Origin of the sequence: Roseburia porci (genome assembly GCF_009695765.1) — a bacterium.
Classification (GTDB): Bacteria; Bacillota; Clostridia; order Lachnospirales; family Lachnospiraceae; genus Roseburia; species Roseburia porci.
Genome location: NZ_VUNI01000023.1, coordinates 1 through 46,183, shown reverse-complemented (window position 1 = coordinate 46,183; position 46,183 = coordinate 1). Strand labels below are relative to the sequence as shown.

The 46,183-nt window shown below is 39.7% G+C and carries 41 protein-coding genes; 6 read left to right on the top strand and 35 right to left on the bottom strand.

Translation table 11 applies throughout. From position 1 onward, the window contains the following. Nucleotides 1-228: 228 nt before the first annotated feature. The 8 genes from FYJ75_RS11870 to FYJ75_RS11835 all read right to left on the bottom strand — a co-directional run bounded on the left by FYJ75_RS11870 (nucleotide 229) and on the right by FYJ75_RS11835 (nucleotide 10,800). Entirely contained in the window at nucleotides 229-1,077 is an 849-nt protein-coding gene (locus FYJ75_RS11870; protein ID WP_154430656.1) for a formate/nitrite transporter family protein, read from the bottom strand. A 127-nt stretch (nucleotides 1,078-1,204) separates the two neighbouring features. Beyond that, the gene (locus FYJ75_RS11865) at nucleotides 1,205-2,917 is read right to left on the bottom strand and encodes a methyl-accepting chemotaxis protein (RefSeq protein WP_154430655.1); all 1,713 of its coding nucleotides are present in this window, start codon (nucleotides 2,915-2,917) and stop codon (nucleotides 1,205-1,207) included. A gap of 12 nt (nucleotides 2,918-2,929) precedes the next feature. After that, on the bottom strand, nucleotides 2,930-3,964 hold the full coding sequence (locus FYJ75_RS11860) for a substrate-binding domain-containing protein (protein WP_154430654.1): 1,035 nt from the start codon (nucleotides 3,962-3,964) through the stop codon (nucleotides 2,930-2,932). 126 nt (nucleotides 3,965-4,090) lie between these two features. After that, nucleotides 4,091-5,824, bottom strand: a complete 1,734-nt coding sequence (locus FYJ75_RS11855) for a methyl-accepting chemotaxis protein (protein ID WP_154430653.1) — start codon at nucleotides 5,822-5,824, stop codon at nucleotides 4,091-4,093. 18 nt (nucleotides 5,825-5,842) lie between these two features. Beyond that, nucleotides 5,843-7,132 (bottom strand): extracellular solute-binding protein, encoded by a 1,290-nt coding sequence (locus FYJ75_RS11850; RefSeq protein WP_154430652.1) that lies wholly within the window; start codon nucleotides 7,130-7,132, stop codon nucleotides 5,843-5,845. A gap of 100 nt (nucleotides 7,133-7,232) precedes the next feature. Continuing rightward, on the bottom strand, nucleotides 7,233-8,450 hold the full coding sequence (locus FYJ75_RS11845) for an iron-containing alcohol dehydrogenase (protein WP_154430651.1): 1,218 nt from the start codon (nucleotides 8,448-8,450) through the stop codon (nucleotides 7,233-7,235). 124 nt (nucleotides 8,451-8,574) lie between these two features. After that, on the bottom strand, nucleotides 8,575-9,783 hold the full coding sequence (locus tag FYJ75_RS11840; protein ID WP_195839007.1) for a MalY/PatB family protein: 1,209 nt from the start codon (nucleotides 9,781-9,783) through the stop codon (nucleotides 8,575-8,577). A gap of 27 nt (nucleotides 9,784-9,810) precedes the next feature. Further along, complete coding sequence (locus FYJ75_RS11835; protein ID WP_154430649.1) at nucleotides 9,811-10,800, bottom strand: helix-turn-helix transcriptional regulator; 990 nt, start codon at nucleotides 10,798-10,800, stop codon at nucleotides 9,811-9,813. Nucleotides 10,801-11,332: 532 nt separating this feature from the next. On the opposite strand from FYJ75_RS11835, the gene FYJ75_RS11830 reads away from it, so the two are divergent. Together FYJ75_RS11830 and FYJ75_RS11825 are read left to right on the top strand one after the other, a co-directional pair. Then, the gene (locus FYJ75_RS11830; RefSeq protein ID WP_154430648.1) at nucleotides 11,333-11,641 is read left to right on the top strand and encodes a hypothetical protein; all 309 of its coding nucleotides are present in this window, start codon (nucleotides 11,333-11,335) and stop codon (nucleotides 11,639-11,641) included. A 35-nt stretch (nucleotides 11,642-11,676) separates the two neighbouring features. Next, nucleotides 11,677-13,284, top strand: coding sequence for an IS66 family transposase (locus tag FYJ75_RS11825; protein ID WP_154430647.1), 1,608 nt, complete (start codon nucleotides 11,677-11,679; stop codon nucleotides 13,282-13,284). Between the two features lie 112 nt (nucleotides 13,285-13,396). Here FYJ75_RS11825 and FYJ75_RS11820 read toward each other — a convergent pair whose 3' ends face one another. The 3 genes from FYJ75_RS11820 to FYJ75_RS11810 all read right to left on the bottom strand — a co-directional run bounded on the left by FYJ75_RS11820 (nucleotide 13,397) and on the right by FYJ75_RS11810 (nucleotide 16,424). Beyond that, nucleotides 13,397-14,863 (bottom strand): RNA-binding domain-containing protein, encoded by a 1,467-nt coding sequence (locus tag FYJ75_RS11820; protein WP_154430646.1) that lies wholly within the window; start codon nucleotides 14,861-14,863, stop codon nucleotides 13,397-13,399. A gap of 232 nt (nucleotides 14,864-15,095) precedes the next feature. Continuing rightward, on the bottom strand, nucleotides 15,096-15,734 hold the full coding sequence (locus FYJ75_RS11815; RefSeq protein WP_235907097.1) for a DUF4230 domain-containing protein: 639 nt from the start codon (nucleotides 15,732-15,734) through the stop codon (nucleotides 15,096-15,098). Nucleotides 15,735-15,743: 9 nt separating this feature from the next. After that, nucleotides 15,744-16,424, bottom strand: a complete 681-nt coding sequence (locus tag FYJ75_RS11810; RefSeq protein ID WP_154430645.1) for a DUF4230 domain-containing protein — start codon at nucleotides 16,422-16,424, stop codon at nucleotides 15,744-15,746. 238 nt (nucleotides 16,425-16,662) lie between these two features. Between FYJ75_RS11810 and FYJ75_RS11805 the strand changes: the two genes are divergently transcribed. Then, nucleotides 16,663-18,012, top strand: a complete 1,350-nt coding sequence (locus FYJ75_RS11805; protein ID WP_154430644.1) for an MATE family efflux transporter — start codon at nucleotides 16,663-16,665, stop codon at nucleotides 18,010-18,012. A 78-nt stretch (nucleotides 18,013-18,090) separates the two neighbouring features. Then, nucleotides 18,091-18,987, top strand: a complete 897-nt coding sequence (locus tag FYJ75_RS11800; protein ID WP_154430643.1) for a DegV family protein — start codon at nucleotides 18,091-18,093, stop codon at nucleotides 18,985-18,987. 38 nt (nucleotides 18,988-19,025) lie between these two features. Here the strand turns inward: FYJ75_RS11800 and FYJ75_RS14540 are convergent, their stop codons facing one another. The 3 genes from FYJ75_RS14540 to FYJ75_RS11785 form a co-directional block, all read right to left on the bottom strand. After that, nucleotides 19,026-19,934 (bottom strand): CPBP family intramembrane glutamic endopeptidase, encoded by a 909-nt coding sequence (locus tag FYJ75_RS14540; RefSeq protein WP_235907096.1) that lies wholly within the window; start codon nucleotides 19,932-19,934, stop codon nucleotides 19,026-19,028. Between the two features lie 100 nt (nucleotides 19,935-20,034). Beyond that, entirely contained in the window at nucleotides 20,035-21,822 is a 1,788-nt protein-coding gene (locus FYJ75_RS11790; RefSeq protein ID WP_154430642.1) for a methyl-accepting chemotaxis protein, read from the bottom strand. A gap of 119 nt (nucleotides 21,823-21,941) precedes the next feature. Continuing rightward, nucleotides 21,942-22,631 carry a YczE/YyaS/YitT family protein gene (locus FYJ75_RS11785; RefSeq protein WP_154430641.1) on the bottom strand — a complete coding sequence of 230 codons (690 nt, stop codon included), beginning with the start codon at nucleotides 22,629-22,631 and terminating at the stop codon, nucleotides 21,942-21,944. 218 nt (nucleotides 22,632-22,849) lie between these two features. Here FYJ75_RS11785 and FYJ75_RS11780 point away from each other — a divergent pair, with 218 nt between their 5' ends. Next, the gene (locus FYJ75_RS11780; RefSeq protein WP_154430640.1) at nucleotides 22,850-23,281 is read left to right on the top strand and encodes a MarR family winged helix-turn-helix transcriptional regulator; all 432 of its coding nucleotides are present in this window, start codon (nucleotides 22,850-22,852) and stop codon (nucleotides 23,279-23,281) included. Then, nucleotides 23,278-24,558: a cytidylate kinase family protein gene (locus tag FYJ75_RS11775; RefSeq protein ID WP_154430639.1), complete on the top strand. Its 1,281-nt coding sequence runs from the start codon at nucleotides 23,278-23,280 to the stop codon at nucleotides 24,556-24,558. The genes FYJ75_RS11780 and FYJ75_RS11775 overlap by 4 nt, the downstream gene beginning before the upstream one ends. A gap of 443 nt (nucleotides 24,559-25,001) precedes the next feature. Here the strand turns inward: FYJ75_RS11775 and FYJ75_RS11770 are convergent, their stop codons facing one another. The 21 genes from FYJ75_RS11770 to FYJ75_RS11670 all read right to left on the bottom strand — a co-directional run bounded on the left by FYJ75_RS11770 (nucleotide 25,002) and on the right by FYJ75_RS11670 (nucleotide 46,011). After that, nucleotides 25,002-25,271, bottom strand: coding sequence for a hypothetical protein (locus tag FYJ75_RS11770; protein ID WP_195839006.1), 270 nt, complete (start codon nucleotides 25,269-25,271; stop codon nucleotides 25,002-25,004). Nucleotides 25,272-25,475: 204 nt separating this feature from the next. Next, complete coding sequence (locus tag FYJ75_RS11765; protein ID WP_154430638.1) at nucleotides 25,476-26,381, bottom strand: hypothetical protein; 906 nt, start codon at nucleotides 26,379-26,381, stop codon at nucleotides 25,476-25,478. A 249-nt stretch (nucleotides 26,382-26,630) separates the two neighbouring features. Continuing rightward, the gene (locus tag FYJ75_RS11760) at nucleotides 26,631-28,328 is read right to left on the bottom strand and encodes an ATP-binding protein (protein WP_328596936.1); all 1,698 of its coding nucleotides are present in this window, start codon (nucleotides 28,326-28,328) and stop codon (nucleotides 26,631-26,633) included. Beyond that, on the bottom strand, nucleotides 28,325-28,840 hold the full coding sequence (locus FYJ75_RS11755) for a hypothetical protein (protein ID WP_154430637.1): 516 nt from the start codon (nucleotides 28,838-28,840) through the stop codon (nucleotides 28,325-28,327). Before FYJ75_RS11755 ends, FYJ75_RS11760 begins: the two co-directional genes overlap by 4 nt. Before the next feature lie 157 nt (nucleotides 28,841-28,997). Beyond that, nucleotides 28,998-30,755: a vWA domain-containing protein gene (locus FYJ75_RS11750; RefSeq protein ID WP_154430636.1), complete on the bottom strand. Its 1,758-nt coding sequence runs from the start codon at nucleotides 30,753-30,755 to the stop codon at nucleotides 28,998-29,000. Next, nucleotides 30,755-31,675: an AAA family ATPase gene (locus FYJ75_RS11745; protein WP_154430635.1), complete on the bottom strand. Its 921-nt coding sequence runs from the start codon at nucleotides 31,673-31,675 to the stop codon at nucleotides 30,755-30,757. Before FYJ75_RS11745 ends, FYJ75_RS11750 begins: the two co-directional genes overlap by 1 nt. 24 nt (nucleotides 31,676-31,699) lie before the next feature. Then, nucleotides 31,700-32,338, bottom strand: a complete 639-nt coding sequence (locus FYJ75_RS11740) for a hypothetical protein (RefSeq protein WP_154430634.1) — start codon at nucleotides 32,336-32,338, stop codon at nucleotides 31,700-31,702. A gap of 174 nt (nucleotides 32,339-32,512) precedes the next feature. Further along, on the bottom strand, nucleotides 32,513-32,917 hold the full coding sequence (locus FYJ75_RS11735; protein WP_154430633.1) for a (deoxy)nucleoside triphosphate pyrophosphohydrolase: 405 nt from the start codon (nucleotides 32,915-32,917) through the stop codon (nucleotides 32,513-32,515). Nucleotides 32,918-32,928: 11 nt separating this feature from the next. Beyond that, complete coding sequence (locus tag FYJ75_RS11730; RefSeq protein ID WP_154430632.1) at nucleotides 32,929-35,913, bottom strand: DUF3427 domain-containing protein; 2,985 nt, start codon at nucleotides 35,911-35,913, stop codon at nucleotides 32,929-32,931. A gap of 29 nt (nucleotides 35,914-35,942) precedes the next feature. After that, nucleotides 35,943-36,251, bottom strand: coding sequence for a nucleoside triphosphate pyrophosphohydrolase (locus FYJ75_RS11725; protein WP_154430631.1), 309 nt, complete (start codon nucleotides 36,249-36,251; stop codon nucleotides 35,943-35,945). A gap of 9 nt (nucleotides 36,252-36,260) precedes the next feature. After that, nucleotides 36,261-37,445, bottom strand: a complete 1,185-nt coding sequence (locus FYJ75_RS14360) for an HNH endonuclease domain-containing protein (RefSeq protein ID WP_235907095.1) — start codon at nucleotides 37,443-37,445, stop codon at nucleotides 36,261-36,263. A 157-nt stretch (nucleotides 37,446-37,602) separates the two neighbouring features. Then, a complete protein-coding gene (locus FYJ75_RS11715) occupies nucleotides 37,603-37,962 on the bottom strand; it encodes an HIRAN domain-containing protein (protein WP_154430630.1) in 360 nt (119 codons plus the stop codon). Nucleotides 37,963-38,009: 47 nt separating this feature from the next. Then, nucleotides 38,010-38,456 carry a hypothetical protein gene (locus tag FYJ75_RS11710; RefSeq protein ID WP_154430629.1) on the bottom strand — a complete coding sequence of 149 codons (447 nt, stop codon included), beginning with the start codon at nucleotides 38,454-38,456 and terminating at the stop codon, nucleotides 38,010-38,012. Between the two features lie 167 nt (nucleotides 38,457-38,623). Further along, the gene (locus FYJ75_RS11705; RefSeq protein WP_154430628.1) at nucleotides 38,624-39,574 is read right to left on the bottom strand and encodes a hypothetical protein; all 951 of its coding nucleotides are present in this window, start codon (nucleotides 39,572-39,574) and stop codon (nucleotides 38,624-38,626) included. A gap of 140 nt (nucleotides 39,575-39,714) precedes the next feature. Continuing rightward, on the bottom strand, nucleotides 39,715-40,734 hold the full coding sequence (locus FYJ75_RS11700) for a helix-turn-helix transcriptional regulator (RefSeq protein ID WP_154430627.1): 1,020 nt from the start codon (nucleotides 40,732-40,734) through the stop codon (nucleotides 39,715-39,717). Nucleotides 40,735-40,828: 94 nt separating this feature from the next. After that, entirely contained in the window at nucleotides 40,829-41,962 is a 1,134-nt protein-coding gene (locus FYJ75_RS11695) for a Fic family protein (RefSeq protein WP_154430626.1), read from the bottom strand. A 303-nt stretch (nucleotides 41,963-42,265) separates the two neighbouring features. Next, nucleotides 42,266-43,084, bottom strand: coding sequence for a leucine-rich repeat domain-containing protein (locus tag FYJ75_RS11690; protein ID WP_195839005.1), 819 nt, complete (start codon nucleotides 43,082-43,084; stop codon nucleotides 42,266-42,268). Between the two features lie 146 nt (nucleotides 43,085-43,230). Continuing rightward, a complete protein-coding gene (locus FYJ75_RS11685; protein WP_154430624.1) occupies nucleotides 43,231-43,752 on the bottom strand; it encodes a helix-turn-helix domain-containing protein in 522 nt (173 codons plus the stop codon). Between the two features lie 30 nt (nucleotides 43,753-43,782). Beyond that, a complete protein-coding gene (locus FYJ75_RS11680; protein WP_154430623.1) occupies nucleotides 43,783-44,301 on the bottom strand; it encodes a hypothetical protein in 519 nt (172 codons plus the stop codon). A 10-nt stretch (nucleotides 44,302-44,311) separates the two neighbouring features. Beyond that, nucleotides 44,312-45,466, bottom strand: coding sequence for an AAA family ATPase (locus tag FYJ75_RS11675; protein WP_154430622.1), 1,155 nt, complete (start codon nucleotides 45,464-45,466; stop codon nucleotides 44,312-44,314). 353 nt (nucleotides 45,467-45,819) lie between these two features. Further along, complete coding sequence (locus tag FYJ75_RS11670) at nucleotides 45,820-46,011, bottom strand: hypothetical protein (protein ID WP_154430621.1); 192 nt, start codon at nucleotides 46,009-46,011, stop codon at nucleotides 45,820-45,822. Between the last annotated feature and the right edge of the window lie 172 nt (nucleotides 46,012-46,183).

Here is a 46,183-nt window from a genome sequence, read left to right as displayed (position 1 = left end):
CAGCAGTTCTTTTTCGTGCTGTCAAGGGTGGCGGACGTCTGCCACAACCTCTAATATCTACAATTTTCAAGGTTCATCTGAGCCTAATTTTTTAACTCAGTTTTTTCATATCTTATTTGACACTACCTATTACTTATTACAAAGTGCTGATGCACATGATATATAAGATACCTGCATTAGAAACAGATTTCAACTGTTTTTTATATTTTTATTTCAAAGGAAAATTCCCTATTTTTCCGATGTGATATCGTCTTTGTGAATAAGGTAAAGCGGAAGCGCCACAAAAAGCATTGCACCGACAATATTTCCAAGCGTTACCGGAATGATATTCGAAAAAAAGCCTCCGAAATTCACCTGATTCGCGATCTGCCGTGCAGACAAACCATACCATTCACTGGCTTTTGCAACGTACTCCGAATTGGCTGCCGCCATGATTCCTGCCGGGATATAAAACATATTTGCAACACAGTGTTCCCATCCACCGACCACAAAAGCCATAATCGGGAAAAAGATTGCTGCAATCTTTCCAATCACGTTTCTGGCTGCATTCGACATTAAAACTGCTGCGCAGACAAGAATGTTGCACAGGATTCCGGAGCAGAATGCGCGGATCGGTTCTATTCCGCATTTTCCGTATGCCGTTTTGATCAGGTACGCACCAAGTCCGCCATCGCTGTATGCGTAAATCCCACTGTTTGATACCAGCGCTGTCACAATAACCGCCCCCACCAGGTTACTGATCCACACAATGGCAAGCACCCGGATCATTTCTGTAACCCTGTATTTTTTATTCCATATACCGGTCACCATCAGACAATCACCGGTAAATAATTCGCCGCCGATCAGAATGATCATCATAAGTCCGACCGGGAAAATTGTTCCCGCAGTCACTCTCGCCGTTCCAACATCTGATATATGATGTGCCGCAACACTGCTCGTCGCCGCACCAAATGCAATAAACCCTCCTGCCAGCATTCCAAGCAGGACACAACGCCAAACAGGCAGGAGTACTCTTTTTTCTCCTGCCTGTATGATACGCTGCATCACCTGTGTTGGTGTATACGCTGAATTACCCATTCCCATGCCTCCGATTATGTTTGTAGTTATATTATTCTAACATATGTTAGTTATCACTACTCATCATATCATAAACATAACCATGATCGCAAGGAATACCAGATAATTCCAATATTTTATTTACTCATTAAGAAAGAAATTTCTCAAGATTATCGTTCAGCTTATTCGCCAGATCGGTAAGATCTGATGTCAGGCTTGCAAGTCCTTTCATCTCCTCAACCATCTGTTCCGTCATCTGCTCTGCATTTTCTGATGCGGAAGCACTGTCTTCTGCCGAATCTGTAAGTTCACCGATCAGTTTGGACATGCTCTCTTTTGCCTGGCTCATTTCACCGACATTTTTCTGCATGTCATTCTGTTTCTGATTTACATTGACGATGCTCTCCGTTAACTGATCAAAAATCTTCTTGGTTCTGTCAACGCTCTCTTCCTGCTCTTTTAAGGTATCACCAATGACAGCAACTGAACTTACAATTCCTTCTGTTTTATCTACAAGTTCCTGGATATTCTTTCCAATCTGTACTGCGGAATTGTTCGACTGCTCTGCCAGTTTCTGGATCTGCTGCGCAACAACTGCAAATCCTTTTCCAACCTCTCCTGCTCTTGCAGCCTCGATACTTGCGTTTAATGCAAGCAGATTGGTTTCCTCTGCAATATCGGTAATGTAATCGGTAACGCTTTGGATCTGCTGAACAGAAGCGTTTGTAACTTCAACCTGTTTGCTGATATTCTGGGCTGTTTCCTGAGAATTTCTACTGCTCTCAAGCAGTCCCTCCAGAATCACCTGGCTCTCCCTTGCAGATGCATCCATCTCATTGGACAACTGATTGATATCACCAATCTGTTCCAGCATAAGGTTGATCGCATTGTTCGTGAATTCTACATCTTCTGATGCATTCTTCGTATTATCTTTCTGAACATTAGCCGTTGTATTGATCTGTTCTACATTGGAGCTTGTTTCCTTAGCCGCAGAAATCACCTGCTCCGACGTAATATTCAGACGGTCTACTGCCTCTTTTAATTTTGCAGCGCCCTGCTGTGTCTCCGACAACAGTTCTGATATTTTTACACGAAGCTTTTCGGTTCCCTGTGCCAGTTCGCCAAATTCGTCGGTTCGCTTTGTTTCGATCAGACGGTCATCTGACATATCTCCCATGGATACTCTCAGCAATACCCTTCTTACATCATGAAGCACTTTGGTCAAAGCTCCGATGTACCAGAAAATGAAGATGATTACTACAAGCAGAATGACCAGTGAGATTATAACACTTATGAGTACGTATCGATTTACAAGTCCATTTAAATTATCAACCGACTGTGATGCCATAATTGCACCAATTACGCTGTCATCACTGGACTGTGTGATTGGAATAATATATGCATGGCACATTTTTCCATCGATCTCAATATTCTTATACCACAGCTCAGCGCCCTGTCCCAGTGTGTATTTCTGAATATTATCACCAGCCTGCATTCCAATCCATCTCTGACTGTCTTCATTCGTGATCGAAGTCATGACTGCTGTATCTTTATAGAAAAATGTAATATCCACGCCTGTTTTTTCTTTCAGTCCATCCACGATAAATGTTTCCGATGAAACATCAAAATTCATGCCTCTCCAGACATCGCCATCATCCTTTAATGCATAATCGCCATATCCCTGACTGTCATACAGATTGAGTGCAGCAATCGCACTGGAGTACAGACTGTTTTTGGTTTCTTTGTACATGCCATCCTTAAACTGTATCAATCCGACTACCAAAGAAATCACGGTAAGTAACACCAATGGTACACAGCATAAGGTCAGCATTTTTTGCTTAAATCTGAACTTTACCTTCATCCTGCTGCCTCCTTACATTGCATCCTTTGTAATAACAGTAACTCCTGTATCTGTTTTTGTGTTGGTGTCGGTATATTCACCATTTAATGCCTTAACCGCAATCTCAAGTCCATCATGTCCCATGATTTCAGGGTTCTGCTGCATGGTTGCATAAATTACACCATCGGCAACAAGCGAAAGAACTGTATCCGAGGTATCAAAACCAACTACATTGCTCTGCTGTCCAGCATCCTTCAATGCCTGTCCAATTGCAGAAGTAGTTCCTTCATTGGTTCCGAAAAATCCAATATATCCGTTGCTTAAACCATCTGAAACAGCTGATGCGGCCTTAGATGCATCATCTTCCATGTATACCGTATCCGCAAGAGTATAGTTGGTTCCCTCAAATGCCTCACGGAAACCTTTTTCTCTTGCAACACAGGAAGCGGTATCTTTTGTAACTCCCATAATACCAATCGTTCCGCTTTCAATTCCCTGATCTTTCAGATCCTGAAGCATTGTCTGTCCCGCAGTCTGTCCTGCCTTTTCATTATCTGTTGCCAGCGCAGTTACACAATCATAGCTTGCAGCACTGTCTACATATACGATCTTGCAGCCGGCCTGTTCTGCCGCCTTTAAGCTGTCATTCACACCATCTGCGCTGTTAGCTGCGATTAAAATCGCATTGGCTCCATCTGCAACTGCCTGATCCACACAGGCACTCTGAAGAGCATCATCATGTGAATCCGGTCCAATCCATTTATATGTAATATTTCCGATCTCTTTTGCTGCTTTCTGGCATCCCTTATCAATAGACTGCCAATAGCTGTCGGTCAGATCCATCGTGATCAGATATACTTTATAACTGTTTCCTGAAGTTGTGTCCTTGTCTGTCGTCTCTGTTTTATCCGCACTCTTTGTCGGTGTACTTCCTTCTGTACTGTCCTGCGTAACCGATGATGTCATTGGTTTGTCCGGCATAATGATCTCCGGAGTCGTTGTTGTTCCACATCCCATTAACATCATTCCAAGGCACATTACGCAAATCAGCGCCAATTTCTTTCTCATAATAGTTCCTCCCTTTTTTCCTATTATTATACCATCTTTTCTTTCTATTGTCTTAATTTAACAATAATCATATATTTTTAGCAAGATTGCTTGTGCATAATAAGCAAAAAGCAGGAGGTTGTGTCCTTATAGTTTTTTAAATACCTCCGTTTCTTTCTTCAGATCGGATGCAATCTGCTGATTCTCATTCATATGACCGGTTATATTTTCCATATCGCCGACAAGAATCTGTGTGCTGTCTGCAGCACTTCCAATTCCCTTAACACTTTCATTAATTGCAAAGGTTATCGTCTGAATAGAATCTGCAATCTCTGTCATACTATTCTTCAAATCATCCGTCTTCTGAGAAAATTCATCCATGCTGTTTTCAATATAAGTTGCCTTTTCTCTATACTCATTTCCTGCTGTCACAAAATTATCAAATTCTGGAAGGATTTCCTCTTTCATATATTGAATAAGATCATTTGCATGCTCTGCCAGATTTTCTACTGCCTCTGTTACAACCCGGTTAATCTGCTGAATATCATTTGCAGCTTCCTGGCTTGCAGATGCAAGCTGACTGATCTCAGTTGCTACAACTGCAAATCCTTTACCTGCTTCACCAGCTCTTGCAGCTTCAATTGATGCGTTTAAAGCCAACAGGTTTGTCTGACTCGCAATGTTGAGAATGTCATTGGATAAACTGTTAACCTGATTAACGCTCTTACTATCCTCAATTGCTTTATCCAGAATCTCAAGAATTTCATTTACTTTTGTTCCCGTAGATTCCATATTTTCTCTTGCGGATGCTTCCATGGAATCTGCATGCTCTTTCATCTCACGGCTGAATTCATTGATCTCCAGAGTTCGAGATGCAATCTGGTCGACATCTGCTTTTACAGATTCTGTACTTGTATTGATTACAGATGCATTATCCGACATCTCTTCCATAGTTGCTGAAAGTTCCTGTGTAAGTGCCGAAAGATCTGATACACTGCCATTGGATGTCTGCATACTGTCACGCACTTCTCCTACAACAGTATCCATTTTGTTTGAATTACTTATAATAATCTTGAAAATATCCTGAAGCTTATTCATAAAAATATTAATGCCGTTTCCTACAGCAGCAATCTCCTTGTTTGCTGACATGGATACCCGTTTGGTCAGATCACCCTCACGATTATCAATATTTTGAATAATATTTGTAATCTCTTTCTGTGTACGTACCAGTGGAAGAATCACAAGTCTGAATACACAGAATAATGTTACAACAAGAGCAGCTACACTGATCAGAATTGCTCCAACACTCGTTGTAAGAGAAGTCCTATATACTGTCTGCAACTGTTGTTTGGCAAGATCGGATTCCTCATTCACGTTTTCGCGGATTGCTTCAATGCTGCTCTGCATTGCAGAGGAATACTCTGTAATCTTACCATTTGCGAGTGCATATGCTTCTTCATTATCACCGTTTGCGCTGTATGCCATCAGATTGGCAAGCTCATATTTGAGTCCATCATAATTCGAAAGCAGGTTATCATAATCTGCTTTATTATCTTCATTCACATATACCTTAAACTCTGACAGATATCCGTCTAAAACATCTTCCTCACTGCGAATAGAATCTACAAGACTGATCATACCATTCAGGTCCGTAGCCACAATGTGCGACAGACCAAGTCTGTGTATATCAAGTGTCTCCTTCTGTATATCTCCTAGTTCTGAAATACACTCCATATAACCATTCGCGATTTGTGTTGCATTCTGGTTGACTCTGCGCACATTAAACACAGCTACAATATTGGATAATACCGATACAAATCCCAGAATAAAAACCGGTAGCAGTATAATAAATTTTGTACTAATTCGTCCTTGTTTTTTCATGATCTATTCCCCCTGCTCTTACTTTACGGTAGACTGTGTAATTCCGTCCACCAGTGTATCCATAACTTCCTGCGGATCTGCACCGTTTGTATTACCGGTTGCCATCTGTTCGCCAAATGCAGACATAGCATCCCAGTAACTGTTTCCTACACGCTGTAATTTACCATATTGTGCCTGATCCATTACAGCCTGTATTGCAGGTACATTCTTAACCTGATCCGAAGCTGCTGCATTAATGTTAGAAGGTCCCTGATCCCTCTCCTGCAGACGAAGCATCTGATTCTGTTCATTTGTAAACCAGTCTGCCAATTTTAATGCCCACTCCTTATGTTCCGAATAAGCATTTACACCCATCATTTTATATCCGGTAAAGGATGACATCTGCACCTGCTGTCCTGCGCAGGTATAAGTCGGAAGCTTGACCGCGCCATAATCATCCCCCCATACCTGTTTGATATCTGCAGCATTCCACACCCCGCTGACTCCTGCAGCCACAGTTCCGTTCTGCACACCTGCCACAAAATCTGTATCTACGCAGTTCAAAAATGCGGGATTAGATGCAATCGAAAGCAAAGCTGCTTCTACATCCACACCTTTTATGTTTCCATCTGTTGTATTCCAATTGCAATGATTCGTAACACCATCATCATTTACACCAAAATCCATACCTGTATTTCCGAAAAATGCATACAGATACCAGCCGGAACTCCAGTCCATCGTCACCTTTTTGCCCTGTGCCTGTGCAGCTGCAAGCAGTCCATCCATTGTCTGAACATCGGTATCGGAAAGACATCGTTTATCATAATATAAGAAATATCCATTATCTGCCGTCATTGGATATGCATATAACACATCGTTGATAGATGCCGCTGCAACGGAATCCTCTGAATTAGCCTTCTTTACTTCATCTGCATTTGGAACCGGTGCGAGTGCCCCTGCGGCAACCATACTGGATAACTGATCATCCGGAAGCGGAAATACATCTGCCCCATTATGAACATCTGCTAACAGATTATCCTTTGTATCAGCATCTGCACTTTCCACCAGCTGTATATCAAAATCTGCCTGTCCGGCATATTTCTGTTCAAAACTATCAATCATCTCCTGCAAAAGCGGAAAATTAGCCTGTTCTGCCCATACGGTCAGAGAAACCTTACCATCATCCTGCGCCGTTTCTGTCTCTGTTGCTTCATTCTCTGTGCTCAGTGTTTCTCCACCTGATGCATTCTGTGTCGTCTGACTGCAGCCAGCTAATGTTGTACATGCCAGCATTGCAGCAAGGATTCCTCCTAAGCATTTTCTTCTCATATTTATTCCTCCCAGATAAAATACGAAAGATGGACAGATTCCCGCAAGATTCTCCCCACCTTTCGCTTGTAATCATACAACGTATCTTTATAATTTGTAATTAGAAATCTACTTCCGTATCATAGTAGCAACACTTCAGTAATTTCTCCATCTCTTCCTGACTTGGCTGTCTCGGATTAGAACCAGTACATGCATCCAGAATCGCATTGGCTGCAATCTCAGGCAGCCTCTCTAAGAATACTTCCTCCGGTACAAATCCCTGTTCCGTTGGATAGCTGTCCGCTCCATAATTCTTAATGCAATGTGGAATTTTCAGCTCATCATTCATCTTACGCAGATACTCAATCAGAAGCTGAACCTTCTCGTCCAGACTGTCTCCGCCAAGTCCCATGAAGTCTGCAATTTCACCATAACGCTTCTTAGCCGTCTCATCTTTGGCGTTAAATGCAATAACTTTTGGAAGATACATCGCATTGGCTGCTCCGTGGATAATATGTGCACCATAATCTGCAAATGCAGCACCGGTCTTGTGTGCCATAGAATGTACGATTCCAAGCAGTGCATTGGAGAATGCCATACCAGCCAGACACTGTGCATTATGCATAGAATCTCTCTTTGCCATATCTCCATTATAAGAACCTACCAGGTCTCTCTGGATCATCTTAATGGCATGCAGTGCGAGTGGATCTGTAAAATCACAATTTGCGGTAGAAACATATGCCTCAATCGCATGTGTCATGGCATCCATGCCAGTGTGAGCCACTAATTTCTGTGGCATTGTCTCTGCAAGATCCGGATCAACGATCGCAACATCCGGTGTGATCTCAAAATCTGCGATCGGGTATTTGATGCCTTTCTCATAATCCGTAATGATCGAAAAAGCGGTTACTTCTGTAGCAGTTCCGGATGTGGAAGAAATCGCACAAAAATGTGCTTTCTTTCGAAGGGATGGAATGCCAAATACCTTACACATATCCTCAAATGTAATATCCGGATACTCATACTTGATCCACATTGCCTTTGCTGCGTCGATCGGAGAACCGCCGCCCATTGCAATGATCCAGTCCGGCTCAAATTCCTGCATCACTGCTGCACCTTTCATAACCGTCTCAACAGAAGGATCCGGTTCAATTCCTTCAAACAACTGAACCTCCATACCTGCTTCTTTCAGATACTGTTCTGCTTTGTCCAGGAATCCAAAGCGTTTCATAGAGCCGCCACCGACACAGATGATTGCTTTCTTTCCCTGAAATGTCTTCAGTGCCTCAAGAGCACCTTTTCCGTGATACAAATCCCTTGGTAATGTAAATCTCGCCATTGTAAAAACCCTCCTGAATATAATATGTAATTCATGTTAATTGTTATGAATTCGACCAATATATTGGTTATATTATATCATATATTCTATTTTTAATAAATATTTTTATGCAATTTATAACATTCTATATAAATACGTATTTTGTGAGGCGTTCCATCGCTTCCTCAACTAAAGAGAACGGAAGTGCCAGATTCATGCGGATTCCACATGGACTATGAAATGGCCGTCCATCCTGCCAGATCACACCAACCCGAACGCCTGCATGCTGGAGTTCCGTAATCGTTTTTCCATGTTCTTGGCACCACTCGGTACAATCCAGAAGCAGCATGTACGTTCCCTGCGGCATAGCCACCTGCACTCCATGAAAATGTGACCGGATATATTCACACGCATACTCTGCATTCTTTGTCAGAACACTGCACAATTCATCCGTCCACTCATATCCCATATCCTGATAAGCCCCGATCAGCGCATACATGGAAAGTACATTCATCTCATTGTAATGGGAAAGTGAGGATTCCTTTTCAATGCGATCACGGATCACAGGATTATATATAATATGATAACTGCCTACAAGACCTGCAAGATTAAACGTTTTTGAAGGTGCATACATCGCAGCTGTATGCATTCTCGCATATTCCGAAACACTCTGTGCCGGCACAAACTGATTGTCTCTAAGAATAATATCCGACCAGATCTCATCTGCTACAACTTCCACGTGATACTTCTCATAGATTGCCATCGCGCGCTCAATCTCTTCCCGCTCCCAGACTCTTCCGCACGGATTATGCGGAGAGCAGAAAATTGCTGCATGGATATGGTTATCCCTGATCTTTTGTTCCATATCATCGTAATCCATCCGCCAAACACCCTGCTCATCCAGTACTAACGGGCTCTGCACAATGTCGTATCCGTTATTTTTGAGGCTGAATGTAAATCCGATATACGTCGGTGCATGAACAAGCACCTTGTCACCTTTTGAACAGAATACATTCAATGCACTGAGCACACCGCCGAGAACCCCATTCTCATACCCTATGCAATCGCGATCAAGACCTGTTACGCTGTTTCTTACCGTATGCCACCGGATGATGGAATCGTAATACTCATCCCTTGGCTCAAAATAGCCAAATGCAGGATGCGAAATACGGTCCGTCATTGCCTTCTGTATGGAAGGAACCGTTGCAAAATTCATATCAGCAACCCACATTGGAATAACGGAAAATCCATCCTGCACCGTAACATTTTTATATGGAAGCCGGTCAACAGCAAGCGCATCTCTGCCTTTTCGGTCCATAATAGTTGTAAAATCAAATTTCTGATTATTTGTCATATGTATAGCCTCCATTTGCTTCAAATCTTACTGATACTGCCTCATATGCTTTTGGATTTCTTCCTTCATCGCAGATCTGACCTCTTCCGGCGAAAGGATCTCAACCTGTTCTCCAAGCGAAAATACCCAGCCCAGAAACTGTCTGCTGACGCGTACATCCACATTTACCGTAAAATGATCCTCCCCAGACGGAATCATCATGACGTCTTTGCCAAAACGGTCGATCATGACTCCTGCCAGTTCGTTATCGACCAGAAGCCTTACATTCTGTTCTTTTCCACCAAACATTCCAAAGCTTTTTCTGGTATAATCTGCCATATCGAGCCGTTGAAAGTGCTCTTTTCCCTCCCGTGCTTCCTCCATGATCCGGATATGTAACATCTTATCTACCCGGTAATGCTTAATCTTACCTGCCCCCTGGTCAAATCCAACCAGATAATAATTCTCGCCTTCCCACGAAAGTCCCCACGGACTGATGCAATACCATGCCCCGTTATGTCTCAGTTCCATCTCCTTTTGCACGTTCCACTGATAATACTGAAAACGGATCTTTTTATTCATGGATATCGCATTGTGGATTGCATCCACTGTATAATAAATGCTCTCATTCATCGTCTTGATACGCCCGGAAACATACACCTGCCTCTGCAGCTTCTGCGCATCATATCTGCTGACGAACCTCTCCAATTTACGGATCAGCGCATTGGACTTCTTCTCTGTTATAAATTTGGAAGACTGGATTGCGTCTACCAGAAGCTTCAGTTCCGGCAGTTCAAAGGGCCGGTCCACCACATGATAATGATAACGGTTCCCAACCGGCTCTCCTTCCACATTGATCCCCAATATCTCCAGATCTCTCAGATCTGCATAAATACTCTTCCGGTCCGCGGTAACTCCATATGTTCCAAGTGCATCTATGATCTCCGGCATCGTAATATAATGTTCTTCATCCGTGTTCTCCAGCATGATCTGGGCAAGACGGTATAATTTAAACTTCTGATTCGTCCCTTTTGGCATGGCAGCATCTCCTTTTACAATTGCCAAATAGACATTTGTGAAACAATTTTAAAACTTACTTCTGCATGTACTGTAAGTATATGCTTAATTTATATTTCAATTGTTTCGCAATTGTCTATGATAACCCAAGTATACCATATCTCAGATGTTCTTAAAATTATATTCTCCGCCTGTTCCTAATCATTCATATAATCATAATATTCCGATTCACTGGCAAATAAGATATATCTGCCTTCCACGAGTCCCATGTATCCATCGCCTGTATTATATCCCTTCATCATCAAATCCTCCGCTTCTTCTTTGATGATTACAGTCTATTACAGTAGGTGGGGTATAAAAATCCCACCTGTACACACTAATCCTGCCCAGTTACTGTTCAGTCCCTGGCCAGATGCCCTCTCTCGTAACCATATTTTATTTATAAAAGCATCTAAAATTCCTTGAAAAATGGCGGTTTTCTGCCATTTTTTTATTGCATTTTTGTAGAGTTATGTGTTATAATAAACTCATAACCACAGAGGAGGTATTTTTAATGGCTATCATAAAACAATTCGACAAAAGATCCGGTATTACCTATGTTTACGACTCTAAATCTTACTACGACAAAGAAAAAAAGTGTTCCAGAGCCAAAAGAACTCTTATCGGTAAAATCGACCCTGACACAGGCGAAATGATTCCCACCGACGGCAGAAACAAGGGTGCCAAATCCAAACCAGATTCTGTATCTCCTGGAATTAATAAAGATAAGCGTATTCTGGAATTAGAAGATGAAAATCGTCAGCTCAAGCTCCAGGTTTCTGCTCTCAAGAAGGAACTTGAACGTATTCAGGCTGCCAATTAATCTTACACTTTTCATATATCAAAGGAGGATCAGTGATGACTTTAAAAGAGGCTCATGAGCTACAACGCCGGGAACTTATTTCTCTTCGTGCTAAAGTAGCCCGCCTCGAAAAGCAGTCCACTGGTCTATTTCCCGTGGAGGAAAAAGAGGCTTTAGAGCGTCATATTCGTCATCTTGAGCAAGTAAACAGAACCGAAAATCGTCGTCATGAAGAAGCCAGAGCTCATTGGAAACACATGGAATCTCTTAAATTTGACCTTGAACCTGAACTTCTTGATGTAAAAGAACAACTCAAAGCCGCTCTTTCTGAAAACAAACAACTGCGTCAGCGCGCCGAAAAAGCTGAAGCTGAAGTTGCCATGCTTAATGGTACAAATGCCAAGCTGAATAAAAGGCTGAATACAAGTTTTGAGAATTCTTCTCTTCCTTCTTCTGCCCTTCCTTTCCGTAAAAAGGTGCCTAACAGCCGCAAGCCTTCCGGTAAAAAGCCAGGTGCGCAAAAAGGTCACAAAGCTCATACTGTCACCAAACTTAATGCCACAAAGGAGCCTGTAATTATTCCTGCTCCAGAGTCCTTTATCTCAAATCCAGACTTATATCCAACCGGAAAAAAGATTACCAAACAGCTCATTGATGTTTCTATTTCTGTAAATGTTACTAACTTCATTACAGATGAATATCGCAATCGTAAAACCGGTGCCAGATGTCATGCGCATTTTCCTGATGGTATCATTAATGATGTTAATTACGGTTCTTCCATTAAAGCTCTTGCTTTCCTGCTGAACAATTATTACAACGTATCCATTGCTAAAACCAAGCAATGTATTTCTGACATCACCAAAGGGATTGTTAACATTTCTACTGGCACAATTTATAATCTTTCAACTGAATTCTCGGCATCTACTGAAGCAGAAAGAGCAAAGATATTTTCTCTTCTCACACACTCAGACGTTTTATATTCTGACGCTACAGTCAGCAACATAAATGGCAAGAGAAAAGCTGTTATTGTTTGTACTGATAAAAAGCATGTTTTATATCAGCATACAGAACACAAAGGTCATGATGGTTTATCTAAAACTCCGGTTAAAAACTTTGAGGGTACAATCATTCACGACCACGATAAAACTTATTACTCCTATGGTTCTTCTCATCAGGAATGTCTTGCACATGTATTAAGATATCTTGTTGGAGCCATCGAATCCGAACCAAATCTAAAGTGGCACAAACAAATGCATGGACTTTTGCAGAAGATGATTCATACTGCAAAACATAATAAATCCGGCATTTCAAATGATAAGATTAACTCTTTAACCGATAAATATGATGCTGTCCTCGCTACCGCCTCCGAAGAATATGAGAAATATCCGCCCACCAAAGATTTTATGGATGGCTTCAACCTATACAAAAGACTACGTGATTATAAGGATGATCACCTATACTTTCTTTCTCATCCTGAAGTCGACTATACCAACAACATAAGTGAACGCCAACTACGCAAATTCAAGCGAAAACAAAAGCAAGCGGTTGTGCTTCGGAGCGATGCCGGAGGACAACATATTTGTGATGCCCTGACAATTATCGAAACTGCCAAAATGCAAAATTGCAATGTTTATGATGCTATTGAAGCTGCATTTGCAAAATAAGCAAAAGGGTACAGCAAAGTTTGTGAAATACTTACAAACTACATACTGTACCCTTTATATTTACTGGATTTGGCTAATCACTGAACAGTAACCCTGCCCATAAAGGCATAACTTATTCTATAATCTCCCAATAACCAGATTTCGGTGATCCATGACGAGCCAAAATCTCTGACGCTTTCATTTTTTTAATGTTATTTTCAACAGTTCGCCCGGACATACCTATTTTCTCTGCTATTTTCTTAGCTGAAATATATTTATCTTCTGCTATGCAATCAAGTATTTTCTGTTGGGTACCCGTCACCTTCTGTCCGTTTTTGCTGACATTGTTTTTATCTCCGAAGTTTTCTCCACCATTTACTCCGAAATTATCTCCGAAGTTTTCTCCACCATTTACTCCGAAATCACTACCATTTCCACTGTCCTGCACATTTCTAAATAAAATAACTCTAAACATATCATCAAATACTTCCACAGTCGGAACAGGAAGACTATATTCTCTGGCAGCACCTATAATTCTTCTTATACCGCTTCCCCATGCTTCCACCAATCCCATCTGACTAAAAATATTAGCAATCAACTTATTCCTGATCTTAGAATGACCACTCATTACTTCTTCATAGGTTAGCCCATTATACAAGCCCCCTGGTGAAGTCACTTCCAAACGATCATCATAAATAGCTACCTGTATACACGATTCATCTAACAGATTTCTGTGACAATGAGCATTGATTATCATTTCTCGAATTGCCTCTAGCGGAAGTTCATAGCTTTCCCGGCGCACTAAACCATCTATCGTTGCTCCAAGTCTGATATTTCTTAAAACAAAATCAACCGCACTTTCAATTTGTTTATATATCGGTCCTGTATACTCCCGTTTATCTAAAAATACTGTTCTATCCGTTCCTTTAAATACTGCACATTGCGTTTTTGAAAATGGAAAATAATCCGATGTCAATAAAACATACGCATTAGATGCAAGTACACTATCATCTTTATTTTTCAAAATTTTCCAATTAAATAGTTGTTCCTTACTAACAGTATGTTCCGAAAGACCAGCTTTTTTACGAAAATCCTCTATATCTTTGCACAAATTTTGTGTTGCTGCTTCTGTTACATCATATCCTACACAGGTTAGTTCGTCCCATGAAATACGTGCGCCTTCCATCTCCAATTCACTTATCTTTTCCGGATAAGCAAGTCTTGAAGTTCCTGCGACACGAATATAAGTTCCTTTTTCTTTGCCCTTGGACTTAATATAATATGGTCGATTTTTTCCTGCCTCTACGGTAACAACAATCACTGTCTTTTCATCAACCGTTTGTGGTTCAATATCTGGAATTATCTGTGGCTCACACGAATCAGATATAGCATTTGCCAACGAATCCATAATCGGAAAAAGACTATCCTTATCCACTCCAACTACTTGATGCGTTTTATCGTCAATGCCTATAACCAATTTTCCGCCTTGCGTATTAGCAAAAGCCACAACGGTTTTCATGTATTTTTCACTTTTATCTGGTATTGTCACCTTATATTCAATATTTTTTGATTCACCAGAAAACAGCTTGTCTTTCCCCATAACGCTACCTCCATTTTTATTATAATATGCAATAAATCTATTCTTTATATTGTAACCATAAACCGCAATTAAAAATTTATTCTACTATCTTATAATCTTTGCTATCATCTGATTCTAACATCAAACAATTCCATGTATAATTCCTGTTCCAAAATAATCTCCTGCTATTCTATCTAATTGCTCTGCAATCTGTGTAAGTTCCTGCGTCTTTGCATATAACAGCATTCCTGCATCACAAACTTTCCCATTTTACTGTGAATTCTGTTCCAGATGCTTCTCCAAGCTGATTAATGTAATTTTCAATCAGTTTTTTGGCCCGATCCTGCGCGTTAGCAAGCAGACTCGAATCATTCTGGATGCTTTCGCAGATATCATCCTGTGCAACGCTGACTGCACCGGTCACGTCGTCCGCATCGATCGGATTGCTGTTCCAGCTGTCCGTATCAACAACCGGTGTGGAAACGGATTCGGAATCCGGCTTGATACTGAGAATCTCTGCCTCCGGCATGTAGATTGTGATCTCGGTTCCGTTAATCTTCATGTCACCTTTTGACATATCGACACCGATCTTGGCAACTCCGGTGTATTCTGTCCAGAATTTCCGGTCTGATTCACCCCAGTGTGTAAGTCCGCTTCCGGCCTCTTTTTCCGACTTCGCGACATTGTGATAATAGCATTCAAGTGTTGCCAGTTTACAAATAGAGCGGATCTGGGAAATATCCGGCTCTTCATTTACCACTGCCTTTGCACTGCTCTCTGTTGCAGCTTCTGCTTCCTGTGTCGCCTGATCTGTGTCCTCTTTTTCCATAGAGCAGGCTCCCAACGATAACAACAGGATTCCCATGATAATAAGTAATACTCTCTTTTTCATAACAGCCTCCTACCTGACCTCGATCTCATATGCAGGATCTATCTGCTCAACCCATGGACTTACCAGTGCCTCGATCACCTGATCTGCATTCTCTTTCGCCATCGTAAGGAGTTTGTCCTCACTACCCGCTCTTTTGTCCAGATCCTCCTGACATTTTGCATATGCTTCCTTAAATACGTTTTCGTTGTTGTATTTATCTTTTTTGAAAATATATTCCAGTGTACCGGCATTCACCACCGCATCCTGGATCGTCACATCCGGCACTGTGATCGTGATCTTTTTCGCATCATGGTCGATATCAATGTCTATGCTGTCAAAATCGATTCCCGCTGTCACAGTTCCCTCGTATGCAACATAATATTTTACCGTTTCTCCGTCTTCATCGCAGACCGGCGTTATCGCATTGTAAATGTAATCCGCAGTCTGAAGCTCGCTGATCTCAAATACATCCTTGATCGTCGATTCCGTTATGGTATTTACTTCGCCTTCTGTTCCAATAATATTCTCATTGATACTGTCTGCTATTTTCTTTCCTGTATCTATTCCGGAAAACATTTTATATATCAGAAAAACAACAACTGCAAGTATCAGGAGCACAATCACCGGAATTGTCCATTTGGGAAATTGGTTTTTCTCTTTTACGTAATTTTCCCCATTGATACGTATGTTTTCTTCACGTTCCTCTTTCATCCACCTTTTCTCCTTCGTAACGCCGTCCGCTATCTTTACAAAAAACACAAGGAACCTGCTGCCCCTTGTGTCTTTTCTTTAACCCAAGTCTATCACATTCCGCCGCACTCTTGCAATGCCAAAACAATGGAACTATTGGATGAAACAGAATTCCTTTTTGTGTATGAAAATTCTACTGAACTCCCAAAGTCAGAAAATAATGTGCTATAATATCTGAAATACAGGGGAGCGATAAACAATGCAAAATAACACGCATCATTTATATAACAATCTGGATTTAAGGAAACTGCTGATCCCGATCATCGTGGAACAGCTGCTTTCGTCTTTAATGGGAACAGCAGACACCATGATGGTAAGCAATATCGGCTCTGCTGCCATATCTGCAGTGTCACTCGTGGATTCCATCAATATTCTTGTCATTCAGGCATTGTCAGCCCTGTCGGCTGGAGGCGCCATTTTATGTTCCCAGTATCTTGGAAGCAAAAACCAGAAAGAAGCCAATCGTTCTGCACAGCAGGTACTTTTTGTCATGGTCGTTCTTTCCGTAATGCTGTCCGCATTCTGTCTGATTTTCCGAGATCCGCTTCTTCGTCTGATCTTCGGCAAAGTAGAGCCCGATGTCATGACCAATTCACAGATCTACTTTCTGTTTACACTGCTTTCGTTTCCGTTTATCGGACTGTATGACGCCGGCGCATCCATCATGCGTTCGCAAAATAACAGCCGGAATCCTATGATCATCTCTGTGATTTCGAATTTCATGAATATCGCCGGAAATGCGGTCTTAATTTTCGGATTTCAAATGGGCGTAGAAGGTGCTGCAATCTCAACGCTTGTATCACGTATTTTCTGCGCAGTTGTTGTTATCTGGCAGCTCAGAAGCGATCACGCACCAATTTCTATCCGGAATTATTTCTCGATACGTCCTGATTTTCATCTTATTAAAAAGATACTGTTTATCGGCATTCCATCTGGAATCGAAAACAGTATGTTTCAGTTTGGAAAACTCGCGATCCAGTCCACGGTTTCTACCCTTGGAACCGTTGCCATTGCAGCACAGGCAATGACCAATATTCTGGAAAATCTAAACGGAATTGCCGCGATTGGAATCGGAATCGGCCTTATGACCGTAGTCGGCCAATGTCTCGGTGCCAACCGCCAAGATGAAGCGATCTACTATATCAAGAAGCTGTCCTGGCTTGCAGAAGCCGTCGTCATTGCAAGCTGCCTTCTTGTTTTTGCACTGACAAAACCGATTACGATCATCGCCGGAATGGAGCCTGCCAGCGCAAAACTGTGCCTGTCCATGGTCACATTCATTACCATTGTAAAACCACTCTCATGGGTTCTCGCATTTATTCCGCCATATGGAATGCGTTCCGCAGGTGATGTAAAATTCTCAATGATCACTTCCTGCTGTACGATGTGGCTTTGCCGGGTAAGCCTGTGTATTTACCTCTGCCGTGTATGGGGCTTTGGACCAATTGCCGTGTGGATCGGCATGTTCTGTGACTGGACACTTCGCGCCATCATATTCAGCATCCGTTTTCATTCGAGAAAATGGCTGAATCACCATGTGATAGACTGATCCGTCTGCCTGTATCGGCATTCGTTTTAAATCGTTAAAATTTGGAGATACTTATAAAAAAGAAAAAGGAGACTGCATATGTTTCAGATTTTTGTTGATTCTGCAGCAAATATACCTGCCACAATCGCAAAACAATATAATATTCACGTATTATCATTCGTAAATTATGTAAATGGAAAGGAGCTCGTCTGCTACACCCCGGATCTTACTCCGCAAGAAGAACGGGAAAAAGGCGCCGAATACTATAATGCCATGCGCGCCGGTTGTGAGATCAAAACCGGGCTGATCAGCACCGCCGATTTTGAAGAAGCTTTTCAGAAAACAATGGAAAATAATCAGGATGTACTGTATTTCTCGTTGAGCAAAAACATCAGCGGAAACTACAATTCTGCCCGCCTGGCTGCGGAAGATCTGATGGAACATCCGATCAACAACCGTAAAATCCGTCTGATTGACTCTTTAAATGCCTCCCTTGGTCAGGGACTTTTAGCCATTTATGCAAGTGAGTTCCGTGCAAAAGGCATGGAACTGGATGAAGTGGCTGACATTCTTGAAACCTATCCGGCCAGAATGAACGGCATTTTTACGGTTGGAGACCTGAAATATCTATCGAAAACAGGAAGACTGAAAAGCTCCGTTGCCACCATTGGCAATATGTTAAAGATCAAGCCGATCTTACAGGGCAGTCAGGATGGCTTTATCGTCTCTTACAAAAACTGCCGCGGACGCAAAGCTGCCTTAAATGAACTGGTCGAGCTCACCTGCAATAACATTGTAGATCCAGCCGGTCAGATTCTTGGCGTCGCACACGCCGATGCTTACGAGGACTCCCTCTACGTAATGAACGCAATAAAAAGCCGTATTCCAGTGCGTGGCTTCATTAACACTTCCTACGATTTTTGCACAGGAAGCCACGCCGGACCAGACACTGTGGCTGTCTTTTTCATGGGAAAAGACCGTGAATTAACAAAATAATCCCCGGCCTTCTTCTTTTCCGATTCTGTATACACAATTTATTCTGCCCAGACATTGTATGCCTGTTTGCCGTGTTTTCTGCCCCACAGATAGATGATGATGCAGGCGGCAAGCAAAACAATATCCGCAAAAATCGTTCCTTCAATTCCAAAACCAACATCATATGCAAAACTGTTTGCTGCAGTTGCAGCATCCAGCTTAAATACCGAATATGGAACCATCATACCGCTGTTTGGCAGGCCAAAGATGATATTCTGGGTAAAATTCCATGCCGTATGCAGTGCAAATGCACACCAGATGCTGTCCATATAATATACCAGCAGTGAAAACAAAATTCCCACCAGAAAAATATTAATCAGCGACAGAATTGTTACCCCATCGTTGAATAAATGCAGAAATGCAAAAAATAATGAATTGCCCACGATCGCAACTACCGGTTTCTGATAACTTCTGCGAAGCTTCTGATACAGAAAACCACGGCACAAAAGCTCCTCCGCAGAGGACTGGATAAATACAGTAACAAATATTCCAATAAACGATGCCAGATGAAAAGCATCGTATGTCAGTGCAATATCCTTATGAAGCCATGCGACCAGAATACAGCAGCCATTCATCACAAATCCCAGAACCGTTCCCAAAAGCAGATATTTCCAATTATTCCCCTGTGGCTTGGTTCCGATCGCCTGTATGATCGGACGATTCCGTTTTTTGATCAGAATCCAGAAAATCGCTACTGCCCAGATTCCAAGAAAGATCACGTACATATACGCCGTATTCAAAAATGCCGATTCCCGCATCTTTGTATTCAGCATAAACCCAAGCTGGAATGGCACTCCGATTACAAGTCCACCCAGAAACTGCCCCAGGAACATCAGAATAAACGTTTCCAGATACAACATTGGAAGTGTGTCAACAATTTTGTTTTTGATCAGTTTTTTCTTCTCCATATGCTATAAAACTCCTTTATACATTTTATAGCTTTTATTGTATATTTTCACATTTAATGTTTAATGGGGTCTGCCTTAAGATTTCCTTAAAACTGATTCTTTATACCGTAAACCGGTTCATCTTCTTTTCCAGTTCATGCGAACTTGAAGCCAGTTCTGAAATATCTCCTTCAACGGAGTTCATGAGTGATGTCAGTTCCTCTGTGGAAGCCGTTACCTGCTGACTTGCTGCTGCCGTACTTTCAGCACTTCCTTCAACCTCTTCAACCTGTGTAGAAACAGAATTGATCTCATCCATCGTATCGGAGATAACCGATGAAATCTTCTCGATCTTGTCATTGGTTTCTGAGATTCCTGCTTCAATCAGTGAGAATGCTGTGATCACTTCTTTGGTATCGTTAATATTAGTCTCATTGCTGTTTACAACCAGATCAATACACCGTGCACACTCATCAAATCCGGTTACAAGTGATGTAATGATCGTTTTGATGCGTTCAAGTTCTTTCGATGTATTCTCTGATAATCCCTTAATACTGTCTGCGACTACTGCAAAACCTTTACCAGCTTCACCGGCTCTGGCTGCCTCTATAGACGCATTCAGTGCAAGCAGATTTGTTTCTGAAGCAATCTCTTCGATGCTGGACAGAATCTCGGACATTTTCTCAATTGTCTGGTTTGTCTCTGCAATTTGTGATGCAATCGTAGAAACATTTTCTGTCATTTCTCCACTGCCCTTGGACATTGCTTCAATATGCTTTTTCATGTTGCCGGAATTCAGGCTTAATTCTTCTGTGCATTTATTGATCGTTTCGGTTGCAGAAGTGATGTCGTTTGCGCCATCCTGAATCTTCAAAACGGTTTTGTGCATATTATCAATTGCCTGAACCTGACGGGTTGCTTCCGTTGCAACACCTTCAATCGCTTTTTCGATCTGACCGGTTGCTTCAAGTGCGGTCTCTGTCATATTCTTTACATTGTCTCCGGCATCGGTTACTTTTTTCGAAATCAATACGCTGTCCTTAATGATTCCGCTGAAGTTTTCCATGGATTTATTGGCATTCTGCACCATGGAACCGAGCTCATCTGTGCGTTTTGCATATTTGCTGTCGATCGCGCCGGTAAGATCTCCGGAAGAAATACTTTCCAGTTTTCCTTTTACAACATCAAGTACTTTGATCACCCGTTTAATAATCAGGAATGTAATAACGATCATTACGATAATTAATACAACACTTTCCGCTGTCAGTTCATATATGTTTGTCCGGAATGTTTTGGAAATCTGCTTTGTATTGTCACTGGAATCAATATTGGCGTTGATATCATCTGTATAACATCCCGTTGTAAGCACCCAGTTCCACGGCTCAAATTCCTGGCTGTATGCGATCTTAGGTGCTTCTGTTTTTCCATCTGATTTGGTAAAAATGAATTCATTGAATCCGCCGCCCTGCTGTGCGACTTTCATGATCTCCTGAATGATCATGACACCGTTATTATCCTGCAGTTCACGCCGGTTCGTTCCCTCCTGCTCCGGAAGGATTGGATGCATAACAAGCGTATAATCTGTACTGTCGACCCAGATGTAGCCATCCCCTTCATCTCCATAACGGAAATTTCTCAGTGTTTCAAGAGCTTCTGTCTTCGCCGTATCTTCATCCATCTGCCCATTCTGATACTGATCATAGTAATACTGGACAATGGTAAGTCCCGACTGAACCTGCGATTTTACCTCTGTTTTATATCCGTCTAAAATGTCATCGTAACGGATATCTTTGATCGTTTTCTCTGTGGTGGTAAAAATCCACCCACACGTGCCGACAAGAATCAGACATGTAACTAAAACAATCCCTGAAAAAATCGCTGATAATTTAAAAGATAATGATTTTTTCATGTGCCCGTCCTCCTCTTATTTTATAAAAAAATCATTTTCTTTTATTATAGCACTTTTTCACTAATTTACAAAATATTTTCGTATTTTTTTGTCGATATTTGCCAATTCGTCTGTTTTTATTAGAAAGCCTCTTTTTCTGCCTCTTTGGAATTGTCATATGCAATCACTGGTCGTATTGCCTTTTCGATGTGCTCCATAAAGAACTGGATGAGTGGTCCCTGAATAAGCGCATTTAACACTGTTCCAAATCCAAGTGTTGAGCCAAATGTATTTACGCCACAAAGCAAAAATCCAACAGTCAGGAATGTAATATCAATTCCAATTCTGACAAAACGATATTCGATTCTTGTTTTATCCGTAAAAATAAGAATAAACAGATCATTTGGTGCAACGCCAAGATCACATGCTTTTTCCATGGAGAAGCCAACCGCGATCAAAATACAGCTGATTACAACAAAAAGAAGCCTTACCGGAACCGGAAAACTTCCTAATGACAGTGGCATGATCACGCGGTTCATCAAATTAATGCATACCCCGGCAAATGCCAGTGCCATCACGGTTCCAATATTGATCTGCTTCCATTCCCGGAACACGACCACGATCACCAGCGTAAATATGATCGATAAAAACAGATTTGCATTACCTACATTCATATGTAAAAGACGCGCAATTCCAGTTGTAAAAATGGTAAATGGGTCCGCACCGATTGATGTCTGAATAAAAATTGCCACACCTGTCTGAATGATCAAAAGTCCTGCAAGAAACACAATGATCCGTTTCGTCAGCTGAAATAAATTTATATTTTTCATCACATATCACCTCATAAAACGTAAAATAAATTTTCTCAGACAGTGTATCATACTGCGCATAGTGTTTCAAGCATTTTCCGTCATTTTCCGTCATTTTCGTTCAAATATAAAAATACAATACCTGATGAGCGCTATATACGATTTGACATTTCCCATTCTGAATACTATTATTAATTAGAATCCTAACAATTAGAAATCTAACCAAAGGAGTTTTGTTTATGAAAGAATCACTGCATTATCTTCTGATGTCTGATCATCTGATGTTTCAAAAGGCACTGGTCAGCCGCGTGAAAGACACCGGTCTTACCCCTGGTCAGCCTAAGATTCTTGATTACCTGCTCAATCACGACGGTGCGATTCAAAAGGACATTGCTGTTTTTTGCCATATCGAACCGGCTTCTTTAACCGTGATCCTGAGTGGAATGGAAAATAAAGGCTATATCAAACGGCAGACAGACAACGGCAACCGCCGATCACTGCACGTGTATCTGACTGATACCGGCAGAGCTTATGCCAACCGGCTGCAACAGGAATTTTTACAGATCGAGTCCTGTGCACTGGACGGATTTTCTGCATCGGAAAGCCAGCAATTTCATGACTTTTTAGGACGGATTTATGAAAATATGATGAAAGAAGGAAATAGTAAATGAAACATATGAAAGTAAGAATCCCGATGTATTTTATCGGGCTGTTTATTATGACGATTGGAATCGCTTTTTCTGTAAAATCCAATCTCGGAGTCTCTCCGGTCAGCTCCATTCCGTATACGATGACCTGTGTCTGGGGAATCGAGATGGGAAAAGCAACCATCCTTTTCCACATCGTACTGGTACTGATCCAGATTCTGCTTTTACGGAAAAAATTCAAACCCGTTCAATTTCTGCAGATTGCAGTCGGCGTTATATTCGGATATTTCACGACATTCTGTAACTATATGGTATCCTATCTTCCAACACCAAACAATCTGGCGATCCGCATTGGAATGGTACTGATCAGCACCGTATTTGTCGCAATTGGTATCTTTTTATATCTGCCGGCAGATCTGATTCCGCTTGCCGGAGAAGGCTGTATGCAGGCGGTTTCTTCCGTAACACATATTGAATTTTCCAAAGTAAAAATCGGCTTTGACTGCACAATGGTCATTGTTTCTACCATTACCTGCCTGGCGATTCTCCACAATCTTGGAAGTGTCGGCATCGGAACAATCATCGCCGCCATCCTGGTCGGAACATTAGTCGGTATCATCAACCGGGCTTTTGGAAAACAGCGCGATGCCCTGCTCGGAAAAAATGATACTGCAGATCAAGGAATTTCCACATCAGCCTGCAATTCTGTAATCACCATCTCCCGTGAATTTGGAAGCGGCGGTCGTCAGATTGGTAAACTCCTCGCGGACCAGCTTGGTTTTCATTATTATGATTCAGAACTGATCCGTCTTGTTGCAGAAAAAAGCGGATATACACCGGAATACGTAGAACAGAACGAACAGACCTTAAAAAATCCTGTTCTCCACGATTTTTTTGCCTGGTATTCCAGTCCGCTTGATCAGTCTGAGCTGCCAAAAGTCGATCAGCTTTTCCACAAGGAAACAGAAATCATCCGTGGTCTTGCACAAAAAGAATCCTGTGTCATCGTCGGCCGACTGGCTAATTACATATTAAAAGACCTGCCGAACACTTACCATGTGTTCATCTCTGCTGATACCACATCCGAGGCTGCGCGCGTTGCCGAACGCGATCATTTATCGCTGGATGCTGCTGCCGCCAAAGTTAAAAAAGTAAACCATGAACGTGCCGTTCACTGTAAGCACTTTACCAAAGCCGAATGGGGCAATGCCAAAAATTACGATCTTTGCATCAAATCCGATGATTTTGGTGTAGAAGAAACAGCCCGTATCATCGCCGAACTGTTTCAAAAAAGGGGATAAGTGTTTCGAAACGCAACCATCTACATAAATATCACTTTGCTGGAAAATAAATACTGCTTGAAAGGACTTTTTATGATTTCAAGCAGTACTTATTCAAGCTCTCCAGCGCTTTGAAAAAATATTTACTGCCTATAAAATGGTTTTATGATTCCAAGCAGTACTTATTCAAACTCTCCAGCAATTTCAAAGAATATTTACTGCCTATAAAATGGTTTTTTGATTTCAAGCAGTATTCATTCAAACCTTCCAGCACTTTCAAAGAATATTTACTGCCTATAAAATAATTTTTTGATTTCAAGCAGTATTTATTCGAACTTTCCACTCATCTTAAAGTATATATACTGTTTAGATCAGCAAAATAGCGATCTAAGCAGTAAAATCGATGAAAGTATGAATATGAAATAAAAAGCTCTATCTTATCATTAACTCAAAATTCATTTTCCTTATCTATTCAGATATTCATTCCACTTCACATTAACAGATTCCAGCTCATGCTTTTGCATAATGCGATTTCTGTCACTAAGGATTGCAAGCATTTCATCCACGACTTCTTCCATTGGAAGTTTCTGATAATGGGACAGATATCCAATCATCCTCTGTGCCGTCCAGTCTGTATTTAAGTTCAATGTAATCTGTTCACAAAATTCCTGTGGATATCCTCGTTTCATCAGGATATGATAAAGTTCCATACTTTTTGGTGTTCTTGGTTTCATGCCTGTTCCATTACTCCTATATCTTTTCTGAATCTATATTGTGATGCGTTATCCGATCACTTCATTAAGGACATCATACAATATTTCCGCAAAGTTGTCCTGCACTTCCCGGTAAATGGCAAAAACAGAATCTAAAATGCAAAGAAGACCGGCCACATGGCCGATCTCCCTTTACGAATCTGGTTTGATTTCTTACAATACTATTTAAAATGTGAAGTCATATGTAGTCTGCTTATTACTCTCTGCATGATCATACTTATCCTGCATCTCTTCCTTATATCCTTTCTCCGTTGTAACATGGATTGGCCAGCTATCTATCATCTGGATATCATCAAAACACTGACCAGAGAATTCTGTATATACCACATTATCGCCGATTTTCCAGCAGACAAACATATCATAGCAGACTTTTCCATCAGGCTCTGACACGAAAAGTGTTGCAGTTGTAGGTTTTCCAAGATATTCCGGAGTTACTTCTACCTTTTCAACAGCTTCATCCGGATCCTGTGGCTCTCCATTCTGATATATGGTAGATGATGTTAACGGTATGCTGGAAGATCCTGTAATGGAACCACTTGTTCTTGACGTCAACAAAGTCCACATGTCCTCTTTGATCAGATCACGTCTGATTTGAGACCAGTTCATATCTTTTGTATGATATGCCACAAATGATATAGATGGCCAGTCTCCATACTCATCAACAGGCTCTAAGCTACTATCTTCGAATGAATTTGCTTCCACATCCAACAATGAATCATCATATTCAGATTCGTCTGCTGCCAGTTCTAAGACATCATCTGCTGTAATATCCTTGATCGCTCCTAAATGTGCCAAAGATACATCCTGTTTTGTCTCGCCTTCTTCATTCATGAAAAAATCAAGAATTACAAATCCTGATTTTGTACCAGGATATGTATAATCCGTAGTAAAATCCGAAGATCTCTTGCCTTCCTTCGATTCCGTTGCCTTCGATTCCGTTACCTCCGCAGCCTCACTTTGTGATGATGCATTTTCCTTACTCTCAGCTTTGCTGTTACCCGATGCGCAGCCTCCAAACATCATAACGCTGGCTGCAAGAATACAGCCAATTGTGCATAATCTTTTTTTCATTTACTTTCCCTTTCTATTGTCGTATTTTCTATATAAATATAAATTTTCTAAATTTTTCATATTTCATATAGAAATCCGTGAACAATTCTAAAGTCTACCACACTTCAGATATGGGAACAACGAAACTTTAGTCCTATGTCCAATTTTGCTTATAATCCATCAACCGTAAGTTTTCCCATGAAACATGCTCCGGTTTTCCCTTCACATTTTCATCCATAATCACGACGTTTTTTGCACCTGTTATATAAATCAGGTCTGAATATACTTTCCAGTCAGTTCCTCAATCGTTTGTTTCAGCATTTTAACGTTAAGCGGTTTGGCAAGATGTGCATTCATACCTGCTTCGAAGCATTTCTGTGCATCTTCCTTAAACGCATTCGCGGTCATTGCAATAATTGGGATCCGCTTTGCATCGGAACGGTTTATGGCGCGAATCTCTTTTGCTGCAGTAATTCCATCCATGACGGGCATCATTACATCCATCAGAATTGCATCATACGTGTCTGCCGGGCTGTTTTTGAATTGTTCCACAGCCTGCAATCCGTCACCTACAATCGTAATTTCTGCCCCTTCCTCTTCAAGTATTGTTTTGGCAATTTCCGCATTCAATTCATTATCTTCAGCCACTAACAAACGTATTCCCTGAATGTCATTATCCTGTGAAACTGGCGGAATCGCCATATCCTCCTGTGATGCGATTTCAAAAGGTATTGTGATCACAAAAGAAGAACCTGCGCCTTCCTCACTTGTAACAGAAATTGTACCATTCATCTTATCAAGCAGCTTTTTCACAATTGCCATGCCAAGTCCCGTTCCCTGATATTTGCTTCTGGCGCCTGCCCGCTCCTGCGCAAATGGCTCAAAAACATGTTTCAAAAACTCCTGGCTCATTCCAATACCGGTGTCCGTGATCGTCCATTGGTAAATGCACATACCATCCTGTTGTTTCCATGCGTCCACAGTTGTGGTGATTTTTCCATCTGGACGATTATACTTAATGCAGTTTCCATAAATATTTAAAAAGATCTGGCGCAGATGCAGCGGACTTCCATACACGTACGGATATGGAATGTTTATTTTTTCTTTATCATAATTCCATGCAATTCCTGCTTCCTTTGCCCGGTCAACAACAATTGCAACGATCTCTTTTGTCATATCCCCCAGACAGATCGGTTCATGTGCAAGCTCTACCGATCCATCTTCCAATTTACTCATCTGCAAAACATCATTGATCAGCGAAAGCAGGTGATTCGTAGCAACTTCCATTTTCGCATGGTTTTCCATAATCAGTTCGGAATCGTCCGCATGCGCTTCATCAATCCTGATCAGTCCCATGATCCCATTTAACGGCGTGCGGATATCATGACTCATTCTGCAAAGGAACTCTTCTTTGGCACTGTTTGCGACTTCTGCCTTTTTCAGTGCCTCTTCGAGCTGCTGCTGATGTTTCTTTTCTTCCACAATAAGATTATCAATCGGGCGATAACCTACGATAACCTTAAAACTGCTATCATCCATAAAAAGCCGGACAACTGTCGCTTCAAAATACTCTTCACCAGCATTGTTTTTTCTTGTCTTATGACGATAGCTCACGCTCTTTTCTGTTTTCAGGTGCTGCATCAGATGATCTGCGTCAAATACTTCCAGATAATCCGGTGCAGACTCCCTGATGACAATATGATCATATGAATACTGTATCCATTCGGAATAACTGTCCTTGTTGTCCATATGTTCCCTTGCAACAGCAAAATGCGAATCTTTCGTTTGTTTGATTGGTTCAAGCGAATCATTCATCAGATCACATAAGTACGCGGACGAATAATTAATGCAAAGCGCATTAAACAACTGACGTTCTTTTTCAGCATGGTTATAATCACTCTTCATCTGGTCACATTCCTGTATCAGACGATTCACGTGTTTTACCAGACAATACAGTATCGACGTCACAACATATACTCAAATGTAAAGCCTGCCGCATAGAACAGAAAAAGATGATTTCTTGTATACACCCCGTACAATACTTCCGGCAAACCTGCCGCTTTTACATATACCGAAACAAGCATCGCCATATAAGAAATCGCCGATGCACTCAATACGATGGATTCTTTGAAATACAGACAACTCATGATCGGAACCAGTGCATATGTAATATAAATACCGATATGTTCGTTTGCCCCCATAACTCCAATAAACACAGACGCGGAGATGAGCATGTAATATTTCATAATATTGTCGGATAAAAAACGTGATAAAATCTTTGGTGAAAGGCTGACTAACAGACCGACAATGATAACGAAATACGTATAACTTGTCCCAAATTCAAAAAATCCTGTTACAGACAAAAATGTCATCAGAAGAATCACCACCGAGCATATTGCCATAATGTTTGCTACGATGCGATTGATCTGCCTGGTATTGCGCTCAAAAATTTTTGAAACACTCTTAGGATACTTATCCATTACTCTGCAACTCCTCTTTATCTTATTCTGTTCTTACACTTACTTTTTTTCCTGAAAAAGCTATCCCTAATTTCAAAATGTCATGAATTCCGTCTTTTTTCATTTCCGAATCATATCTCATCACATTGATTTGAGATAAGTGGATAACCGATAACCATCACCCGATGGTCAATTCCTGTATTTCCTTCTGAATCAGACGACCGGCGGCTTTTGCCAGCTGGTCTATCTGGCGGATTCTTGTGAATTCTTTGCCATAAATCTGTGCCGCATTATGCGCAGCCGCATCATTTCCCATAAAAACTGCTGAGACGTGAATTCCATTGGCACGCAGTGCACGGACTTCGGATGCAGTATCCTGAACGGAAACATCATCCTCATAGTTGCGTCCCATCGGAGCATGCTCCGATGGCAGAATCCGCTGACTGTCGTTGGGCGCGGCATCGGTGAGAATGATCAGCAGATGCCTGTCGGCAGGACCTGGTGCAAGACGCAGAAATTTCTCCGCCTCGCGGAGCGCCAGGCCATCTCTGTTCCATCCGGCAGCAAAATAATTGAAAATACGGTCACATTTCTTATCCTCAAAAGCTTTCAAAACATGAAAAACCGTATAGCCCCTCACACTGCAGAATTTTGATACCCGGACCGGAATATGACACGCAAGAAGACTTTGCGCAAGAATCACTCCCTGTGCTGCAAGAATTTCCTGATACTGGAGTCTTGAAGCAGACGCATCTAAAAGCAGATCAACCGTAAACGAAGGCTGGTTATCATCTTCCTTCGCATGAAAAATCCGATCATCTTCTATATATTCTGCCCGCCATACTCTTGTAATATCCAGACTGCCACTCTGACTGGATAATACATCCGTCTGCTGATGGACCTGTTCGCAGTTACGGATCTGCTCCGTCAGGTGGGAAACCAGACTGTTATGAAGCTGCAGATTCTTATGATAATAAGAACGGTTTCTCTCGGCCTGAAGCCCGGCCTGGTCCCTTAAATGACGGAATTTGTCCGGGATTTTCCCATGTGTAGTGTATTTCCCATCCGTAAACCAGAGATGACAGCCGTTATGATTACCGGTGCACAGTTCTTTTTCGATTTTCACAAGATCCTGATCTGAAAAAAGAGATCTTCCGAAACAATTCTCAATATAAGAACGATCGCTGATCTCCTTTTTAAGCGCAATATGCCCTCTCTTTTTGCTTTGTAACGTTCCGCCCATCTGAACATCTGCCTGCGAAGAACGCATAACCATAATCTGGTCATTTCTGACCGTCTGGACAGGCATAATTCTGGTCAAAAAACGGGCAAATGCTCCGGTAACATGCAGACGGAATCCCTTTTTCACATGTTTTTTGCCATCAAAAAGATGAAATTCCCGGTAAATCGCAAGTATGGTTTCCTTGATTTCGTCTGGAGAAGGCATTTCTGACGGAGTCAGAGCGCAATAAAGCTTTTGCTCAATGGGCGTAAGCAGAGGATTTTTCTTCCCGAGTACATGGCTCCATCTGGCGGACTGCATATTGTATACAAGTCGGTTTTTGCTCATCCATTCCTGTCTGGAAAGCTTATATTCACCGGCAAAAAAATCGCTGCCATAAGCAATCCGCAGATCTGTCATCGATGGGCGGACAGGAGATTCCTTCGTATACAAAACGTGTTCGAGATACAGCCAGGTCAGATCATCTAACATCGCCTGACTGATATCGCCATTCCAATACCCAAATAACGTACTGAGCGTTTTCTCCCCGTAATACTTATACGCCAGTCCGATGATCAGATTCATGTAAAAATCCGAAATCTGGTTCTTCGTTTCCACCGCCAAAAACAACGGGTCAAAATTATAACGTCCTGCTGCATTCCAGATCTGGTTGGCAGCCCGCCGTTCCCTGGCAGTATAAGTAACGGCGCTCATTATTCAAACACCTCTGAAGGTCTGAGTTTTGCTGGCAGCCGGGCAGCTATCACATCCCGGATGAGTCCCTGCTCATAGCTGTCAAATATTTTGTTTGTAATACCAAGATCGAGTGCATCCCTGACTGGAATTCCTTTCTGCATCAGACTGATCGCATCCAGCGTTCCACGAAGATCCAGCGCTTTTTCGGTAAGCTCTCCATTTTCACATTTTTTCTGAAGATCCAGAAACAGGAGCGCAAACTGCTTGTTATATTTGGCGGTCAGATCCGGAAACTGGTCTTTCAACAGGCGCTGCAGATCATCCTGAATAAGCGGTGGCATCTGGATGACAACAAATCTGGAAGCAAGTGCCTCGTTCAGCTCTCTCGTACCTGCGTAATTGTAATTCATGGTTGCGATAAATCTTGTATCTTCTGCCACGGAAATACGTTCATAGCCAGGCACATCGATCACACGCCGGAAATCAAGAACCGAATGCAATACCGCCAGAGCTTCATTTCTCGCCATATTGATCTCATCCAGAATCCCAAATCCGCCATTTTCTGCACAACAGTAAACCGGTCCCGGGCGGAATGTAACCCTGCCATCATGAAAAGTGTCAGAACCGATCAGAGACGCTGCATCCATATTCACATGGAAAGAAATATCCCACGCCGGGCGGCCAAAAACTGCTGCCAGATTCTCAGCCAGCACGTTTTTTCCAGTAGCTTTCTCACCTGCCAGCATCAGATTCTTTCCACATAAAAGTGCCGCGAGAGCCTCTTCCCAGATCTTATTGCCATAATAGTGAAAATGAGGCACAGGAATCCTGCTTTTCAATTCCTCTTTGACAGCATGAGAATCCGCATAATGCTGCACCTCTTCCACCAGATCCGCGGAAATACCTTCGTGTTTCAAGAATTCAATTAAATCGTTCAAAACAAACACCTTCTTTTGTTGTATTTATTTTATATGAAATATCTGCATAGCACCATAGGTGTGCGGCAGAGACCGCGCTGGAGCCTTTCTGGATGGGCAGGAAAAATTCCTGCAGTTTTCGCATGTATTACATAATTGCTTGAGATCCGCATGTATTTTTGTATCCAGATGCAGGATCATTGTCGCTGTTTTCAGAGGTCGAAGCATCTGACCCTCGGTAAGCTGGATCGCATCCGGTGCAAGACGCTCATAAATCTGAGGAAGCAGCCCGAGCGAATAGGTATCTCCCAGAAAAGATAATTCTTGAAGATATAAGCCACTTTGTTCTTCTACCACCTGTGCAAACTCTTCGTATGCCTTCGACAAAAGCATAAGACTGATGCAGTCCACAATATAGGCTTCCTGAATCTGCTCATGATTCAGATATAATTCCGCCAGTTCATCCGTCCCATTTCCAAGCGTCACAAACCCATAGGCATAGTGCGCAAGTTCGACTTCATCCAAATCCTGATCCAGAGAATAGTACGCATAGGCTTCTATCAGTGGAAAAAGTGCCGTATAAATTGCCCGAATGTTCGGCATCTCATCCGCCGGAAAGTGAAAACGGCCACAAAATTCTTTCCAGTCACTGGAGGATAATCTGGGATTAAGTTTATGTTTCATGAGGGTGGCCTCCTTTTTCTTTTGCAAACATTAAAATGAATATACATATTATGATTTTTTAGTCCAAAATAAGTCAAGAACATTTAAAATGTTGCTCGAATGAGGTCTATGTATTTCAGATCTTATATTGGATACCGTTTGTTTTAACTTCTAATTCGATGGATCAAAAGTCATTTATTGCATTTTTTCTCTAATCTTCCCAATTAATGTAATATCTGCTGGCAACCATTCAACATCCCTTAACTGATTCTTAGTCAACCATCTAGCAGCTTCATGCTCTTTCAGCACAAGATCACCACTTATAATTTTGCACCAAAAGCAGTCCATCGAAAGGTGAAATTCTGGATAATCATATTCAATCGTATCAATCAGTGCTCCGACGGATATCTCGGTGTCAAGTTCCTCCATAATTTCTCGCTTTAATGCTTCCTGTGGAGTTTCACCAGCTTCGATTTTACCACCTGGGAATTCCCAACCTCCTTTGAATTCGCCATATCCACGCTGCGTTGCAAAAATAATTGGTTCTCCATTTTCATTAACAGCTTTTATAACGGCTGCAACTACTCTTATTGTCTTCATATATCCTCCAATTAAGAATTCACAATGTACTCGTAAATGTCTTCACGGACTGGAACATCTAGTATCCACTCTATTTCCACCGCTGTTTTGGCGGTGTTGGCCATTGTAAATTCTTTCGTATTTCCACTTGCCGTCATATGTCCAAGATAGTAGAACTCTTTTGAAACTTTATCATCTTTGTTCTTTCTCACAAAGAGTTCCACTCGGATTCCACGTTCCTTTGCTTTCAAGAAATTCTGTACATCCTCTGACTGCAGACTCCTTCCGGACTTTGAAATTGCGATCAAGCGATCTCTAAATCCTGGTACAAAATGATCTTCATACTTTGTGGTATCACTAATATCCTCTGACTTATCATAATTAATGAATACAGGAAATGTTTTTGTCTTTTTATCAAACTTGTATCCACCAATATTCAATGGGACTTCATTTTGTTCCCAGTTCAAAAGCCGGCAAACATCTTCATATGTATACTTCTGATATAAAACCAGATCTGTCTGATCATAAGTATTCTTATAATCTCTTTCATATCGACTAATCCCAAACTCAACAAGTTCCTGGAGAACATCATAAAATTCATTATCTGACATCATCTGCATAAAAGATTTCGTTGGTTTATAATCAGTTCCCTCTTCTTCAATAAATACACACTGGGAATATGTCTTCTTACTTGCTCCAGCAGGGAATTCATTTGTCATAACATTTACAATGTTTTCCTTTTGATCCTGACTAATATTTTTTCCATACTCTTTCATGTCCTCAGATAATCCAGCAAATAAGCCAGTTTGGGATAATCCATGAGCATATGCAAGCATTCTCTTCAGCATTTTAAGTTCCTGAATACGTTTACCACTTGCTAATTTCTTTGAAACAAATTCAATTACTTTTTCTTCGTCCTCAGATAACCGCACCTTATACTCTTTCTCATATTTTACTAAAAATTTGTAATACGATCCAAGACTATTGTTATCAAAAATTCTAAGGACATCCATTTCGCCATAATCATCAAAATCACGTAATCTTGGGATTCGCCCAAGCTTATTCTTTAGATTTGTATAGTTTTCTCTGATAAGTTTAATATCACTGAAGTTCGCATTATCAACAGATGCAAAAATTTTCTTTCTACTAATCTCATCAAAATGAACTGTGGAAGCCCCAGGAATAATCCTTCCACCTTCCATGATATATCTACGAATGTTGTCTTTATTGTAGGTTCTATCTCCAGATAAAGCAATTGGGATCATAAAGTTATTATTGTAATTCCCAATAAAATCAAGAATTACTACATACTCTTTTCCATTTGCTTTTCTAAGACCTCGTCCAAGCTGCTGGATAAATACAATTGGTGATTGTGTTGGTCTTAGCATAATAACCTGGTTAACCTCAACAATATCAACACCTTCGTTTAAAATTTCAACTGAGAAAATGTAATCCAATGGTTGCGTATCAGCAGTCGCATCTTCTTCATTCATAGCAAGTCTTTCAAATGCATTCTGTCTTTCTTGCTCCGAAGCACCACCATTGAGAGCAATTGTTCTGAATCTCTGACCGGTGGATGGATTAATCATCTGATTAAATTTTGCAGACAACTGTTCCGTTTCTTTAATATTGCTGCAAAAGATCAATCCTTTCACCTTGTCACCGCTATACCCATAATAATCAGCCTGATTGATAATATGTTTTACCCGCTCATCACTAGTAAGCATTGAGAAATCGCGACCGATCTCTTCATTATCACCAATAATAGATAAATCTGTAATTCCAAAATAGTGGAAGGGACATAATAGATTCTCTTCCATTGCCTGCTGCAATCGAATCTCATAAGCAATCTGATAATTAAAGAGTTCATAGACATTTCTGCCTTCTATATTATCATCTCGTTTGTCTGGAGTGGCAGTCATTCCAAGCCAAAGTTTTGGTGTAAAATGCTTCATTACTTTCTGATATGTATCAGCAGGAACATGATGTGCTTCATCCAAAATAATGCATTCAAATGCATTCCTGTCATATTGAAGCAAATGCTCATCACGGTTCAATGTCTGAACCGTTGCAAATACATAATCTGCATTATATTCGCGATATCCAGCGCCCACTAATCCCATAGAAACAGACTTACCAAAAACTTTTTCATATGATCTTTTGGTCTGCCTTGCTAACTGCCCACGATGTACAAGAAACAAAACTCTCTTAAATCCTAATTCTCGCATAGCAAAAGCAGATGCATATGTTTTTCCTGTACCTGTAGCTGAAATAAGTAACGCACGCTCTTGTCCTGATTCAATAATTTTCTTAAGATTAGTAATAAATCCAACTTGCATGCTGTTTGGTTGTAACTTATATTTTTCAATTGAAGGTATTATATCCTGTTTTGCAATTTTACGCTGTTTTTTTATTATCTCATATTTTTCTTTATAAGTTTCATAAAATTGATCATACAACAGTGCATATGGTGATTCCCATAAATCTTTATATTCAGCAACTATTTCTTGTGCAATCTCACCTTGCTCTGTAGATACAACTTTCGTATTCCACTCACGATTTGAGGTTAGAGCAGATTTTGTCATATTTGAGCTTCCAATAATAATTCGATATACTTCTTCTTTTTTAAAGATATATCCTTTCGTATGAAAATTTTCCTTGGCTGCTTCGACATCATACATTTTAAGTGTTATATTCTTTAATTCATTTAATTTTTCAAGTGCTTTGGGCTGACTGAAATAAAGATAATTCGTTGTTAGAATTTCTCCTGGAATATTTCTTTTTTCTAGTTCTTTTAATGTTAAGAGCAATGGTTCTATTCCACCAAGTGTTATAAAAGCGACACTAATTTGAAACTGATCGCATGCTAAGAGCTCATCCTCTATGGATGAAAGTACCTTTTTCCCTTCTTTATAATTATTCGATATAAATTGTGGTTTATATGCAAGATTAGATGCTACATTACCATCAACAAATGCAGTTTCAAACCCCACTCGCATTTCATCAATATTGCTCATTATCGTTCTCCATTTTCCACAAATATTCCTTACTCTACGCTCTCCAAAAATATCTTCTCCACAAATCCACCTCTTTCACTAGCCTTCTTCGCTCTCATTACTTCCAATTCTTCTAACGAATATCCTCTTGCCACACAGATAGCCTGTAACACTTCAAGAATATCTGCCATCTCTTCCAGATTCTTATCCTGCTGGTACTCAGCAACTTCTTCATTCAGCTTTACTTCAAGTGCAGCGATATATTCTTCATTTGATAAGATACGTGTTTTGCAAGTTTTCCCATCTGCCTCAATAATCTCTGGAATTTTATCTCGAACTAATTTGTTATATACTTTCATCTAATCCCCCTATGCAAGATTCCAGATTTCATATCCTTGTCTTCTTGCTGAATCGTATACCGGCCTCATATTTTTGTTTAAAATGACATGGAACTCTTCTCTTGAATTCCCTTTTCGATAAAGTTCCTGATTAGCCCATATTGAATGTAAATTATCTCTGTAGCACGCTTCATATAACTTGTGAATTCCAGGCTTGTCATACAGTAATTCATATAAAGTGAACTGGTTATCTGCAAATCTGTCAAAAAATAAATCCCATTGTGGAAGCTTATTGCTTTTCTTTGAATTCAAAGACGAATCCATTGGCATAAGATTCCAAAGTTCATCATTCATCACAAATGACCATGGTATAAAATGATCTAAATCATATTTCTCCGTATCGATCAGCTCATCTTTAAACACATCAACTATCGGCACCACATTAAGCACCGCATTCCACAGTTTTCTTGCATTTGTAAGTTTACGCATTTTCTCATCCGCAGGAGCAAGTTTATATACTAATCCAGGGACTTCTGGATTATTGTTCTGCAACCACTTAACCTTTTCCAATTGAATCCAACCGAGAATATTAACCGTATTATCTCGAATCATTTGAATCCAGCTATTATTGAAGGTGATGCCTCTCTTTAAGCCTTTATCATCATTAAATGTATATGGCAATAAAATTTCAGACTGACTCAATCTGTTATAATACGCCATCATTCTTCCGGCACTGCTATTTAAATCAATCTTCTCTGTTCCGCGATTTGCAAATCCCGATAAAGATTTATATGGAACATTCAAAGTAAGTGCCTTTTTATAATCTGTAAGTTCTTTGTCCTCTGAGAATTCATGTAATTTATTAATGATTTCTATATTACCAGCATCATTATCAAGCTGACTTAATTTCTTTAATCTTAGTACTGCCTTTTCAAGGTTATCCTTAATGATTCCTTCTCCATAAATTCCACTCAAGTGAATATGATATTCCAGGACCGGATACCAGGCATTTGAAATCATCTTATTGATTATTTCATCGTATGTAGCTTCTGTTTTATTTTCAGATATCAGCTGCACAATTGCTTCGAGCCAATAAAACTTATAGCAATACGAAGGGGAATTCATCATCTTTGAGAATCCCTCTATATCGAGCGCATTATAGTATTTTTTATCAATTATCAAATCAGCCAATATCTTACCTTCTCCATAAAACAATACTAATAATATTATATTCCTACATGCTAATATTTTAAATCATTTTTATCTTTATTGACCTAAAATAACAAAATCCGCCTGAAAATATCAAATTAAAGCCTTCTATTTGGACTTTCTTGACATTTCCAGGCCGATTTGTTCTGTTGTACTCAAGCGCTTACGTATAAAGTGTGTTATCAGATTTCATATCTTTTTCAATTACAGCAGTTCCTGGTTCCAATCCTGCATCAGTAATTTTGCATACAACTCCACCATCAACAACAAATACAATCTTTCCTTTTGCCTTATTTCCAATCCTGTCATACAGTCTGCCGGCGCTCATTGACTCACCTTTAACGGTAAACGGGCTGTTTGCCACATACCCCACTTTTCCAAGTCCTTTGATTTTTACCTGTATTGCTTCTTTGTCAAACTCGTTGTCCGGCTCCTTGAGCAGCTTCACCTTCATTCCTTTTTCCATAAATTCACTGCCGAAATAATGATTGCAGCCTGCAATTGTAAAAAACAGTTCTTCCATATTCTTTTTCCTCCTTCTTACTCAGTTATCAAATATTTACTTGCAACTTACCAGTCCCCATCGAACTCATCCATTGCATCATCTACACCATCTGCATAATCACTGTCGCTGTCGTATCTGTCATAATCATAATCACCATCCATCTCGATGTCATCGTATCCATCATCATATGAATCATACGAGTTATATTGCTTAGAAGATCCACTTGAACCTGATGTTGTATTCTTAAACTTACTGTTATAAGATGGATCGCTTGATGTATCTGACTTACTGTCCCTGCTATAGTTACCGGATGATGTTCCTGTGTATGGCTTATGAAGATAGCAGTAACTGCTATTCGACGCCTGTTTATTATCGCATCCAGGTTCTATGCATTTCGGCTCACTGGTATCAGAGATCAGCCCTATCATGAAAATCATTCCTATGATTGCAAGCACTATGAAAAATTTTGTTCCATTCTTTTTCCCACCATAATTCCAATCATGTATAGCCATACGATCAACCTCCTATTAATCTGTAAAAAAATAGAGTCATCTAAGAATTTGTTTCTTTCTTAGGATGACTCTATTATGCCAAATTACGAGTCCATAAATCTTCACTCGTACTTTGCATTTTGTCGAATCTTTGTTCTGTTATTTACTGTATTGTGTATTTAAACCTTTTACCATACATACTTCTCTAACATCTCATTTGTTGAGATATTAACTCGTTCATCTTGTTTTTCTGCTTCCGTAAGAGATAATGCAACACTGAGCGGATCTTGTAAAGCCTTATTCTCAAAGTCAATAAAATATCCCAGTTCCAAAACAACGCAACCTATTTCTTCTGCTGGATGCGCTTGTTTCATCTTTTTAATCCCTGATCCGGTTATTTCCTTTTTCGTAATAGCATAAGTTGGATATTTATTATCTGAGAGTAATGAGTATTCACACAATGCACTAATCCCAGCTTTTTTCTCTAACCCGATATCATCTTTAAGTTCATACCTTGCAATAACAGGATTTCTCCAAACTGTTTGCATATCATCCCACAACTTCTTTATGTCTGTCGGAACAGTAATCACTCTTGATTTTCCTTTCATACCAAGAATGTTCACGTTCAAATACTCCATTTCATCAAAACATCTGCTGACTGACATTTTCGTGACGCCTAGTCTTACTGCTGCTTCTGATACAGTTACATTCTCCCATTTTTCATATATTGAGACAAATATGATTCGCTGAGTCAGATAAGAAATCAAATGTACCGGAGCAATTTCTCTCTCATTTTTATTTGAAAGCAAATATCCAATAAATGGCAAATACATCTGCTTTCCTTCAATTACAAATGGAATGCCCTCTTCCACCAACTTTTCCTTTATATAAAAAGTTGTTTTCTCTAAAAAGATAGCACAATTGAGACCTGATGCCTTTTCAATTCTGGCATGATCCTTTCTAAGCATTACCAAACCGACTTCACTCTTAGGTTGAATTGCTATCCAAGGTGAGCCATTGGTTTCGACTTTATAAAAGAAATACCTTCCCCGAAAAGCTAACGGCAACTTATCATTTAAATATTCTGTTTTATTTATATTAACCTTCTGACGTAATGTTTTTTCTAAATAATCTTTCATATACCCATCAATTTTAAAAATGTAACTTTTTTTATGTTACATTTTTAAAATATCATATTTCTATCACAATTTCAATAATAAAACAATCCATTACCGAATTTTACACTTCAAATTATTATCCTGATCTCTTGCTTGTTCTATTATTTACTGTACTGTGCCGTTAAACGGTTGATTTCCCCGCGTACCTCTTCCACAAGATTTTCAGGTCCAATAATTTTGGCGCCATCGCCCAATGCCATGATCCAGTGAATAAAATGCATACTTGCGGCCACCTTCACAACAATCCGGAAATGTTCCTCATCCGCCTTAAGCATTCTTATATCTTTTCCAAACCGGTCGATCATAACTCCAGCCAGACGGTTCTCACACAGAATTTCTACATTCTGTTCCTCTCCGCTAAACATATGAAACATCTTTTTGGCATAAGCTGCCATATCCAGTTCTTTGAATTTATATCTTCCTTCGCGGCTTATATTTTCCACTTTTATGTGAAGCATTTTATCTACACGATAATGTTTGATCATTCCTGCGTCTGAATCATATCCAACCAGATAGTAGTTTTCATCATCCCAGGATAATCCCCAGGGGCTGATCACATACCTTGCGCCATCTTTTTTCAGTTCCGGTTCCTTTTTCACATTCCACTGAAAATACTGGAAGGAGATCTTTGAATTCTGCGCAATGGCATTGTGGATTGCATCGACATTTTCCATAATATCACGGTTCATTGCTTTCACACGCCCGGCAACATATACCTGTCGTTGCAGCATTGCCGCATCCTGTTTACTTGCAAGATGCTCGATTTTCTTAATCAGTTCATTGGATTTTTCCTCGGTAATGAATTTTGCCGATGCTACGGAATCAACAAGAAGCTTTAATTCGGCCAATTCAAAATCCCGATTAATCACCTGGTAGTGATACGTTTTGCCATACTGCGTCTTCCGGATCTTGATTCCAAAGTCGTCGAGCTGTGCTATATCGTCATACAGGCTCTTTCTCTCCGCAGTCACATTGTTTGCGGACAGTTTATGGATGATCTCCTGCAATGTGATATCATGGTTTGCATCTGTGTTTTCTAATAAAATTTTTGCCAGATAAAGGATCTTGAGCTTCTGATTGCTCCTTGCCCCTCGTCTCTGCTTTTGCTCCTGGGTTTCCATTCTGCACCTTCTTCTGCTAACTGCTTCGAAGCGAATTCAGCATCTTAATCATATACTACTTCAAATTTTGTACTTTCACTAAGGTAGGTAGCTTTTATAACAATGTTAAAATTGCAGGACAATAATACGTTGTATTTCTGACCTTTTCGTCTTTCCTCAAAATACCTTTCTCAACAAATTCATCTAACATATTATATAAGGTGCCTTTACTTCCAGGTATTATATCTTGAACTTGTTTAGCCTTAAACATCGGCTTTTTAAATATTTCATCCAAAAGCATAATTGCGTATTTAGAACTCATTTCGGATATGCATAATTCTTTAAAGTCATTATACATACCTAGCATTTTTTTGGCCTTCATAGTATTAATTTCGGCCTGCTCAATCACACCTTCCAAAAAATATTTAATCCATGCTGCATAATCATTATCCTTAGAAACAGCTGATAATTTTTCTAGATACATATTTCTGTCTTTTTCAAAATAAGCACTCATATAAAATGTCGGAACTGGCAACATATCTCTATAATACAGAAACAAAGGTATCAACAGTCTGCCTATTCTTCCATTTCCATCCTTAAATGGATGAATCATCTCAAACTGGCAATGCAATAACGCCGCCTGTACTAGCAGATCCACTTCTTCATGATGAATATATTTTTCTAAATTTGCCATATAATCCAAAGTTAATTCCGGTGGAAGTGGTGTAAAGGTTATCTTATTTGAATTACCAATATAATTCTGTTCGGATTTGAATTCACCTGGGCTTTTCGTCTTACCTCTTACATTATCTAATAAAATTTTATGCATTTCCTTAATCAAACGAACACTTAATGGTAACTTATGCCTTCCTTCTTCTGACTCATCAGATATAGTAGACATTTTATCTAATGCATAAAACAATGCAGTTCTATAATTCATTATTTCTTGCATTTCATCTTTAGATACGGCAACCTCATTTCCTGCATCATAATTAATGAAATCTTCAATCGTTGCATGTGTTCCCTCAAGCTTTGATGAAAGAACAGCCTCTTGCGACATCAATGGCGCAATAAGCAACATCGGATTGATAGTATTAAGCAAAAAACCTCTATATGCCCCCATTGCATTATTCGCTTTTGATATAAGTTTTATTATTTCGCAATCATACAATGCTGCAGAAAGCTCAACTGGTAACTTTTCTGGTATATGTGGTTTTGGCACGTTTTTATAAATCTCCTCAAAATTCATTGCGCATTTCGCCCCTTTTCTTTAGTTTAATTTTTTTCATCATTTTGAACTACCAAATTTGTTAGTCTAATATCTCTATTCTTTTTATACCAAGCGCAATTTAGTCTATTTTCTTTTACTTTTTTAAACTGCTCTTTTTGTTAGTTCAATATACTTTATTTTTTTATACTAATTCTACTACTTAGTTAAAAAAATTGCAATTTTTTAAACCAAAAAAATAGCTCTAACATAAATGTTGGGGTAACGAATTATATTTGATATTCGTTACCCCAACATTTTTAGAGGGTCTTACAAAAATGCTAATTAATCATATACTACTTCAAATTTTGTACTTTCACTAAAGGTCTTGGCATAATACTGATCACTTGCTGAGCCCTGCTTCATATGGATACGTACTTTTGTGCCTTCATTATCGTGAATTATATCATCAGAGAACCATCCACCTTCCGTGTTATCTGCGATGTAGATGTCCACAACATTTTTCGGAATTGCATATTCAAGGATCTTTTTTACTGTATCTGGCAAATGGATTTCTGTCATTTTTTCACAATCTAAAAATGTACCCTGCCGCACGATTTCAATCTGTGTATCCTCTAAATTAATCTTCTCGAGGGATTCTGCATCCGAAAATGCAAAACCTTCCAATTCTTTCACCGAACTCGGCAGCACTACTTCTTTTAACTTGCTGCAGTAGGCGAATTCACGGCTTACCGTTTCTATGCCTTCTGGATATACAACTTTCTCTAAGTTGGAATGTGGATCGGACATATACGACATATCATAATCCGGATCAACGCTTCCTTCAAAATTTAATTCTTTCGCTTTTGACTTTCTTGTTAAAAGTGTGCTTATTACGTTCTTTCCTTTCGGAATGGTAATCGTCTCTTTCTCATTACCTTCGTCTGTAAGACCTATAATCTCACCAGCACTGTTATACTTGAAATCGCCTTTTTCATAATCTTCATTCGTGTCACCTGTAGCCGGTACCTGATCAGCTTTGTCTATAGCTGAATTAATGATATCTTTTTGCAATTCCTCATCTGATTTTTTACTGCCACATCCGGTCATTATTCCCGCGACCATAATCACGCCAATTGCAAGCACCATAAATTTTTTTAACATTTTCTTATCTCCTTTTCGTTTTCGTGTGTGCATCTGACACACTTAATCATTTCACTATGATTATATGGTTCTTTCTTTTTTCATTAAATGAATTTATCGGCGTGTTAATATCCCGGTTTTTTACTTTTTTAGAAAAATAGCATCTCTTATTCTTCTTTTTGGTTATTTTTCTTTCTGTTATACACTTCCATGTCTATAGCGCCATTTGCCAGCATCTGTTCCGACCATAACTGCAGTGTTTCTACTGTTATTGAGATTTTCTCAAGTTCATTTTGTATTTCTATAAAATCTTCTACTTCCTCTTCACCAATACTGCCATCAGCAGTGATCTCAATGAACCGTTCCTGCTTTTTATTCATGGAGTTGAGTGAAGCAAGCATTTCCAGCACGATCTGTGATAAATCTTTTACCTTTACTTCCGGTACATACCGCTGTCCGATCGGACATTCATTCGCACAGTAATAATTACATAAATGTGGTGCTTTATAGCCTTCCGCCATTGCACGCACTTCGTCCGGATGTGGATTTGATCTTTCATTTTCTATCTTTTCTATACGCTCCGGTGTTACTGAGCCTATGATTTCACTTGCTTTTTCTCTTGTCAATCCAAGTTCTTCTCGTTTAATCTGGTATATGTTTTTATTTTCTTTTGTTGATGCTCTTCCCATATTCGTCTCCAAACTGCATTAATATAATTTTTATTTTAACAAGTCAAGCAGTGTATATTCGCCCTTTGGAATCTTAGCTGTTCTGTGATATTCCTTTATTGCTGCCACAAGAATTTTCGAATCTGAAAAATAATCAAGCACAAAATCATAAGTTTTTACATCTGGCATTCTTAGATTTTCCTTGCAAAAATCACTTGGTTTTTTCCCTGACTTTTTAAATTCTTTATACTGATTTTCAGCAAAGATAATCAGCATTTCTATTTCCGGTGCAGTAATTACATTGATAACATCTATTTTATGTTCATATGCTTTTCCAATTTTAAATTTTTCTCTTCTTGAGTCCAATATTCTGATTACCGATATCTTTTCCGCAAATCCTTTTCTCAAATATTTCTGTTCAAATTTCTTACCGTCCCGGCAACGGATCACAGCCTCCTCTAGCATCTCTTCTCTTGAAAACACAAGCAGTTCTGCATCCAAAAGAATATCCATAATAGCACTTTCTGCTGCCCCCTCACATATACACGCTTTATATTTTGCCAACTCCATAACGCACCTCCTATTTCAGAGATGCAACTATACTTTTTTTCAACTGCATATAAGCTTCATACGTAGGTGTCGTTCCTTCCAAGAATCCACTCTGATAAGCATCACTTTTCTTAATATCATTTCTTTTTAAAATGTTAGAAAGATTCTCGGCTGTAATTCCATCCCGATTTCTAATAATAAATATACTGTCGTTACGATCATATTCATCTAAAAGTTCTGGATAATGAGTAGAAAAAATTAACATTCCACCATTTTTATTCAGTTTTCCATCCATGAAGAAACGAATTAAAGTACTTACTATTTCTTTGTTAAAATGGTTTTCAATCTCATCAACAATCAGACATCCTCCATCTTTCAGAACTTCCTGCGCCAGTGTAAACGTAATCATTCCTTTTACTGTTCCTGATGAAAGGTAATTATTCAATTCTATTGCATTGTTCAATACAATCTCTTCTTTTCCTTTAAACTTCAAGTGAATTACCGGTTTCTCATTTTTTTCTTCAAAATATAGATTTTCAATTGTTGGATCCAAGTAAGAAATAACCTCCGCTGAGATGCCTTCTGAAAATGGTAATACATTAATATTAGTAAAAAGTAACATGCTGACTACTTTAATATGTTCACCAGTTTTCTTATTGTATGCAATCATAATACTTACATCATCAGACAAAAAGCTTTCCTGTTCATCTCGAACAATGATTGGTTCTCTCCCATCAAAAGTCAACATAGCTTTACGTGTTGTTACTTCTTCAACTTTCTTTGACCACAATGATTCTGAAACAATTCGATACACCGTTCCTTCTACTTTTGTATTCTTAGATGTAATAACCGTTTCCAACTTGCAAATTTCCTTATTAGTCTCTGAATAAAAATATATATTCAAAACAGCTTTTTCTGTATTTCCTAATATTTCCTTAGTATTAATATGGTTGATTGGTTCGTTATTTATAATTCCTAATGCGAGAAGAAGCACCTTTAAAACAGATGTCTTTCCTGAAGCATTGATTCCTATAAATGCGTTAGACGGATTTAGATATATATTGGAAAACAACGAACACAAATTTATCCTATCTTCCTCTTCAACTCTTTGTTGCGCATAAAAGGGTAAATCCAGCTTTTCTTTAAATAATGGTAAACCTTGTGCTGTTACTCTCAATAATTTCATATGGAACCTCCAGATTAAAAACGGATTTTACGTTTTTATTTTTCTTTTGTTACTATTATATTCATATTTCTAAATTTTATCAACGGTCAATTCGTTTTTATGTACATCGTTTATCCTTCTTTTTCCACTGTAATTGCACCCTTTTTCTTGCCAGTTCCTCCGTTTCTTTAAATTTTGTTGCTTAATCTTCTTTGATGGTTACAATGTATATCAATAGATGAAGTATAAAATTGCCTGCTAAATTCTTCTTTTAAACTTACAATTATTTTTCTACGCCAAAAGGCCCAGAACACCTTTTTCTGAGCCTCTTCATTTTGTAAATCTCGTCCTGTTTTCAATTATATTTAAATCTATTATGTAACATTCAAATTGTCATCAGCAAGTTGAGGCAAATCATCCTCACTACCAATGGCTTTCCCCCCAAGCACTGTTACTGTCACTCCTAAAACCAGTGTTACCCCCACACCAATCATCTTCAGTACTCGCTCATGAAATTTCTGTTGTTGTAAATATAATTCTGTTATCTTTTCAGCTTCCTCAATCATTTTGTCAGAAAAAACTTTTCTTTCTTCTTTTGTTAAGTTTTCTTGCGCTCATTGTCAAGCTAGTTGTCAGTAAAACTTTAACTTTTTGTTGCAATCATTCAGGCTGTCAGATGTTACTTCGCACCTAAGCTAAATGTCAATGACAAGCAGCTTCGCTGATGCAATTCATCCA

Excerpts from the sequence above, each read along its gene's own strand:
- FYJ75_RS11870 (WP_154430656.1), bottom strand. The coding sequence starts at position 1,077 with ATGGGTAATTCAGCGTATACACCAACACAGGTGATGCAGCGTATCATA.
- FYJ75_RS11865 (WP_154430655.1), bottom strand. The coding sequence starts at position 2,917 with ATGAAGGTAAAGTTCAGATTTAAGCAAAAAATGCTGACCTTATGCTGT.
- FYJ75_RS11860 (WP_154430654.1), bottom strand. The coding sequence starts at position 3,964 with ATGAGAAAGAAATTGGCGCTGATTTGCGTAATGTGCCTTGGAATGATG.
- FYJ75_RS11855 (WP_154430653.1), bottom strand. The coding sequence starts at position 5,824 with ATGAAAAAACAAGGACGAATTAGTACAAAATTTATTATACTGCTACCG.
- FYJ75_RS11850 (WP_154430652.1), bottom strand. The coding sequence starts at position 7,132 with ATGAGAAGAAAATGCTTAGGAGGAATCCTTGCTGCAATGCTGGCATGT.
- FYJ75_RS11845 (WP_154430651.1), bottom strand. The coding sequence starts at position 8,450 with ATGGCGAGATTTACATTACCAAGGGATTTGTATCACGGAAAAGGTGCT.
- FYJ75_RS11840 (WP_195839007.1), bottom strand. The coding sequence starts at position 9,783 with ATGACAAATAATCAGAAATTTGATTTTACAACTATTATGGACCGAAAA.
- FYJ75_RS11835 (WP_154430649.1), bottom strand. The coding sequence starts at position 10,800 with ATGCCAAAAGGGACGAATCAGAAGTTTAAATTATACCGTCTTGCCCAG.
- FYJ75_RS11830 (WP_154430648.1), top strand. The coding sequence starts at position 11,333 with ATGGCTATCATAAAACAATTCGACAAAAGATCCGGTATTACCTATGTT.
- FYJ75_RS11825 (WP_154430647.1), top strand. The coding sequence starts at position 11,677 with ATGACTTTAAAAGAGGCTCATGAGCTACAACGCCGGGAACTTATTTCT.
- FYJ75_RS11820 (WP_154430646.1), bottom strand. The coding sequence starts at position 14,863 with ATGGGGAAAGACAAGCTGTTTTCTGGTGAATCAAAAAATATTGAATAT.
- FYJ75_RS11815 (WP_235907097.1), bottom strand. The coding sequence starts at position 15,734 with ATGAAAAAGAGAGTATTACTTATTATCATGGGAATCCTGTTGTTATCG.
- FYJ75_RS11810 (WP_154430645.1), bottom strand. The coding sequence starts at position 16,424 with ATGAAAGAGGAACGTGAAGAAAACATACGTATCAATGGGGAAAATTAC.
- FYJ75_RS11805 (WP_154430644.1), top strand. The coding sequence starts at position 16,663 with ATGCAAAATAACACGCATCATTTATATAACAATCTGGATTTAAGGAAA.
- FYJ75_RS11800 (WP_154430643.1), top strand. The coding sequence starts at position 18,091 with ATGTTTCAGATTTTTGTTGATTCTGCAGCAAATATACCTGCCACAATC.
- FYJ75_RS14540 (WP_235907096.1), bottom strand. The coding sequence starts at position 19,934 with ATGGAGAAGAAAAAACTGATCAAAAACAAAATTGTTGACACACTTCCA.
- FYJ75_RS11790 (WP_154430642.1), bottom strand. The coding sequence starts at position 21,822 with ATGAAAAAATCATTATCTTTTAAATTATCAGCGATTTTTTCAGGGATT.
- FYJ75_RS11785 (WP_154430641.1), bottom strand. The coding sequence starts at position 22,631 with ATGAAAAATATAAATTTATTTCAGCTGACGAAACGGATCATTGTGTTT.
- FYJ75_RS11780 (WP_154430640.1), top strand. The coding sequence starts at position 22,850 with ATGAAAGAATCACTGCATTATCTTCTGATGTCTGATCATCTGATGTTT.
- FYJ75_RS11775 (WP_154430639.1), top strand. The coding sequence starts at position 23,278 with ATGAAACATATGAAAGTAAGAATCCCGATGTATTTTATCGGGCTGTTT.
- FYJ75_RS11770 (WP_195839006.1), bottom strand. The coding sequence starts at position 25,271 with ATGAAACCAAGAACACCAAAAAGTATGGAACTTTATCATATCCTGATG.
- FYJ75_RS11765 (WP_154430638.1), bottom strand. The coding sequence starts at position 26,381 with ATGAAAAAAAGATTATGCACAATTGGCTGTATTCTTGCAGCCAGCGTT.
- FYJ75_RS11755 (WP_154430637.1), bottom strand. The coding sequence starts at position 28,840 with ATGGATAAGTATCCTAAGAGTGTTTCAAAAATTTTTGAGCGCAATACC.
- FYJ75_RS11750 (WP_154430636.1), bottom strand. The coding sequence starts at position 30,755 with ATGAGCGCCGTTACTTATACTGCCAGGGAACGGCGGGCTGCCAACCAG.
- FYJ75_RS11740 (WP_154430634.1), bottom strand. The coding sequence starts at position 32,338 with ATGAAACATAAACTTAATCCCAGATTATCCTCCAGTGACTGGAAAGAA.
- FYJ75_RS11735 (WP_154430633.1), bottom strand. The coding sequence starts at position 32,917 with ATGAAGACAATAAGAGTAGTTGCAGCCGTTATAAAAGCTGTTAATGAA.
- FYJ75_RS11730 (WP_154430632.1), bottom strand. The coding sequence starts at position 35,913 with ATGAGCAATATTGATGAAATGCGAGTGGGGTTTGAAACTGCATTTGTT.
- FYJ75_RS11725 (WP_154430631.1), bottom strand. The coding sequence starts at position 36,251 with ATGAAAGTATATAACAAATTAGTTCGAGATAAAATTCCAGAGATTATT.
- FYJ75_RS11715 (WP_154430630.1), bottom strand. The coding sequence starts at position 37,962 with ATGGAAGAACTGTTTTTTACAATTGCAGGCTGCAATCATTATTTCGGC.
- FYJ75_RS11710 (WP_154430629.1), bottom strand. The coding sequence starts at position 38,456 with ATGGCTATACATGATTGGAATTATGGTGGGAAAAAGAATGGAACAAAA.
- FYJ75_RS11705 (WP_154430628.1), bottom strand. The coding sequence starts at position 39,574 with ATGAAAGATTATTTAGAAAAAACATTACGTCAGAAGGTTAATATAAAT.
- FYJ75_RS11700 (WP_154430627.1), bottom strand. The coding sequence starts at position 40,734 with ATGGAAACCCAGGAGCAAAAGCAGAGACGAGGGGCAAGGAGCAATCAG.
- FYJ75_RS11695 (WP_154430626.1), bottom strand. The coding sequence starts at position 41,962 with ATGAATTTTGAGGAGATTTATAAAAACGTGCCAAAACCACATATACCA.
- FYJ75_RS11690 (WP_195839005.1), bottom strand. The coding sequence starts at position 43,084 with ATGTTAAAAAAATTTATGGTGCTTGCAATTGGCGTGATTATGGTCGCG.
- FYJ75_RS11685 (WP_154430624.1), bottom strand. The coding sequence starts at position 43,752 with ATGGGAAGAGCATCAACAAAAGAAAATAAAAACATATACCAGATTAAA.
- FYJ75_RS11680 (WP_154430623.1), bottom strand. The coding sequence starts at position 44,301 with ATGGAGTTGGCAAAATATAAAGCGTGTATATGTGAGGGGGCAGCAGAA.
- FYJ75_RS11675 (WP_154430622.1), bottom strand. The coding sequence starts at position 45,466 with ATGAAATTATTGAGAGTAACAGCACAAGGTTTACCATTATTTAAAGAA.
- FYJ75_RS11670 (WP_154430621.1), bottom strand. The coding sequence starts at position 46,011 with ATGATTGAGGAAGCTGAAAAGATAACAGAATTATATTTACAACAACAG.